48 protein-coding genes and 1 pseudogene (2 of these 49 cut by a window edge) are annotated in these 56,326 nt (G+C 69.9%); 23 read left to right on the forward strand and 26 right to left on the reverse strand.

The window, feature by feature from the left end; all coding sequences use genetic code 11:
• The 3 genes in view from GGQ96_RS07895 to GGQ96_RS07905 are tightly spaced (at most 5 nt apart) and all read right to left on the reverse strand, a layout consistent with a single transcriptional unit that may run on beyond the window.
• Window positions 1-438: the beginning of a GDSL-type esterase/lipase family protein gene (locus GGQ96_RS07895; RefSeq protein ID WP_184113350.1), read on the reverse strand. It extends 1,695 nt beyond the left edge of the window; only the first 438 of its 2,133 coding nucleotides appear in the window; its start codon is at window positions 436-438; its stop codon lies off the left edge, out of view.
• Window positions 439-443: 5 nt separating this feature from the next.
• Window positions 444-1,595: an endo-1,4-beta-xylanase gene (locus GGQ96_RS07900; RefSeq protein ID WP_184113352.1), complete on the reverse strand. Its 1,152-nt coding sequence runs from the start codon at window positions 1,593-1,595 to the stop codon at window positions 444-446.
• Window positions 1,592-3,727: an alpha-glucuronidase family glycosyl hydrolase gene (locus GGQ96_RS07905; RefSeq protein WP_184113354.1), complete on the reverse strand. Its 2,136-nt coding sequence runs from the start codon at window positions 3,725-3,727 to the stop codon at window positions 1,592-1,594. Before GGQ96_RS07905 ends, GGQ96_RS07900 begins: the two co-directional genes overlap by 4 nt.
• A gap of 124 nt (window positions 3,728-3,851) precedes the next feature.
• Here GGQ96_RS07905 and GGQ96_RS07910 point away from each other — a divergent pair, with 124 nt between their 5' ends.
• The 5 genes from GGQ96_RS07910 (at window position 3,852) to GGQ96_RS07930 (ending at window position 10,407) form a co-directional block, all read left to right on the forward strand.
• The gene (locus GGQ96_RS07910; protein ID WP_184113356.1) at window positions 3,852-6,254 is read left to right on the forward strand and encodes a glycoside hydrolase family 3 N-terminal domain-containing protein; all 2,403 of its coding nucleotides are present in this window, start codon (window positions 3,852-3,854) and stop codon (window positions 6,252-6,254) included.
• Window positions 6,255-6,448: 194 nt separating this feature from the next.
• The gene (locus GGQ96_RS07915) at window positions 6,449-7,807 is read left to right on the forward strand and encodes a M48 family metalloprotease (protein ID WP_184113358.1); all 1,359 of its coding nucleotides are present in this window, start codon (window positions 6,449-6,451) and stop codon (window positions 7,805-7,807) included.
• Entirely contained in the window at window positions 7,804-8,502 is a 699-nt protein-coding gene (locus GGQ96_RS07920; protein WP_184113360.1) for a DsbA family protein, read from the forward strand. The genes GGQ96_RS07915 and GGQ96_RS07920 overlap by 4 nt, the downstream gene beginning before the upstream one ends.
• The gene (locus GGQ96_RS07925; protein ID WP_184113362.1) at window positions 8,499-9,440 is read left to right on the forward strand and encodes an ABC transporter ATP-binding protein; all 942 of its coding nucleotides are present in this window, start codon (window positions 8,499-8,501) and stop codon (window positions 9,438-9,440) included. Before GGQ96_RS07920 ends, GGQ96_RS07925 begins: the two co-directional genes overlap by 4 nt.
• Before the next feature lie 205 nt (window positions 9,441-9,645).
• Window positions 9,646-10,407, forward strand: a complete 762-nt coding sequence (locus GGQ96_RS07930) for an ABC transporter permease (protein ID WP_184113364.1) — start codon at window positions 9,646-9,648, stop codon at window positions 10,405-10,407.
• On the opposite strand, the gene GGQ96_RS21760 is transcribed toward GGQ96_RS07930, so the two are convergent.
• From GGQ96_RS21760 to GGQ96_RS07945, 3 genes are all read right to left on the reverse strand, one after another.
• Window positions 10,373-11,080: a CPBP family glutamic-type intramembrane protease gene (locus GGQ96_RS21760; protein WP_184113365.1), complete on the reverse strand. Its 708-nt coding sequence runs from the start codon at window positions 11,078-11,080 to the stop codon at window positions 10,373-10,375. The genes GGQ96_RS07930 and GGQ96_RS21760 overlap by 35 nt on opposite strands.
• Window positions 11,077-12,042: a class II fructose-bisphosphatase gene (gene glpX / locus GGQ96_RS07940; RefSeq protein ID WP_184113366.1), complete on the reverse strand. Its 966-nt coding sequence runs from the start codon at window positions 12,040-12,042 to the stop codon at window positions 11,077-11,079. Before glpX ends, GGQ96_RS21760 begins: the two co-directional genes overlap by 4 nt.
• Before the next feature lie 425 nt (window positions 12,043-12,467).
• Window positions 12,468-15,167, reverse strand: coding sequence for an Rne/Rng family ribonuclease (locus GGQ96_RS07945; RefSeq protein ID WP_184114153.1), 2,700 nt, complete (start codon window positions 15,165-15,167; stop codon window positions 12,468-12,470).
• Window positions 15,168-15,763: 596 nt separating this feature from the next.
• Here GGQ96_RS07945 and GGQ96_RS07950 point away from each other — a divergent pair.
• Together GGQ96_RS07950 and GGQ96_RS07955 are read left to right on the forward strand one after the other, a co-directional pair.
• Window positions 15,764-16,534 (forward strand): annotated as a pseudogene (locus GGQ96_RS07950) (N-acetylmuramoyl-L-alanine amidase family protein); the annotation flags it as partial.
• 38 nt (window positions 16,535-16,572) lie between these two features.
• Window positions 16,573-18,471 (forward strand): DUF885 domain-containing protein, encoded by a 1,899-nt coding sequence (locus GGQ96_RS07955; protein ID WP_343058965.1) that lies wholly within the window; start codon window positions 16,573-16,575, stop codon window positions 18,469-18,471.
• On the opposite strand, the gene GGQ96_RS07960 is transcribed toward GGQ96_RS07955, so the two are convergent.
• The 4 genes from GGQ96_RS07960 to GGQ96_RS07975 form a co-directional block, all read right to left on the reverse strand.
• Entirely contained in the window at window positions 18,472-19,656 is a 1,185-nt protein-coding gene (locus GGQ96_RS07960) for an aspartyl protease family protein (protein WP_184113367.1), read from the reverse strand.
• A gap of 196 nt (window positions 19,657-19,852) precedes the next feature.
• On the reverse strand, window positions 19,853-21,403 hold the full coding sequence (locus GGQ96_RS07965; RefSeq protein WP_184113368.1) for a TadA family conjugal transfer-associated ATPase: 1,551 nt from the start codon (window positions 21,401-21,403) through the stop codon (window positions 19,853-19,855).
• 82 nt (window positions 21,404-21,485) lie between these two features.
• Complete coding sequence (gene ada / locus GGQ96_RS07970; RefSeq protein ID WP_184113369.1) at window positions 21,486-22,514, reverse strand: bifunctional DNA-binding transcriptional regulator/O6-methylguanine-DNA methyltransferase Ada; 1,029 nt, start codon at window positions 22,512-22,514, stop codon at window positions 21,486-21,488.
• 49 nt (window positions 22,515-22,563) lie between these two features.
• Window positions 22,564-23,478 carry a hypothetical protein gene (locus tag GGQ96_RS07975; RefSeq protein WP_184113370.1) on the reverse strand — a complete coding sequence of 305 codons (915 nt, stop codon included), beginning with the start codon at window positions 23,476-23,478 and terminating at the stop codon, window positions 22,564-22,566.
• 217 nt (window positions 23,479-23,695) lie between these two features.
• On the opposite strand from GGQ96_RS07975, the gene GGQ96_RS07980 reads away from it, so the two are divergent.
• The 6 genes from GGQ96_RS07980 to GGQ96_RS08005 all read left to right on the forward strand — a co-directional run bounded on the left by GGQ96_RS07980 (window position 23,696) and on the right by GGQ96_RS08005 (window position 29,491).
• Complete coding sequence (locus GGQ96_RS07980) at window positions 23,696-24,250, forward strand: F0F1 ATP synthase subunit delta (protein ID WP_184113372.1); 555 nt, start codon at window positions 23,696-23,698, stop codon at window positions 24,248-24,250.
• Window positions 24,251-24,281: 31 nt separating this feature from the next.
• On the forward strand, window positions 24,282-25,811 hold the full coding sequence (atpA, locus tag GGQ96_RS07985; protein ID WP_184113373.1) for a F0F1 ATP synthase subunit alpha: 1,530 nt from the start codon (window positions 24,282-24,284) through the stop codon (window positions 25,809-25,811).
• An 83-nt stretch (window positions 25,812-25,894) separates the two neighbouring features.
• Window positions 25,895-26,779: a F0F1 ATP synthase subunit gamma gene (locus GGQ96_RS07990; protein ID WP_184113375.1), complete on the forward strand. Its 885-nt coding sequence runs from the start codon at window positions 25,895-25,897 to the stop codon at window positions 26,777-26,779.
• Between the two features lie 25 nt (window positions 26,780-26,804).
• Window positions 26,805-28,286 carry a F0F1 ATP synthase subunit beta gene (gene atpD, locus GGQ96_RS07995; RefSeq protein WP_184113377.1) on the forward strand — a complete coding sequence of 494 codons (1,482 nt, stop codon included), beginning with the start codon at window positions 26,805-26,807 and terminating at the stop codon, window positions 28,284-28,286.
• Complete coding sequence (locus GGQ96_RS08000) at window positions 28,286-28,540, forward strand: ATP synthase F1 subunit epsilon (protein ID WP_184113379.1); 255 nt, start codon at window positions 28,286-28,288, stop codon at window positions 28,538-28,540. The genes atpD and GGQ96_RS08000 overlap by 1 nt, the downstream gene beginning before the upstream one ends.
• Before the next feature lie 162 nt (window positions 28,541-28,702).
• Window positions 28,703-29,491 carry a glycosyltransferase family 2 protein gene (locus tag GGQ96_RS08005; RefSeq protein ID WP_184113381.1) on the forward strand — a complete coding sequence of 263 codons (789 nt, stop codon included), beginning with the start codon at window positions 28,703-28,705 and terminating at the stop codon, window positions 29,489-29,491.
• A gap of 61 nt (window positions 29,492-29,552) precedes the next feature.
• On the opposite strand, the gene nagE is transcribed toward GGQ96_RS08005, so the two are convergent.
• The 8 genes from nagE to GGQ96_RS08045 all read right to left on the reverse strand — a co-directional run bounded on the left by nagE (window position 29,553) and on the right by GGQ96_RS08045 (window position 38,934).
• The gene (nagE, locus tag GGQ96_RS08010) at window positions 29,553-31,265 is read right to left on the reverse strand and encodes an N-acetylglucosamine-specific PTS transporter subunit IIBC (protein ID WP_184113383.1); all 1,713 of its coding nucleotides are present in this window, start codon (window positions 31,263-31,265) and stop codon (window positions 29,553-29,555) included.
• A complete protein-coding gene (ptsP, locus tag GGQ96_RS08015) occupies window positions 31,262-33,757 on the reverse strand; it encodes a phosphoenolpyruvate--protein phosphotransferase (RefSeq protein ID WP_184113385.1) in 2,496 nt (831 codons plus the stop codon). The genes nagE and ptsP overlap by 4 nt, the downstream gene beginning before the upstream one ends.
• A gap of 57 nt (window positions 33,758-33,814) precedes the next feature.
• Window positions 33,815-34,948, reverse strand: a complete 1,134-nt coding sequence (nagA, locus tag GGQ96_RS08020) for an N-acetylglucosamine-6-phosphate deacetylase (protein ID WP_184113387.1) — start codon at window positions 34,946-34,948, stop codon at window positions 33,815-33,817.
• Window positions 34,945-36,009: an SIS domain-containing protein gene (locus GGQ96_RS08025; protein ID WP_184113389.1), complete on the reverse strand. Its 1,065-nt coding sequence runs from the start codon at window positions 36,007-36,009 to the stop codon at window positions 34,945-34,947. Before GGQ96_RS08025 ends, nagA begins: the two co-directional genes overlap by 4 nt.
• A gap of 73 nt (window positions 36,010-36,082) precedes the next feature.
• Window positions 36,083-36,856, reverse strand: coding sequence for a copper homeostasis protein CutC (locus GGQ96_RS08030; RefSeq protein ID WP_184113391.1), 774 nt, complete (start codon window positions 36,854-36,856; stop codon window positions 36,083-36,085).
• A complete protein-coding gene (locus GGQ96_RS08035; protein ID WP_184113393.1) occupies window positions 36,853-37,863 on the reverse strand; it encodes a glycosylasparaginase in 1,011 nt (336 codons plus the stop codon). The genes GGQ96_RS08030 and GGQ96_RS08035 overlap by 4 nt, the downstream gene beginning before the upstream one ends.
• 520 nt (window positions 37,864-38,383) lie before the next feature.
• Complete coding sequence (locus tag GGQ96_RS08040) at window positions 38,384-38,686, reverse strand: SWIB/MDM2 domain-containing protein (RefSeq protein WP_184113395.1); 303 nt, start codon at window positions 38,684-38,686, stop codon at window positions 38,384-38,386.
• Window positions 38,687-38,730: 44 nt separating this feature from the next.
• Entirely contained in the window at window positions 38,731-38,934 is a 204-nt protein-coding gene (locus tag GGQ96_RS08045; protein ID WP_184113397.1) for a hypervirulence associated TUDOR domain-containing protein, read from the reverse strand.
• A gap of 62 nt (window positions 38,935-38,996) precedes the next feature.
• On the opposite strand from GGQ96_RS08045, the gene folE reads away from it, so the two are divergent.
• The 3 genes from folE to GGQ96_RS08060 are packed head-to-tail and all read left to right on the forward strand — an operon-like array spanning window position 38,997 to window position 40,703.
• Window positions 38,997-39,620, forward strand: a complete 624-nt coding sequence (folE, locus tag GGQ96_RS08050; RefSeq protein WP_184113399.1) for a GTP cyclohydrolase I FolE — start codon at window positions 38,997-38,999, stop codon at window positions 39,618-39,620.
• The gene (locus GGQ96_RS08055) at window positions 39,617-40,360 is read left to right on the forward strand and encodes an SDR family oxidoreductase (protein ID WP_184113401.1); all 744 of its coding nucleotides are present in this window, start codon (window positions 39,617-39,619) and stop codon (window positions 40,358-40,360) included. Before folE ends, GGQ96_RS08055 begins: the two co-directional genes overlap by 4 nt.
• A complete protein-coding gene (locus GGQ96_RS08060) occupies window positions 40,353-40,703 on the forward strand; it encodes a dihydroneopterin aldolase (protein ID WP_184113403.1) in 351 nt (116 codons plus the stop codon). Before GGQ96_RS08055 ends, GGQ96_RS08060 begins: the two co-directional genes overlap by 8 nt.
• A 129-nt stretch (window positions 40,704-40,832) precedes the next feature.
• Here GGQ96_RS08060 and leuA read toward each other — a convergent pair whose 3' ends face one another.
• Window positions 40,833-42,491, reverse strand: a complete 1,659-nt coding sequence (gene leuA / locus GGQ96_RS08065; protein WP_184113405.1) for a 2-isopropylmalate synthase — start codon at window positions 42,489-42,491, stop codon at window positions 40,833-40,835.
• 276 nt (window positions 42,492-42,767) lie between these two features.
• On the opposite strand from leuA, the gene GGQ96_RS08070 reads away from it, so the two are divergent.
• Both GGQ96_RS08070 and GGQ96_RS08075 read left to right on the forward strand, forming a co-directional pair.
• Window positions 42,768-43,157: a BLUF domain-containing protein gene (locus GGQ96_RS08070; protein ID WP_184113407.1), complete on the forward strand. Its 390-nt coding sequence runs from the start codon at window positions 42,768-42,770 to the stop codon at window positions 43,155-43,157.
• 152 nt (window positions 43,158-43,309) lie between these two features.
• Complete coding sequence (locus tag GGQ96_RS08075; protein ID WP_184113409.1) at window positions 43,310-43,708, forward strand: BLUF domain-containing protein; 399 nt, start codon at window positions 43,310-43,312, stop codon at window positions 43,706-43,708.
• 45 nt (window positions 43,709-43,753) lie between these two features.
• On the opposite strand, the gene GGQ96_RS08080 is transcribed toward GGQ96_RS08075, so the two are convergent.
• On the reverse strand, window positions 43,754-44,368 hold the full coding sequence (locus tag GGQ96_RS08080) for a YceI family protein (RefSeq protein ID WP_184113411.1): 615 nt from the start codon (window positions 44,366-44,368) through the stop codon (window positions 43,754-43,756).
• A gap of 170 nt (window positions 44,369-44,538) precedes the next feature.
• Window positions 44,539-45,738: an NF038122 family metalloprotease gene (locus GGQ96_RS08085; protein WP_246360332.1), complete on the reverse strand. Its 1,200-nt coding sequence runs from the start codon at window positions 45,736-45,738 to the stop codon at window positions 44,539-44,541.
• Between the two features lie 231 nt (window positions 45,739-45,969).
• On the opposite strand from GGQ96_RS08085, the gene GGQ96_RS08090 reads away from it, so the two are divergent.
• Complete coding sequence (locus tag GGQ96_RS08090; protein ID WP_184113419.1) at window positions 45,970-46,281, forward strand: PilZ domain-containing protein; 312 nt, start codon at window positions 45,970-45,972, stop codon at window positions 46,279-46,281.
• A gap of 255 nt (window positions 46,282-46,536) precedes the next feature.
• On the opposite strand, the gene ilvC is transcribed toward GGQ96_RS08090, so the two are convergent.
• The 4 genes from ilvC to miaA all read right to left on the reverse strand — a co-directional run bounded on the left by ilvC (window position 46,537) and on the right by miaA (window position 50,954).
• Entirely contained in the window at window positions 46,537-47,556 is a 1,020-nt protein-coding gene (gene ilvC / locus GGQ96_RS08095) for a ketol-acid reductoisomerase (protein WP_184113421.1), read from the reverse strand.
• 47 nt (window positions 47,557-47,603) lie between these two features.
• Window positions 47,604-48,119: an acetolactate synthase small subunit gene (ilvN, locus tag GGQ96_RS08100; RefSeq protein WP_184113429.1), complete on the reverse strand. Its 516-nt coding sequence runs from the start codon at window positions 48,117-48,119 to the stop codon at window positions 47,604-47,606.
• A 91-nt stretch (window positions 48,120-48,210) separates the two neighbouring features.
• The gene (locus GGQ96_RS08105; RefSeq protein ID WP_184113431.1) at window positions 48,211-49,968 is read right to left on the reverse strand and encodes an acetolactate synthase 3 large subunit; all 1,758 of its coding nucleotides are present in this window, start codon (window positions 49,966-49,968) and stop codon (window positions 48,211-48,213) included.
• 59 nt (window positions 49,969-50,027) lie between these two features.
• Window positions 50,028-50,954 carry a tRNA (adenosine(37)-N6)-dimethylallyltransferase MiaA gene (gene miaA, locus GGQ96_RS08110; protein ID WP_184113433.1) on the reverse strand — a complete coding sequence of 309 codons (927 nt, stop codon included), beginning with the start codon at window positions 50,952-50,954 and terminating at the stop codon, window positions 50,028-50,030.
• Between miaA and serB the strand changes: the two genes are divergently transcribed.
• The 4 genes from serB (at window position 50,947) to phbB (ending at window position 56,116) form a co-directional block, all read left to right on the forward strand.
• Window positions 50,947-51,819 carry a phosphoserine phosphatase SerB gene (serB, locus tag GGQ96_RS08115; RefSeq protein ID WP_184113435.1) on the forward strand — a complete coding sequence of 291 codons (873 nt, stop codon included), beginning with the start codon at window positions 50,947-50,949 and terminating at the stop codon, window positions 51,817-51,819. The two genes, miaA and serB, sit on opposite strands and share 8 nt — an antisense overlap.
• 324 nt (window positions 51,820-52,143) lie before the next feature.
• Window positions 52,144-54,363 carry a xanthine dehydrogenase family protein molybdopterin-binding subunit gene (locus GGQ96_RS08120; RefSeq protein ID WP_184113437.1) on the forward strand — a complete coding sequence of 740 codons (2,220 nt, stop codon included), beginning with the start codon at window positions 52,144-52,146 and terminating at the stop codon, window positions 54,361-54,363.
• Window positions 54,360-55,364, forward strand: coding sequence for a ferrochelatase (hemH, locus tag GGQ96_RS08125; RefSeq protein WP_184113439.1), 1,005 nt, complete (start codon window positions 54,360-54,362; stop codon window positions 55,362-55,364). Before GGQ96_RS08120 ends, hemH begins: the two co-directional genes overlap by 4 nt.
• A gap of 29 nt (window positions 55,365-55,393) precedes the next feature.
• Window positions 55,394-56,116 (forward strand): acetoacetyl-CoA reductase, encoded by a 723-nt coding sequence (gene phbB / locus GGQ96_RS08130; protein ID WP_184113441.1) that lies wholly within the window; start codon window positions 55,394-55,396, stop codon window positions 56,114-56,116.
• A gap of 31 nt (window positions 56,117-56,147) precedes the next feature.
• Here the strand turns inward: phbB and GGQ96_RS08135 are convergent, their stop codons facing one another.
• On the reverse strand, window positions 56,148-56,326 hold the 3' portion of the coding sequence (locus GGQ96_RS08135; protein WP_184113443.1) for a hypothetical protein. Its footprint extends 31 nt past the window's final position; the window shows 179 of its 210 coding nt (coding positions 32-210); the start codon falls outside the window, past its right edge — the gene reads right to left on this strand; it ends in the stop codon at window positions 56,148-56,150.

The raw sequence follows: 56,326 nt of genomic DNA on the forward strand, positions 1-56,326 counted from the left end.
GTAGAGGCTGATCGCCAGATCCGCACCCGGCCGCAGCGGCAGGGCGACGGGATCGGACCAGAGCTCCGCGCCCGGCGGGATCACCGCCTGCGCCTGGCCTGCGAAGCGCAAGGGCGTGGCCGCGCCGGTCTGCGCGGTGCCGGGGGCGAGTGCGGGGGCGACGCTCGCCGCACCGATCGTCAGCGGCGCGGTGCCGAAGACGTTGGAGAAGCGGATGCGCACCCGCTCGCCCCCCGCCGACAGCCGGACGATCTGGCGCAGCGTCACCGCCTTGCCCTGAGCGGTCGGCAGCGCATTGTCGCCATCGGCGACCAATTGCGCCGAGCCCCAGCTTCCGACCCAATGACCGGCGCGGTCGCGGTCGCGGTCGCGCGCGGGTGCGGCGGCGGTCAGCGCGGTGGCGGCGAGCAGGGCGGCGAGGGGAGTGATGGGTCGCATGGTCGTCAGGTCCGATCGGCGGCGGCGGCGAAGGCGGCGGCGAGGCTGTCGCGCATCGGTTTGGGGTTGAAGCGATCGTCATAGGGACAGGGGCGACGACGCGCGCCGTCCTTGCGCGGCTCGAACCCCTCGATCCAGCTGTAACGATCGCTCATCCCCCAGACGAGCACGTCGCGAAGCTGAGGATAGCTGAACATCAGGTCGCAATAGGCGCGGGTATAATCCGCCACCGCCCTGTCGCGGACGTTCGGGTCGGCGGGCAGATTGTTGTCGCGTACGTCCAGCTCGGTGATGACCAGGCCATAGCCCATCCCCGTCACCGCATCCAGGAAGCGCCGCCACTCCGCCTCGCGCGCGGTGGCGTCGCTGCCCGCCGGCTGGGTCATGATGTGCGACTGCACGCCCAGCGCATCGACGGGGACGCCGCGTGCCTTGAACCCCTCCAGCAGCGTGAGCACCCCCGCCCGGTGGCGGTCGTTGCCCGGCTCCCAGCTCATATAGTCGTTGTAGACGAGCTGCGCGTGCGGCGCGGCGGCGCGCGCGGTGCGGAAGGCGAGGTCGAGCGTCGGCTCCGCCCCGCCGATCGCCCTCGACAAGGCGGTGTCGTAGAGCGCGCCGGTGGCGGGCGTCACCGCCTCGTTGACGACGTCATAGCTGCGGATGCGCCGGCCGTAGCGGCGGCAGACCGTCTCGATATGCTGGACCAGCATCCGCTCGCCGGCCCGACGGCGATCGCGGCCGAAATCATGCGTCGCCATCCAGCGCGGCAGCCATTTGTCCTGGTGCCACAGCAGGTTGTGTCCGCGCATTGCGAGATGCTGGCGATCTGCCCAGTCGATCATCGCGTCGAACCGGGCGAAGTCGAACCGGTCGGGCGCGGGGCGCAGCGCCTGCCACTTCATCTCGTTCTCGGCGACCACCAGCCCGCACTCGCCGGTCACGAGCGCGGCATAGGCGGGATTGGCCCGGGAGCCGCTGTCGGTGCCCGCCGGCCGGCCATTGACCGCCGTGCCGAAGCGCATCCCGCGGGCCTTGGCCAGCGTGTCGAGCGACGGCCCCGCCGCCACCGCGGCCACCGCGCCGCGGCCGACAAGGCCGGTGCCGGCCAGTGCGGCCATGCCGGCCAGCATCGTTCTACGCGTCGGATGTTCGGTCATTGCGGGTTCCCCGGTGCGAACGGAAAGCGTTGCTGCTTGTACCAGTCGAGATCATGCGCGGGCGGCGCCATGCCGGCGGGCAGCGGCCGGCGGTTGACCGACATCCAATAGGCCAGGCTGGCGTCGCGCCACCAGCGCGCCTCGCGCTCCTGGACGGCGAGGAAGGTGGCGGTCTTCGCCCAGCGCTGCGGGTCGACCTGCCCGCGCAGGCCCTCCCATTCGCGCCGCATCGCCGCCACGGTGGCGACGCCCCGGTCGTACCGGCGCGCCAGCGTCTCCCACAGCGTCTGGCCGGAGGCCAGGCGATAGTCCCAGGACAGATGATGGAACCACAGCAACTCGCCCTCCGGCGTGGTGCGCGGATCGGCCAGCTTCGCGGCGAGGGCGGGGGCATATTGCGCGACGGCGTTGCTGCCCGTGCGGGTGCGGTCGAAGCCGATGCCGTTCCGGTCGGCGCGGTGATAATAGACCGGGTTCCATTCCGGCCGCTTCAGCTCGGATACCCAGGGGCCGGGGCCGTAATGATGGCCGGTCGCCATCAGATGGGCGAGGCCGAGCGCGCCGGTATAGTCGACCACCGCCTCGCGCGAGCGCATCAGCATGGCGGTGACGGTCCGCATCACCTCGGGATCCCGGCCGAAGGTCTGCGCGGTCCATTCGCGCGCGATCGCCTCCGGCGTCAGGCCGGGGTCCCAGGCCAGCCGACCGAAGGCGTACCAATTGGCCTGGTTGAACGGCGATCCCGTCCAGTCGCGACTGTCGCCGATATTGGCGACCCCCGCCATGCCGGTCAGCGTATGCCCCTCCAGCGACCCGTCGACGACCCGCGCCACGGTCGCGCCCGGCGCGGTGCCGGTTTCGGCATCCAGCGTCTCGGCGAACAGCGGTGCGAGATAGGCCAGGTGGGTGGCGAAGCCCAGATACTCCTTGGTGATCTGGAACTCGATCATCAGCGGCGTCTTCGGCATCGCGCCGAACAGGGGGTGGAAGGGCTCGCGCGGCTGGAAGTCGATCGCGCCGTTCTTCACCTGCACCACGACATTGTCGGCGAAGCGCCCGTCGAGCGGCTTGAACTCGTCATAGGCCTGTTTCGCGCGGTCGTCCGGATCGGTGTCGGCATAGACGAAGGCGCGCCACATCACGATCCCGCCATGCGGTTTCACCGCCGCCGCCAGCATGTTGGCGCCGTCCGCATGGGTCGCGCCGTAATCGCGCGGACCCGGCTGGCCCTCGCTGTTCGCCTTGACCAGGAAGCCGCCGAAATCGGGGATGGCGCGGTAAATCTCGTCCGCCTTGGCGCGCCACCAGCGCGCCACCGCCGGGTCGCGCGGGTCGGCGGTCTTCAGCCCGCCCAGTTCGATCGGCGCGGAGAAGCGCGCCGACAGATAGACCTTGATGCCATAGGGGCGGAAGATGTCCGCCAGCGCCGCCGCCTTGGCGATATAGGGCGCGGTCAGGCTCTCCGCCTTGGCGTTGACGTTGTTGAGGACGGCGCCGTTGATCCCGATCGCGGCATTGGCGCGCGCATAGTCGGTGTAGCGCGGGTCCTTGTAATCGGGCAGCGTCCACCAGTCCCAGAGCGACTTGCCGGCATAGCCCCGCTCGACCACGCCATCCAGATTGTCCCAATGATCGAGGACGCGCAAGGCGATGCGCGGGCGCGAGCGCAGGTTGATCGGCGCGGCCGCGCCGTTCACCGCCACCTGCCGCAGCAGCGCGAACGCGCCGTAGAGGACGCCGCGCTCGCTGTCGCCGGTGACGACCAACGTGGGGCGGCCATCGACGGTCGCGCGGCGGACGACATAGCCCTCCGGCCCCTCGGACGGCAGGCGCAGCGCCTGGACCGCCGGGTCGGTGGCGGTCGCCAGCAGCACCGGTCCGAAGCCGGCGGGCAGGCCGCGCCGCAATTCGGCGGCGGCGGCGTCGAGCATCGCGGAACGACCGCGCACCGTCACGGCGTCGGGGGCGATGGTCCGGTCGGGATAGCGCATCCACAGGCGGTAACCGTCATCGGGCGCAAGGGCGTCGGAGTCGGCGGCGGCGGCGGCGGGCGCGGCCGCGTGCGCGAACAGCGGAGTCGATGCCCCGCCCAACAGCAGAAACAGTCCCAGCCTCAACGCCTTGGCGCGCATCCTTCTCTCCCGGTCGGGGCGGCGGCTGCGAGTTGACAGTCCGGCTCCGCCCTCTTCATGATACCGCTATCACCTGAACGGCGTCGGTAGCAACGCCGCACCAGGGATATGGGAGAGATTTGATATGACACGCCGATCCGCCGCCCCAGCCGGGGCGACCCGCCGCGATTGCCTGCGCTGGACGGGCGTCTCGTTGCTGGCGCTGATGCCGGCGTCGTTGCGCGCCGCGGCCCGGCAAGTCGCTCCCCTCTACAAGGATGCGCGCGCGCCGGTCGACCTGCGCGTCCGCGACCTGATGGCGCGGATGACGCTGGACGAGAAGGTCGCGCAGATGATCGCGCTCTGGGCGACCAAGGCGCAGGTGATGGCGGAGGGCGGGCTCGACTTCGATCCCGCCAGGGCCAGCCAGGCCTATCCCAACGGCTTCGGCCAGATCACCCGGCCGTCCGACAAGCGCGGCGGCCCGCGCGTGGCGGAGGTGGCAGGCGGCACCGGTGCGCAATATCGCGACTCGGCTTCGACCATCCGCTTCGTCAACAGCATCCAGCGTTGGGCGCGCGAGGAGACGCGACTGGGCATTCCGGTGCTGTTCCACGAGGAGTCGCTCCATGGTTACATGGCGCCGGGCGCGACCATGTTCCCCCAGGCGATCGGCATGGCGGGCAGCTTCGACCGCGACCTGGTCGAGCGGTGCCAGGCGGTGATCGGGCGCGAGGTGCGCGCGCATGGCAGCCAGCTCGCCCTGTCGCCGGTGGTCGACATCGCCCGCGATCCGCGCTGGGGCCGGATCGAGGAGACGTTCGGCGAGGACCCCTATCTCTGTGGCGAGATGGGCGTCGCGGCGGTGCGCGGGCTACAGGGCGACAGCGCGACGCTGCAACCCGGCAAGGTGTTCGCGACGCTGAAGCACATGACCGGCCATGGCCAGCCCCAGGCCGGCAACAATATCGCCCCCGCGCCGATCGCGATCCGCGAACTGCGCGAGTCCTTCTTCCCGCCGTTCCGCGCGGTGGTGGAGCGGACGAAGATCGCCGCGGTCATGCCTTCGTACAATGAGATCGACGGCGTGCCGAGCCATGCCAATCGCTGGCTGCTGGGCCAGGTGCTGCGCGGCGAATGGGGCTTCGACGGCGCGGTCGTCAGCGACTATGGCGCGGTGGAGGAGCTGGCGTCGATCCATCATGTCGCCGCCGACCGGCCGGCGGCGGCCCGCGCCGCGCTGGCGGCGGGGGTGGATAGCGAGCTGCCCGACGGCACCGCCTATCGCACGCTCGCCGACCAGGTGCGCGCCGGCACCGTGTCGCAGGCGGCGGTGGACCGGGCCTGCGCGCGGATTCTCTCGCTCAAGTTCCGCGCCGGGATGTTCGAGGCCGGACCGACCGATCCGGCCGCCGCCCAGCGGCTGACCGGCAACGCCGAGGCGCGCGCACTGGCGCTGGAGGCGGCGCGCAAGTCGCTGTGCCTGCTGTCCAATGACGGCACGCTGCCGCTGAAACCGGCGGGTCGCATCGCGGTGATCGGCCCCAATGCGGCGATCGCGCGGCTTGGGGGGTATTCCGCGCCGCCGCGCCAGAGCGTCAGCCTGCTCGACGGCATCCGCGCGCTCGCCGGGGACTCGGCGCAGATCGTCCATGCCCAGGGCGTGCGGATCACGCAGAGCGAGGATCGCTCCGCCGACGAGGTCAAGCTGGGCGATCCGGCGGAAAATCGCCGCCTGATCGCCGAGGCGGTGGAGGCGGCGCGCGGCGCGGACGTGATCGTGCTGGCGATCGGCGATACCGAACAGACCAGCCGCGAGGGCTTCGCGCGCAACCACCTGGGCGATCGCACCACGCTCGACCTGGTCGGCGACCAGAATGCGCTGTTCGATGCGCTCCATGCGCTGGGCAAGCCGGTGGTGGTCGCCGCTATCGCCGGCCGGCCCCCGAGCTGGCCGAACGTGATCGCGCGGGCGCATGCGGTGCTGCTCTGCTGGTATCCGGGGCAGGAGGGCGGCACCGCCATGGCGGAGGCGCTGTTCGGCCGGATCAATCCGGGCGCGAAGCTGCCGGTGACGGTGGCGCGCGAGGTCGGGCAGGTGCCGATCTATTACAATGCCAAGCCGTCGACCGGGCGCGGCTATCTGTTCGCGGACGGCGCGCCCCTGTTCCCGTTCGGCCATGGCCTCAGCTACACCCGCTTCGCCATCGGCGCGCCGCGCCTGTCCGCCCCGACGATCGGTCGGGCCGGCCGCGTGACCGTCGAGGTCGACGTCGCCAATATCGGCGACCGGGCGGGCGACGAGGTGGTGCAGCTCTACGTCCACGATCAGGTCGCCTCGGTCGCGCGGCCGGTCAAGGAGCTGAAGGGATTCGAGCGGGTGACGCTGGCGCCCGGCGAACGGCGGACGCTGCGCTTCGTGCTGGGGCCGGAGGCGTTCCGGATGATCGACGCCGACCTGCGCGAGACGGTGGAGCCGGGCCGGTTCACGATCATGGCGGGCGGCAATTCGGTCGAGCTGAAATCGGCGGAGCTGGAGATCGCCTAGCGGCGGATCGGGATGCGGGGAGGGATGAATGGCTGCCTTGGCAGGAGCATGGCGGGTCGACGCGCAAGCCCGGCGAAACCGGAAGGCACCCCGCGCCGGCGCCTTGCCGGGATAGCTTCACCCGCCATTCACCCGCGTCCTGCCAAGCGCCGGCCCCGTTGATCCCCTCCGGTTTTTCGCGGATAGCTGCACCCATGAAGCGTCCCACCGCTCGCCTGGCCGCCTTGGCCGCCGCGCTCCTCGTCTGGGCGCAGCCGGTCGCCGCGCAATCGATCCTGCGCGATGCCGAGACCGAGGCGATGTTCCACGACATGTCGGCGGACATCGTCAAGGCCGCCGGCCTCAATCCGCGCGACGTGCAGATCGTCCTGATCAACGACGGCTCGATCAACGCCTTCGTCGCGGGCGGGCAGATCGTCTATATCCATTCCGGCCTGATCGAGGCGGCGAGCAACGCCAACGAGGTGCAGGGCGTGATCGCGCACGAGGTCGGCCATATCGCCGACGGCCATGTCCTGTCGGGCGAGGCGGCGATGAAGCCGGCGATGGGCATGACCATCCTGTCGATGGTGCTGGGCCTGGCGGCGATGGCGGCCGGATCGGGCGATGCGGGCGCCGGCATCATGGCGATGGGCCAACAGGCGGCGATGGGCAAATACCTGTCGTTCAGCCGCACCCAGGAATCGACCGCGGACGCCTCCGCCGTCCGCTATCTCGACACCGCCGGGGTCAGCGGCAGGGGGATGCTGACCTTCTTCAAGAAGCTGGCGAACCAGGAATATCGCTACGGCACCGCCAATATCGATCCGTTCATGCAAACCCACCCGCTGTCGGGCGAGCGCATCGCCAACCTGACCGCCGACATCCAGAAGTCCAAGGCCTATAACGCCAGGCCGGACCCGGCGCTGGAGGAGCGGTTCCGCCGGGTGAAGGCCAAGCTGCTCGGCTATGTCGCCGAACCGTCGCGGACGCTGGCCGAATATCCGGAGACCGACCAGTCGCTCTACGCGCATTATGCGCGCGCCTATGCCTATCACAAGGGCGGCTATCCCGACAAAGCCGATGCCGAGGCGGCGGCGCTGATCGTCGCGCAGCCGCACGATCCGTACTTCCAGGAGATCCAGGGGCAGATCCTGCTGGAGGCGGGCAAGCCGCGCCTGGCGCTCGGACCGTTGCGCGCCGCGACCGAGGGGTCGCGCAGCAATCCGCTGATCGCCACCACCTATGGCCATGCGCTGATCGCGACCGAGGACAAGGCGAACCTGCCCGAGGCGATCCGCGTGCTGCGCATCGCCACGCAGCGCGACGACGACAATCCCTGGGCCTGGATGCAGCTCGGCACCGCCTATGAGCAGAGCGGCGACACGGCGCGCGCCGCGCTCGCCACCGCCGAGCGGGCTCAAATGACCGGCGACCAACGAACCGCCGTGCAGTCCGCGCGTTACGCCATGGCCAATATCCCCGCCAACACGCCCGACTGGATTCGCGCGCAAGACATCGCGATGACCTCCGGCGACGCGCTGGCCAGCGACAGGAAGAAGAAAAGACGATGAGAATCCTGACGCTCGCGCTGGTCGCGGTGGCCGGCGGGCTGGTCGGTGGCGGCGCGGTCCACCTGCTCGGCGATCGTGCCGGGTCGGGCGAGGCCGTGCGGACCTATCTGCTCGCGCATCCCGAAATCCTGCCCGAGGCGATGGCGAAGCTGCAGGCGCAGGAATCGGGCAAGTCGGTCGCCGCCAACCGCGCCGCGATCACCACGCCGTTCGGCAGCGCCTATGCCGGCAATCCGCGCGGCGACGTCACTTTGGTGGAATATTACGACTATAACTGCGGCTATTGCCGCGCCAGCCTGCCCGCGATCCGCCAGCTGGTCGCCAGCGACCCCAAGCTGCGGGTGGTGTTCCGCGAATTGCCGATCCTGGCGCCGACCAGCCGCGATGCCGCGCGGATGAGCCTGCTCGCCGCCGCGCAAGGCAAGTTCGCCGCCTTTCACGACGCGCTCTATGGCGGCGGCCGGGTGACGCCCGAGAGCATCGCCGCCGCCGCGGCCAAGGCCGGCGTCGACACCCGGCAACTCGCCGCGATGACCCCGAAGCTGGATGCGGAGATCGCCGGCAACCTGGCGATGGCCGGCCAGCTGGGCTTCACCGGCACGCCGTCCTGGGTGGTGGGCGACCAGGTTCTGTCTGGCGCGTTGCCGCCAGAGGACCTTGCCAAGGCGATCGCCGCGGCGCGAAAAGCCGCATGAGCCCCGATACCAACAGCGCGATCCTGCGCCTGCAAGGCGTCTCCAAACAGTATCGCGACGGGCCGACCGCGCTCCATTCGGTCGATCTCGACATCCGGCGCGGCGAGATTTTCGCGCTGCTCGGGCCGAACGGCGCGGGCAAGACGACGCTGATCTCGATCGTTTGCGGCATCGTCACCGCGTCCGCGGGCACGATCCTGGTCGACGGACATGACGCGCAGGCCGACTACAAGGCGGCGCGGCGGCGGATCGGGCTGGTGCCGCAGGAGCTGGCGACCGACGCGTTCGAGACGGTGCTCGCCACCGTCTCCTTCTCGCGCCGGCTGTTCGGCCGCGCCGCCGACCCCGCCTATGTCGAACGGCTCCTGCGCGACCTGTCGCTGTGGGAGAAGCGGTCGGCCAAGATCAAGGACCTGTCGGGCGGGATGAAGCGCCGTGTGCTGATCGCCAAGGCGCTGGCGCATGAGCCCGAGCTGCTGTTCCTCGACGAACCCTCCGCCGGAGTCGACGTGGCGCTGCGCCGCGACATGTGGACGCTGGTGCGGTCGCTGCGCGATCGCGGCGTGACCATCATCCTGACCACGCATTATATCGAGGAGGCCGAGGAGATGGCCGACCGGGTCGGCGTGATCGCCCGGGGCCGGCTGCTGCTGGTCGAGGACAAGGCGGCGCTGATGCGGAAGCTGGGCAAGCGCGAACTGGACCTGACGCTGGTCGAGCCGCTGGGCCAGGTGCCGGTGGAACTGGCCGAATGGAGCCCGACGCTGGAACATGACGGCCATGTGCTCCGCTATGTCTTCAACGCCACCGACGAGCACACCGGCATCCCCGGCTTTCTGCGCCGGGTCGGCGACCTCGGCCTCCATTTCAAGGACCTGGAGACCGCCAAGTCGAGCCTGGAGGATATCTTCGTCGATCTGGTGGAGCGCGAGCGGTGAGGGGGGCGATCGATACGATGACCTATGCACCCCCTTCTTCCACCTCGCTTCCTTCTACCACCCCGGCGGAGGCCGGGGTCCAGTCGGGCGACGTATATGGTCACTCGCGAATCTCCTCCAACGGGATCCCGGCCTTTGCCGGGATGGTAGGGAGTGGTCGAACCTTGGCGGCCAGACCAATGGCACCTCACCCTGGAGTCCGATCATGAACCTTCACGGCATCTGGGCCATCTACCGCTTCGAGATGGCGCGGTTCGGGCGGACGATCTGGACCAGCCTGGCGGTGCCCGTCATCACCACATCGCTCTATTTCATCGTCTTCGGCTCGGCGATCGGGTCGCAGATGCGCGAGGTGTCGGGGGTGCCTTACGGCGCGTTCATCGTGCCCGGGCTGATGCTGCTCGCGATCTTCTCGGAGAGCATTCTCAACGCGTCGCTCGGCATCTACATGCCCAAGTTCACCGGCACCATCTACGAGATTCTGTCCGCGCCGCTGTCGCCGATCGAAACGGTGCTGGGCTATGTCGGCGCGGCCACGACCAAGTCGCTGCTGATCGGCCTGATCATCTTCGCCACCGCGCATCTGTTCGTCGACCTGCCGGTCGCGCATCCCGTCCTGATGCTGCTCTATCTGCTGCTGGTCGCGGCGGCCTTCTGCCTGTTCGGCTTCGCCATCGGCATCCTCGCCAATGGCTTTGAGCAACTGCAGGTCGTGCCGCTGCTGATCGTCACGCCGCTCACCTTTCTGGGCGGCGCCTTCTATTCGGTGCAGATCCTGCCCGAGCCGTGGCGGACGGTGACGCTGTTCAATCCGGTCGTCTACCTGATCAACGGCTTCCGCTGGACGTTCTTCGGGCAGAGCGATGTCGGGGTCGGAATCAGCCTAGGCGTTTCCTTCGCCTTCCTGTGCGCGTGCTTGGCCTTCGTCACGATCATCTTCCGGACGGGCTGGCGGCTGAAGGCGTAGACTGAATTCTGAGCGCCGGCCAGATCACCAGTCCGTTCAGGTCCACCAGCATGTGGAGCAGCACGACCAGCCATAGCGCGCCGCTCTCCAGATAGACCCAGGCCATCACCGCGCCGAGCAGCGTCGTCGCCACCATGCCGCGCCAGCCCTGATAGCGGTGCATCGCGCCGAAGATCAGCGTCGCCAGCCCGAATCCGGCCCAGGCGTTCCCGGTGGCCAGCGTGATGAGCAACGGCAGCAACAGGCGGAAGAACGGCTCCTCGGTCGTGCCGGCCACGATCGCGACGGCAAGCCCCCAGGGCAGCTCGTGCCGGTCGCGCGGCATCAGCGCGCCGGGATTGCCGATCGGTCGGCCGCCAGCCCGAGCCCGCCAGGCCGCGACCGCCAGGCCCAGCAGCGTGCCGCCGAGCGCCCCGGCGATCACCTCGTGCGGGACGAGCGCGGGCAGGGCCTCGCGTACCGGCAGGAAGACCGCCGGCAGCCCGGCCAGCGTCGCCCAGCCGTTCAGCACCGCCAGCGACACGAGCACCGGCAGCAGGAATGCCGCCAGCGCCCGCATCACCCAAGCCCGGTACATCGCGTCGCGACCCCGGGCGCGGTCCTTGGGCCGTACGAACCAGCCCGCCGCCACCAGCGAACTGGCCAGCAGCAGCAGGGGAAGCGCGTGGCTCACCCCAGGCGATGCTCGCCCTTCACCCAGCGCACCGTGCCGGACGAGGCGCGCATCACGACGCTTTCGGTGGTCATCATCCCGGCCCGGCGCTTGACGCCGGCCAGCAGCGACCCGTCGGTCACGCCGGTCGCGGCGAAGATGCAGTCGCCCTTGGCCAGATCGGTCAGGTCGTATTGCCGGTCGAGATCGGTCACGCCCCATTTGGCGGCGCGGGCGCGCTCGTCGTCATTGCGGAACAGCAGCCGGCCCTTGAATTGCCCGCCGACGCAGCGCAGCGCCGCGCAGGCTAACACTCCTTCGGGCGCACCGCCCGATCCCATATAGATGTCGATCGTCGTGTCCGGGTTGGTCGTCGCGATCACGCCCGCGACGTCACCGTCGCCGATCAGCACCACGCCGCAGCCGATCGACCGCAACTCGGCGATCAGCGCCTCGTGGCGGGGCCGGTCGAGCACGCAGGCGACGATGTCGCTGGGCTTCACGCCCTTGGCGGCGGCCACGGCGGCGACATTCTCGGTCACCGACTTGTCGAGGTCGATGACGTTGTCGGGCAGGCCGGGGCCGACCGCGATCTTGTCCATATAGACGTCCGGCGCGTTGAGCAGGCCGCCGCGCTCCGCGATCGCCAGCACCGCCAGGCTGTTTGGCCCGGCCTTGGCGCAGATCGTGGTTCCTTCCAGCGGGTCGAGCGCGATGTCGATCTCCGGGCCCGCGCCGGTGCCGACCTTCTCGCCGATATAGAGCATCGGCGCCTCGTCGCGTTCGCCCTCGCCGATCACCACGGTGCCGTCCATGTCCAGCTCGTTGAGCGCGGCGCGCATCGCCTCGACGGCCGCGGCATCCGCGGCCTTCTCGTCGCCGCGCCCGACCAGCGTCGAGGCGGCGATCGCCGCCGCCTCGGTCACCCGGACCATTTCGAGGACGAGCACGCGGTCGAGGACGTTGCTGGCAGTCGCGATCATAGGGGTCTCCGTGGCGGACGATGCGTTGAACACGTTAAACACGTGAATAGCCCGGCGGGTTGCGGCGGGCAAGCGCGGCGTGTGTGCATTGTCGCCGTCGAGCGGTGGCACGGAGAAGACGCCAGCTGCAGGGAACCGGGCGTTTCCTTTCCCTCGACCTCCCGCCCGGCCGAGGCGGAACCGGTGCGAACCTCACCATAGCCGCGCGGCGGCGGCGGGAACCCGGCCGCGGAGCGTCTGCGGGGTCGTCCGCAATGGCCCGCAACTGGACTCCGGCCGTGGCCGTCGTGGCAGGCGGGGCGGACCCGTTCCCGCCGGCGGCACGAAAAAGCCCGGCGACGATGCGGGAAAGCATCGTCGCCGGGCCGTCTCGTTCGATGATCGACCGCGCCACGCCCGGAACGGGGCGGGCCGGCCGGATCACGTCAGGCGCCGAAGGTGCGCTGCCACCAGCCGCGACGCGGGGCGTCGCCGGTCGGCGCGGCGGGCTCGGCAACCGAGGGCTGGTCGGCCGGTTCCTCGGCAGCCGGTTCGTCCGCCGCCGCGTCCGCCACGGCGTCCGGCGCGGCGTCCGGCGCGGGGGCCTCGGCCTCGACCTTCTTCTTGCGGACGCGCTTGGGCCTGGCCGGCGCGTCCTCGGCGGCCGGCTCGACGACGGGGGCCGGGGCTTCGGCCTCGACCTTCTTCTTGCGGACACGCTTGGGCTTGGCGGGTGCCTCGGCCACCGCCGCGACCACGGGCTCCGGCTGCGGCGCGGGGGCGACTTCGACCGGCGCGGCCGTCTCGGCCACCGCGGCGCGCGCGCGCGGGCGACGACGCGTCTTCGGCGCGGGCGCGGCGTCCTCGATCGGGGCGGCGGGGGTTTCGACTTCGGCCTCCGGCTCGACGACGGCGAGCGCGATCGGATCGGTCACCGGGCCGGAATCGCCCGCATCGGCCGATTCCTCGACGTCGACCGACGGATCGGCCGACACCGGGGTCTCGCCGCCCTCTTGGCGACGACCGCCACGCCGGCCGCGACGGCCCCGGCGGCGGCGGCGACCACCCTCGGACTCGCCTTCGGCATCGCGCTCGGCATCGCCGTGCACCTGGGGCTCGTCGGACTCGATCGCCTCGACCTCGGTTTCATCCTCGACCGGCTCGGCGTCGACGTCCGCATCCTCGGCGTCATCTTCGGCCTCGGTCTCGGAACCGGTCTCGACCGAATCGTCGCCCCGGTTGCCGCGACGGCCGCGACGGCGGCGGCGACGCTTGCCGCGACCTTCGCCCTCGCTGTCGGCGCGTGCGGCGCGCGGTGCGGGCTCGGCCTCCTCCAGCTCTTCCTCTTCCTCGATCTCTGCCTCTTCGACGAAGTCCTCCTCGTCTTCCTCGATGACCAGTTCATCGATGCGCGGCGCATAGGCGGGCGGCGGGCCGGAGACGTCGACCGTCATCCGCGCGCCTTCCTCCTCGCGATCGGGCAGCACCTCGATCGAGACGCCGTACCGCTCCTCGACCTCGGCGATGTCCGCGCGCTTGCGGTTGAGGACGTAGATCGCCGCCTCCTGCGACGCACGCAGCGTCAGCAGCGAGCCACGGCCGCGCGCCGCCTCTTCCTCCAGCAGCCGCAGCGCCGACAGCCCCGCCGACGACGCGGTGCGGACCAGGCCGGTGCCCTCGCAATGCGGGCAGGCCCGGGTCGAGGCCTCCAGCACGCCGGTGCGCAGGCGCTGGCGGCTCATCTCCATCAAGCCGAAGCTGGAGATGCGGCCGACCTGGATGCGCGCGCGATCGTTCTTCAGCGCCTCCTTCATCGCCTTCTCGACCTTCCGGACGTTGGACGAATGGTCCATGTCGATGAAGTCGATGACGACCAGGCCCGCCATGTCGCGCAGGCGGAGCTGGCGGGCGATCTCCTGCGCCGCTTCCAGATTGGTCGCGGTCGCGGTCTGCTCGATATTGTGTTCGCGGGTAGAACGGCCGGAGTTGATGTCGATCGACACCAATGCCTCGGTCGGGTTGATGACCAGATAGCCACCCGACTTGAGCTGGACGACCGGGTTGTACATCGCCGCCAGCTGGTCCTCGACATGCGCGCGCTGGAACAGCGGCACCGCGTCGGCATATTGCTTCACCTTGCGGGCATGCGCCGGCATCAGCAGCCGCATGAAGTCCTTGGCGTGGCGATAGCCTTCCTCGCCCTCGACGATCACCTCGTCGATGTCCTTGTTGTAGATGTCGCGGATCGCCCGCTTGATCAGGTCGCTGTCGCCGTACACCAGGGCGGGCGCGGAGGAGGTCAGCGTCTTGTCGCGGATTTCGTCCCACAGCCGCGCCAGATAGTCGAAGTCGCGCTTGATCTCGACCTTGGTGCGCTGGAGCCCGGCAGTGCGGACGATGCAGCCCATCGACGAGGGCAGTTGCAGGTCGGCCATGATCGACTTCAGCCGCTTGCGGTCGGCCGCGTTCGAGATCTTGCGGCTGATGCCGCCGCCATGCGACGTGTTGGGCATCAGCACGCAGTAGCGGCCGGCGAGCGACAGATAGGTGGTCAGCGCCGCGCCCTTGTTGCCGCGCTCTTCCTTGACCACCTGCACCAGCAGCACCTGGCGGCGGCGGATCACGTCCTGGATCTTGTAGCGGCGACGCAGGTTCATGCGGCGCTGGCGCAGCGCCTCGACCTGGTCGTCATTGCCGCCGGCCTTGGCGGCGCGACGGCGCGGACGGTCGGTCGACTCGCCGCCCTCCTCGTCGTCGGATTCGGCGGTCTCGTCGTCGAAGCCCGCCTCGTCGTCGAACTCCTCCTCGTCGTCATGGTCGTCGTCGTCATGCGCGTCCTGCTCGGCGCGCAGCGCGGCTTCCTCGGCGGCGTGCTCGGCCTCTTCGCGCAGCAGCGCGTCGCGATCCTCTTTGGGGATCTGGTAATAGTCCGGGTGGATTTCGGAAAAGGCGAGGAAGCCGTGGCGGTTGCCGCCGTAATCGACGAACGCCGCCTGCAGCGACGGCTCGACGCGCGTCACCTTGGCGAGATAGATATTGCCCTTGAGCTGCTTGCGCTCGGCGGACTCGAAGTCGAATTCCTCGATCCGGTTACCTTGGACGACGGCGACCCGGGTCTCTTCCCGGTGGCGTGCGTCGATCAGCATACGCGTGGTCATCAAACGGTCTCCACGCGCGCGTCGGGCCGTGCCCTCGCGCGCGATGATAATGCACGCCCGGGCCGATGGCGGCGGGGGCGCGAAGGTGGCGATAAAGCGCGTCTGCTCGCTTGGCTTGCCGGGGCATCTGGCCCTGCGGCGGGCCCGCCACCGCGACGCCGCCGGCAAAAGCCGGGCGGATCAGCGGGAGCGGGAATTGCATCATGCGAGCGTCAACCTGGATTGGCCCGTCGGGATCGACGGGCGAGCACGCCGGCGGCGCTCAACGGGTTGCGAGACGACACACGGGTGCGGTAGAGACGCTAGCATCGCGCGCGGCGCTTCGCAACTGGTCGTATCCTGCGTTACTCCGGCGATGGCACGGACGGGACAGGGTCTGGTGGCCCGTCGACGAGGCGCAACGTTCGGAAATTATTAAGCATGTCCCGCGCAGGGATGGCATCGTGCGGCGCTGGCGGCCGCGCCCTTCATCAGGGGAAGGGCCCGTAACGGAAAGGGGTTTGGTGACGATGGCTTTTCGCTGGACCTCGGCAGGCGGGATGCTGGCGGCGATGCTGGTCGGCTGGTGCGGAACGGCGACCGCCGCCCCGCCGGGCGCGCGCGTCTCGGTGACGCTCCCCAGGGTCCAAGCCGCGCCGCTGCCCAAGGTGCGCGGCGAGGCGGGGCGGCCGCTGGTGGTCATCGACGCCGGCCATGGCGGCGTCGACCCGGGCGCGATCAACCGCGGCAACGGCCTGCGCGAGAAGGACGTGACGCTGAAGATCGCCAAGGCGATCCGCGACGAACTGCTCGACAGCGGCCGGGTGCGGGTCGCGCTGACCCGCGACGACGATCATTACCTGGTGCTGCGCGAACGCTATGGCATCGCGCGCCGACTGCACGCCGACCTGTTCATCTCGATCCATTGCGACAGCGTCGGCGTGGGCGACGCCACCGGCGCGTCGGTCTACACCCTGTCCGAGGTCGCGTCCGACAAGGAGGCCGCCCGGCTGGCGGCGCGCGAGAACAAGGCGGACGTGATCGCCGGCGTCAATCTGGGCGAGGCGGGCGAGGACGTATCCTCGATCCTGATTGACCTGACCCAGCGCGAGACCATGAACGCCTCCGCCAATTTCGCCCGGCTGCTGGGCCGCGAGGCCAAGCCGCTGGTGCCGATGAAGCCCAATTTCCACCGCATGGCCAGCCTGATGGTGCTGAAGGCGCCGGACATGCCGTCGATCCTGTTCGAGACCGGGTATATCTCCAACCCCGTCGACGCCGCCTTCCTCGACAGCCGCGAGGGGCGCGAGCGGATCGCCGAGGGGGTGCGGCGCGCCGTGGAGGTGCATTTCGCGCGGCGGATGGTCACGCGCTGACCCACGCCCGCCGGCCGGACGGCTGGCGTTCAGGCAGCGTGCGCGACTATGCTGCCTGTTTCGAGGCGGATGGGGATCAGGACATGGACGGCAATCGGCGCGCGCTTCTGACGGGCGCGGGCGCGCTGGGGCTGACGGCGGCCCTGCCGGGCGGTCTGGCGCGTGCGCAAGCGCCGGCCGCGGCGCCGGGCGATGCCGAGGCGGAGACGCTGCTCGCCAGCCTGGCGGAGGAGCTGCTGGCCGACTGGCCCGAGGCGGCGCTGTCGCTGGGCCTGGACCGCGACAAGCGCGCGCCGCTGCGCGCGCGGCTGGCGGACCGCAGCGCGGCGGCGGATGCAGCGCGGCGCGACCGCTGCACCGCGCATCTGGCGCAGCTTCGCCGGATTGACCGCCGCCGCCTGTCGCCCGCGGTCGCGACCGACGTCGACACCACCGACACCGCCTATGCGCTGGCGCAGGAGGGCTGGCGGACCATGCCGGTCGGCGAGGTGGCGGTGCTGGACCCGTCCGCCAGCTTCCGCAGCACGCCCTATATCGTCTCGCAGCTCGGCGGCGCCTATGCCGACGTGCCCGACCTGTTGGAAACCAAGCATGACGTGGCGAACGCCGCCGATGCCGAGGCCTATTGCGAGCGGCTGGCCGCCTATGCCCGTGCGGTCGATGGCGAGACCGGCCGCATCCGCGCCGATGCCGCGCGCGGCGCGATCCCGCCGGTGCTGGTCATCGACCTGACCGCCGGGCAGTTGCAGGGCATTCGCGCGACCCCGGCCGCCCAGTGGGGGATCGTGACCAGCTTCGCCGCCAAATGCGCGAAGGCCGGCCTGCCGCCCAGCCATGCCGCGCGTGCCGCGCGACTCTGCGCCGAGGCCGTGGCGCCGGCGCTCGACCGGCAGATCGCCGCCTTCGCCGCGCTCCGCCCCCAGGCCAGCCCCGAGCCCGGGCTGTGGCAACGGCCGCATGGCGAGGACTATTATCGCTGGCTGGTCCGCGCCGGCACCACCACCGGCGAGACGCCCGAGGCGATCCACGCGCTGGGGCTGGAGCAGAACCGGGCGATTAACGCCGAAATCGATACGCTGCTGAAGGCGCAGGGGTTGACCCGGGGCAGTGTCGGCGAACGGCTGACCGCGCTCAGCCGCCGGCCCGATCTGGTGTTCAGCAACGACGATGCCGGCCGCGCCAAGCTGCTCGCCTATCTGAACGGCCGCATCGCCGATATCCGCACCCGCCTGCCCCGCGCGTTCGGCACGCTGGTGAAGGGCAATCTGGTGATCCGGCGCGTGCCGCCCGCGATCCAGGACGGCGCGCCCAACGGCTATGCGGGACCGGGGTCGATGGACGGGTCGCAGCCGGGCATCTACTACATCAACCTGAAGTCGACCGCGACCTGGCCCCGCTATTCGCTGCCGACGCTCTGCTATCACGAGGGAATACCGGGCCATGTCTGGCAGGGCGAATATAGCTTCCGACTGCCGCTGATCCGCTCGCTGCTCGCCTTCAACGCCTATTCCGAGGGTTGGGCGCTCTATGCCGAGCAACTCGCCAGCGAACTGGGCGTCTATGACGACGATCCGCTCGGCCGGATCGGCTATCTCCAGTCGATGAATTTTCGCGCCTGCCGGCTGGTGGTCGACACCGGCCTCCATGCCAAGCGCTGGGGCTTCGACCAGGCGGTGTCTTGGTTCCAGGGGGCAACGGGCATGCCGGTCGGTCAGCTCACCGCCGAGGTGCAGCGCTACTGCGCGATGCCGGGCCAGGCCTGCGGCTACAAGATGGGCCATAACGAGATCAACCGTTTGCGCCGCAAGGCGCAAGACGCGCTCGGTCCGCGCTACGATCTCAAGGCGTTCGACGATGTCGTGGTCGGCACCGGCAACGTGCCGCTGACGCTGCTGGAGCGGGTGGTAGACCGCTACATCGCCTCGGCGCGCGGCTGATCAGTAGAAGCGGCGGAGCACCAGCCGGCGCGGCTTGCCGCCGCAGGGCGTCAGCATCACCGTCGTGCCCGGCGTGCCGGCCGACCAGCGCGCCTGCGGGCTGCTGGTGTAGCCGGGGCCGATCGGCTGGCCGTCGACCGCGCAGATCGTGTCGCCGATCGCCCAGCCGGCCGCCGCCGCCGGGCCGCCGCGCATGACGTGCAGCACTTTCAGCCGGTCGCGCTCCAGCCCGAGCAGCAGGCCGCTGGTCGAGCGCAGCACCGGCGGCAGGCCGGGGCGGGGGCTCAGCACCATGCGGCCGGCGCGCGGATCGAGCAGCACGCGGTAGCGCGACAGGAAGCCGGTGCCGATCCGCCCGGCGACGCCGATCGTCTCCGAGAAGCCGCCCGCCGGCTCGATCCGCATCTCGACATCATGCGCCTCCAGTTCGCCCAGCCGGACCGAGGGGACGATGGCCAGGCCCGTCACCACCGGCCCCGCCAGGCCGAAGGCGATGGCGGTGGTGCGCGGCAGCCTGGCCAGCCCGGCGCTGCGCCATTCGGCTTCGGTGATGGTCATCGACGATCCGTCGCCGGTATCGACGATCATCGGCGAGAAGCGTTTCGTGCCCAGCGTGATCGCGCTTTGGTAGACCGCATGCGTAGGCGAGATCGACAGGGGGGCGATCCGGCCCGGAAACGGCATCCGTCCCGAACGGATCAGGCGGAACCGGTGCGCGGCATAGTCGATGTCGAGCGCCTGGCCCGCCAGCAGGTCGCGCCCGACCAGCATGTCGACCGACTCTGCGCTGCCGGTGGCGAGCGCGGGCAGGGTGGCGACCGCCAGCCCGCCGCCGCGCCGGCTCAAGCCGCCCAGCGTCAGCGAGCGGGTCGGCATCCAGCCGATCGTCACCGCGCCGCCGATCGCGCTCGCCTGTCCGCCCGGTACGATCGCCGCGCCGCGCGTGACCGGCGAGGAACGCGACAGCAGCGAGAAGGACACGCCCGTATCGAGGATCGCGCTGACCGGCCGGCCGTTCACCGCCATGTCGAAGCGGATCTGGTTGCCGGGCGTCAGCGTGAAGTCGACCCAGCGGGCCTCTGCATCCGCCGCCAGCCGCACCACGCCGGGGTCGCGCGACGCGACGGGAACGGTGGGAGGGGCATCGGCGAGCAGCAGCAGCGCGGCAAGGGCTAGGATACGCATCGACGCCCGCTCCTATCGCAGCACTCGGGCGGCGTCGTGGCGAAAATCGCGGGGGGCTGTTTCCCTGCCCTTGTTCCCCGGCGAAGGCCGGAGCCCAGTTGGGAGACGATCATGACGCCGCGCAGCGCTCCGTTACCACAGCCTTCCCAGACGGGCCCTGGCCTTCGCCGGGGTCAGGCAGGAGGAAACGCCGCCCCTACAGGCACGCCTCCAGGAACGCCTGGTCGAACCCGAACTGCCGCGCCTTGTCGAGCGTATAGGGACGCAGGCCCATCGAGCGGTATTCGCCGATGATCTTGCCCTCGGCCGATTCGTCCAGATACTCGAACTTGAACAGTTCCTGCGTCACGATCACCGGCCCTTCCATGCCGATCACCTCGGTGACGTTGGTGACGCGGCGCGAACCGTCGCGCAGGCGCTTCACCTGGATGATCAGGTCGACCGAATCGGCGATCTGGCGGCTGATCGCCTCCTTGGGCACCTTGATGTCGGACATCATCACCATGTTCTCCATGCGCGCCAGCGCCTCGCGCGGGGAGTTGGAGTGGAGCGTGCACATCGAGCCGTCATGGCCGGTGTTCATCGCCGCCAGCATGTCGAAACATTCCGAGCCGCGGATTTCGCCCAGGATGATCCGGTCGGGCCGCATGCGCAGCGCGTTCTTCACCAGGTCGCGAATCGATATTTCGCCCTGGCCTTCGAGATTGGCGGGGCGCGTTTCCAGCGGCAGCCAGTGCGGCTGTTGCAGGCGAAGCTCGGCGGCGTCCTCGATCGTCAGCACGCGCTCGCCCGGGTCGATCATCTTGGAAAGGGCGTTGAGCATCGTCGTCTTGCCCGAACCGGTACCGCCCGAGATGACGATGTTGAACCGGCTGGCGCCCGCGATCTTGAGCGCGGTCGCCATCTTGGGACTCATGCTGCCGAAGCCGGCCATCATGTCGAGCGTGATCGGCTTGGCGGAGAATTTGCGGATCGAGATGGCGGTGCCGCGCAGCGACAGCGGCGGCACGATGACGTTGACGCGGCTGCCGTCCTTCAGCCGCGCGTCGGCGAGCGGCGTGGTCTGGTCGACCCGGCGGCCGACCGAATTGACGATGCGCTGCGCAATCTGGAACAGATGCTCCTCGTCGCGGAACTGGATCGGCGCGATCTCCAGCCGGCCCTTGCGCTCGACATAGGTCTGTTCCGGACCGTTGACCATGATGTCGGAGATGTTGGGATCGGCGAGCAGCTCCTCCAGCGGCCCCAGGCCCAGCAGTTCGTCGACCAGCACCTTCTCCAGCGCGAACTGCTCGCGCCGATTGAGCGTCAGCTTCAGTTCGGCCAGCACCTCGCCGATGATCGGGCGGAACTCCTCCGCCAGCTCGTCCTTGCCCAAAGTCGCGGCGGCCTCGGGATCGACTCGCTCCAGCAGGCGCGGCAGCACCTGCTCCTTGATCTTATGGACCGAGGCCTCGAATCCCTCGACCCGGCTGGAGCCGGCGTCGCCCGACGCGGCCTGACGATCGGCGAGTCGCTGCAGCGCATCCATCTGCGCGCCGGGCACGCTGCCGGGGCTCGGCGCCTCGGCTCCGCCGCCCGCCTCGCCGGAGGGCAGCGGTAGTGCATCGAGCGGCGGGAATTGCGCGCCGCCCTCGCCCGCGCCGCCCGACTCGCGGACGGGCGCGCCGCCCTGCATCGGCCGTGCCACGCCAAAGGCGGGCCGCGCCGACTGGCCGATCCCGTTACGACGCCCGAACGCGCTCATGCAGCCTGGTCCTTCATGCTTCCGAATGACTTAGCCGCGAAGGATTTACCATTCTCCTAACCACGTCGCGGGCCGACGCCGATCATCGCCGGTTTCGTTCACGTGCGAGCAGCGCCGCTTTCCGGGCCGGACCATAGGCATAGCCGCCCAGACCGCCATCGCCGCGCACGACGCGGTGGCAGGGGATGGCGACGGCGATGGCGTTGGCGCCGCAGGCCGACCCCGCCGCCCGCGTCGCGCCGGGCGCGCCGGCCAGAGCGGCCAGCTCGGCATAGCTGCGCGTCTCGCCTGGCGGGATGGTGCGAAGCGCCTGCCACACCGCCTCCTGGAAGGCGGTGCCGCGCAGGTCGAGCGGCAGGTCCGGGTCGCAGCCCGGCGTCTCCACCAGCGCGACGATCCGCGCGGCCAGATCGGCGAGCGAGGCGTCGCCGGGGTGCAGCTCGGCATGGGGGAAGCGGGCGCGCAGGGCGGCGTCATCCTCGTCGAAGGCGACGCGGCACAGCCCGCGCGCCGTCGCTGCGATCAGCAGCGGCCCCAGGCTGGTCACCGCCAGCGTCCAGCGGATGGCGAGGCCGCGTCCGCCCCGGGCCCAGGTGCCGGGGGTCATGCCGAGCCGCCCGGCGGCCTCGTAGAAACGGCTGGGCGCAGCATAGCCGGCGGCATAGAGCGCGTCCGTCACCGTCGCGCCATCGGTCAGCGCCACGCCGGCGCGCTCCAGTCGCCGGGCGCGGGCATAGGCGGCGGGTGTCACCCCGGTAGCGCGCTTGAACAGCCGGTGGAAATGATGCGGCGCATAGCCCACCTCCTTCGCCAGCGCCGCCAGCCGGGGCGGGGCCTCGGCCGCGTCGATCAGCGCCATCGCCGCCGCCACCGCCGCCCGGTCGCGCGCCACGGCGTCCGGGCGGCAGCGCAGGCAGGCGCGAAAGCCGGCGGCGCGCGCCGCCGCGCCGTCGGCGTGGAAGCTGACCTGGTCGCGCCGGGGATGACGCGCCGGGCAGCTCGGCTTGCAATAGATGCCGGTCGAACGCACCCCCACCACGAAGCGGCCATCGGCGGAACGGTCGCGCGCCTCAAAGGCGGCCCAGGCGGCGTCGGGATCGATCAGGGTCATGCCGCCACCCTGCCGCGGGTCGGGACGCCGCGCATCCCAAAGCTTGCGGTCAAAGCGCCGCCATGTGCTTCACATCTTCCGCGCCCGCCGCCAGCGATGCGGTCCGCTCCAGGCCCCGGCTGATCTCGCCGCCCGCGCGCGGTGCGAACACGCGGGCGCGGGTGTAGAGCGCGGCGGCTTCGGCGTAGCGACCGGCCGATTCCGCGCAGAGTGCCTGGTTGAACAGCGTGGGGCCATGATCCGGCGCCGCCGCGCCGATGCTGGCGAAGGCCGCACAGGCGGCCGGTTCGTCCTGCTTGGTCTGGTGGACGGCTGCGCGGAACCGATCGGCCAGCGCGGGCGGCAGGCCGTCGCGTTCCTCGCGGATGCGGATCTTGTACTGTTCCCGGTGCGGCGCGAGGTCGAGCCGCACCTGGTCCGCGATCGATTCGACCATCGACTGGACCGCGACGTCGGCGCCCAGGCCGCCGGCCTCGTCCTCGCACCATTGGCTCGAATCGCTGCGCGTGGGCGCGAACGCATAGAGGATGCGATCGTCGCGCTGCCGGGTCAGGCGCAGGTCCGCGCGCAGCGTCACCGTCCGCTGGAGGCAGGCGACCTTGTAGCGTACGCGGCGGACGCATTTGTCGTCCTTCTTCTCGGCGCAGCGCTCGCGGCTCTCGGTATAGCCCGACTGATCGACCGATGAGGACGCGCGCCCCGAGAGCAGCCCGTCGGGGCGCAGGGAAGGGGCGATGATCTGTGCATGCGGCACGCCGTCCCGGCCCAACGCCGCCAGCCGCCGCTCGATCGCCACGCCCAGCGCATCGCCGGCCGGCCCGCCGAACAGGTCGACGCCGATCGTCGGCAGCCGGCTCGCCTCGCGCGATCCGGCCGCGAAGATGCCCTCGACATGGATCACCTCGGCCACGGCCGGGCCCGCGACGATCATCGCGCCTGCCGCCACCAGCACCGATCCGCGCATCGCGACGTTCCTCCTGCCCGAACGTTTCCGCGCTACGCTCCCGATCCTGAACCGGACATGCCTGAACATCCGGTAAAGGAATGTGACAGGATGGTCAGGTTGGCTTGCATCCCGGGCACCCCCATGCTAGCCGCCCGAAAGCCCAGCGACAGGCGCGGTTTCGCGCCCCGTTTCCTATGGGCTACCCGTTTTGAAATGCTGAGGGACATAACGCTCCGTGGAGACATCCGGCGGTATTCAGGCCAGCTTAAGTGGGCGCTACGCGCTCGCCCTGTTCGAGTTGGCGCGCGACGCCCGCGGCATCGATGCGGTGGAGGCGAGCCTCGCCACGGTGCGTGACGCCCTGCGGGATTCGACCGACCTGCGCACGCTGATCGCCAGCCCGGTGGTCGGTCGCGGCACCGCGACCAAGACGGTGTTGGCCATTGCCGACCAGCTCGGGCTGGACGCGACGACGCGCAGCTTCCTCGGCGTGCTGGCCGAGAACCGCCGCCTGGGCGAGCTGCCGGCGATCGTCCGCGCCTATCGCACCCTGGCGTCGCGCCATCGCGGCGAGCTGACCGCCGAGGTGACGAGCGCGCATCCGCTGACCGCGGATCAGGTCGTCGAATTGAAGCAGCAGCTGCGCCAGCGGCTCGGTCGCGAGGTCGCGGTCGACCTGTCGGTCGATCCGGCGCTGCTCGGCGGGCTGGTCGTCCGCATCGGTTCCCAGATGATCGACTCGTCGATCCGCACCCGTTTGAACGCGCTCGCGCACGCAATGAAAGGCTGACAGCGAACGCTGTTGGGAAAAGGCTGAAGTGATGGATATCCGCGCCGCAGAAATCTCCAAGGTCATCAAGGATCAGATCGCCAATTTCGGCGCCGAGGCGCAGGTCTCGGAAACCGGCCAGGTGCTGTCGGTCGGCGACGGCATCGCGCGCATCTATGGCCTCGACAACGTCCAGGCGGGCGAGATGGTCGAGTTCGCCAACGGCGTGCAGGGCATGGCGCTGAACCTGGAGGCCGATAATGTCGGCGTCGTGATCTTCGGGTCGGACTCGGAGATCCGCGAGGGCGATACCGTCAAGCGTACCGGCACCATCGTCGACGTGCCGGTCGGCAAGGGCCTGCTCGGCCGCGTGGTCGACGGCCTCGGCAACCCGATCGACGGCAAGGGCCCGATCGTCAGCGACCAGCGCAGCCGCGTCGAGGTCAAGGCGCCCGGCATCATCCCGCGCCAGGGCGTGTCGGAGCCGATGCAGACCGGCCTGAAGGCGATCGATGCGCTGGTGCCGGTCGGCCGTGGCCAGCGCGAGCTGATCATCGGCGACCGCCAGACCGGCAAGTCGGCCGTCGCGATCGACACCTTCATCAACCAGAAGACGGTCAACGCCGGCACCGATGAGTCGAAGAAGCTCTACTGCGTCTATGTCGCGGTCGGGCAGAAGCGCTCCACCGTCGCGCAGCTCGTCCGCACGCTGGAGGAGAATGGCGCGATGGAATATTCCATCGTCGTCGCCGCCACCGCCTCGGATCCGGCACCGCTCCAGTTCCTGGCGCCGTACACCGGCACCGCGATGGGTGAGTATTTCCGGGACAACGGGATGCACGCGCTGATCGTGTTCGACGACCTGTCGAAGCAGGCGGTCGCCTATCGCCAGATGTCGCTGCTGCTGCGCCGGCCGCCGGGCCGCGAGGCCTATCCGGGCGACGTCTTCTATCTCCACTCGCGCCTGCTGGAGCGCGCCGCCAAGATGTCGGATGCGAATGGCGGCGGCTCGCTGACCGCGCTGCCGATCATCGAGACCCAGGCGGGCGACGTGTCGGCGTACATCCCGACCAACGTGATCTCGATCACCGACGGCCAGATCTTCCTGGAGACCGACCTATTCTTCGCGGGCATCCGCCCGGCGATCAACGTCGGCCTGTCGGTCAGCCGCGTCGGCTCGGCCGCGCAGACCAAGGCGATGAAGAAGGTGTCGGGCTCGATCAAGCTGGAGCTGGCCCAGTATCGCGAGATGGCGGCGTTCGCGCAGTTCGGCTCGGACCTCGACGCCTCGACGCAGCGGCTGCTGAACCGCGGCGCGCGCCTGACCGAGCTGCTCAAGCAGGCGCAGTTCAACCCGATGCCCTTCGAGGAGCAGACGGCGTCGATCTTCGCGGGCACCAACGGCTATCTCGACAATGTCGCGGTGCAGGACGTGGTGCGCTACGAAGGCGCGATGCTCGCCGACCTGCGCGCGAACCATTCGGGCGTGCTCGCCAAGATCCGCGACACGCGCGACCTGGGCGACGAGGCCAAGGCGGGGCTGAAGGCCGCGCTGGACCAGTTCGCCAAGACCTTCGCCTGAGGGCGGGCCTTGCCCCGGCCATGGCCGGGGCGGGGCGATAACGGGGAGACCCCGGTTCCGGCCGGGGTGACGATAGGAAGAAGATGGCGTCACTCAAGGCCCTCAAGATCCGCATCGGCTCGGTGAAGTCGACGCAGAAGATCACCAAGGCGATGAAGATGGTCGCCGCCGCCAAGTTGCGCCGGGCACAGGACGCGGCGCAGAACGGCCGTCCCTATGCCGAGCGGCTGGAGCGGGTGATGGCCAGCCTGGCGACCCGCGCCGGCGGCCCGGGCGCGTCGCCGCTCCTGGCCGGCACGGGCAAGGATCAGGTGCACCTGCTGGTCGTAGCGACCTCGGAGCGGGGCCTGGCCGGCGCGTTCAACTCGAACATCGTCCGCGCCGCGCGCCGCAAGGCCGAGGAGCTGTCGGCGCAGGGCAAGACCGTGCGCTTCTACATCGCCGGCAAGAAGGGGCGCGTGCTCAAGCGCTTCTTCCCGACCGCGATCCTGGCGGACCGCGACATGTCAGCGATGAAGGTCGCCAGCTTCGACGATGCCAAGGCGATCGCCGACGACCTGATCGCGCGCTTCACCGCAGGCGAGTTCGACGTGGCGCACCTGTTCTTCTCGAAGTTCCAGTCGGCGCTGGCGCAGGTGCCGACCGGCATCCAGATCATCCCGGTGCCGCTCGCCGAACAGGCCGCGCTCAAGGACGTCGCGCCGGCCGCCGCCGCCGTCACCGAATATGAGCCCGACGAGGAGTCGATCCTCGCCGACCTGCTGCCGCGCAACATCGCGGTGCAGATCTTCCGCGCGCTTCTGGAGAATGCGGCGTCGGAGCAGGGCAGCCGCATGACCGCGATGGACAATGCCACGCGCAATGCCGGCGACATGATCAAGCGGCTGAGCATCCAGTACAACCGCGCGCGTCAGGCCGCGATCACGACCGAGCTGGTCGAGATCATCTCGGGCGCGGAAGCGCTCTAAAAGTTTCGAAGCAGGAAGAATCGCAATGGCAACCGCCGCTGAAGACATCCGCCCGACCCAGTCGACGGGCAACACCAACAATGTCGGCCGGATCGCGCAGGTCATCGGCGCGGTCGTCGACGTGCATTTCGACCAGCAGCTCCCGGCGATCCTGTCGGCGCTGGAGACCGACAACAACGGCACCCGCCTGGTGCTGGAGGTCGCGCAGCATCTGGGCGAGAACACCGTCCGCACGATCGCGATGGACTCGACCGAGGGCCTGACCCGCGGCCAGACCGTCCACGACACCGGCGCGCAGATTTCGGTGCCGGTCGGCCCGGCGACGCTCGGCCGCATCCTCAACGTCATCGGCGAGCCGATCGACGAGCGCGGTCCGGTCGCCACCGACCTGCGCGCGCCGATTCATGCTCAGGCGCCGCTGTTCGTCGACCAGTCGACCGAGAGCGCGATCCTGGTCACGGGCATCAAGGTCATCGACCTGCTCGCCCCCTATGCCAAGGGCGGCAAGATCGGCCTGTTCGGCGGCGCCGGCGTCGGCAAGACCGTGCTGATCCAGGAGCTGATCAACAACATCGCCAAGGGCCATGGCGGCACCTCGGTGTTCGCGGGCGTCGGCGAGCGCACCCGCGAGGGCAACGACCTGTATCACGAGTTCCTCGACGCGGGCGTCATCGCCAAGGATGCCGAGGGCAATGCGATCAGCGAGGGGTCGAAGGTCGCGCTGGTCTATGGCCAGATGAACGAGCCGCCGGGCGCGCGCGCCCGCGTCGCCCTGTCGGGCCTGACCATTGCGGAATATTTCCGCGACCAGGAGGGGCAGGACGTGCTCTTCTTCGTCGACAACATCTTCCGCTTCACCCAGGCGGGCGCGGAAGTGTCGGCGTTGCTCGGCCGCATCCCCTCGGCCGTGGGCTATCAGCCGACCCTGTCGACCGACATGGGCGCGCTGCAGGAGCGCATCACCTCGACCAACAAGGGGTCGATCACCAGCGTCCAGGCCGTGTACGTGCCTGCCGACGACTTGACCGACCCGGCCCCGGCGACATCCTTCGCCCATCTCGACGCGACGACGGTGCTTAACCGCGCCATCTCGGAGCTGGGCATTTATCCGGCGGTCGACCCGCTCGACTCCACCAGCCGCGTGCTGGAGCCGCGCATCGTCGGCCAGGAGCATTACGAGACGGCGCGTGCCGTCCAGTCGCTGCTCCAGCGCTACAAGTCGCTGCAGGACATCATTGCGATCCTGGGCATGGACGAGCTGTCCGAAGAGGATAAGCTGACCGTGACCCGCGCGCGCAAGATCCAGCGCTTCCTGTCGCAGCCGTTCCACGTCGCCGAGGTCTTCACCGGCATCTCGGGCAAGTTCGTGCAGATCGAGGACACGATCCGCAGCTTCAAGGGCGTGGTGAACGGCGATTACGACCACCTGCCCGAGGCGGCCTTCTACATGGTCGGCGGCATCGACGAAGCGGTCGCCAAGGCCGAGAAGCTGGCCAAGGAGGCGTAATGGCGCTGCACTTCGAGCTGGTCACTCCCGAGCGGCTGGTCCGCTCGGAGTCGGTCCATATGGTCACGGTCCCCGGCACCGAGGGCGATTTCGCGGTGCTGGAAGGCCACGCCCCCTTCATGTCGACGATCCGCGACGGCATCCTCTCGGTTTATACCAACGCCAGTGGCCAGCCCGAGACGATCGCGATCCGCGGCGGATTCGCCGAGGTCAATGCGCAAGGCCTGACCGTCCTCGCCGAGCATATCGGCTAATCCTTCCAGTCGAGCGTATCGGCTGATCTTCCCGGCGGCGGCGGGGCGGTGATCCGCCTCGCCGCCGTTTCGCTTTTGCTGGACCGATGCGCCGCCACCGGGCAAGGAGGCGGCGGAAATCGGCCCTTATCAGCCGATTGCGTTCGACGAACGGAGATCGGCTTGGCCTTGTCGCTCAAGATCACGCGCAAGCTGGCGCATCTGCTGCCCCGACGCGTGCCGCAATATCGCCGCGCCGCTGCGCCGCAGGGCCGGCCCAAGGTGCTGGTCGTCGGTGTCTATGTCGGCAACAAGCCCAGTCTGATCGAGCATATCGTCGAGCAGCTCGCCACCGCCACGCAGGTGGAACTGGTGCAACGCTGGGCCGCCATTGGTGGTGCATCGACCAGTCCGGCCGTGGATTCGGTCACGGTCGAAAGAATCGAGGGCTATGAGCCGAAATGGCTGCTGCTGGAAAGGCTGGTCCGCGACGCGCCCGACCAGGGCTTCGACTATGTCCTGTTCTGCGACGACGATATCTGGATAGGGACGGGCTTTCTCGACGCCCTGATCGGCTTGCAACAGGCGCATGGCTTCGCGATCGCGCAGCCGGCGCGGACCTGGCGCAGCTATACCGACTGGCCGATCGTGCGCCGCCGCCTGGGCCTGACCGCGCGGCAGACCGGGTTCATCGAGAGCGGACCGGTGGTCAGCATGAGCCACCAGTTCTTCGACCTGGCGACGCCGTTCAGCACCGACAGTCCGATGGGCTGGGGCTATGACCTGGTCTGGCCGAAGATGGCGGAGAAGGCGGGGCTGACGATGGGGATCATCGATGCGGTGCCGGTCGATCACAGCTTCCGCCCGCGCAGCCAGCTCTACAGCTACGACAAGGAATTGGCGCGCATGGCCGAGTATCTGTCGACGCGCGACCATATCCGCGAGCATGTGACCTACCGCAAGATCCGGTAGTCGGGTGGGCCTGCCCCAGGGGCCCCGCGCTCGCGGGAGCCCGCTGGACCGCAGGAGCCGATCAGGCAGTCAGCCGCGCCGCATCGCCGTCCGCCACCAAGAGGTGCAGCACGCCGGGGCAGGGCCGCGCCACCGCCGCGATGCCGAGCGCGAGCAGGCCGGCGTCCTCCACGCCGCTCGAATCGCGCAGCGCCACGCGCAGGCGGCCGCCATGGAGGCTCGCCCGCTCGACATTGCCCTCGCCGCCCAGCGCGCCCAGCAGCGGCGCAGGAAGCGGCACTGCTGGGGTTGCGGTCGTGTCGGCGGGCGCGGCGACCGGTGCGGCGGTTCCGCCACCCTGGGCCAGCGCGTCGCGGATCTCGACCGCCACGACATCGGCGATGGGCCCCAGCACCACTTGCAGGGCGGTGGCCGACGGGCGGATCAGCCCGCGCGCGCCGAGCGCCTTGAGCGCGGCTTCGTCGACCGCCGCCTGGTCCCTGACGACCAGCCGCAACCGGGTGGTGCAGGCCCCGACCGTGGTCAGGTTCGCGCCGCCGCCCAGGGCGCGGGCAAAGGCCGCGCCGCGCTCCGCCACCGGCGTCGCCGTCCCCGTCGCGGGCGCCGAGGCGTCGCGGCCCGGCGTCTTCAGGTCGAACCAGCGGATGAAGACGCGGAACACGGTGTAATAGATCACCGCATAGACCAGCCCGACCGGGATCAGCAGCAGTGGCCGTGTCGCCTTGCCGAAATTCAGCACATAGTCGAGCAGCCCGGCCGAGAAGCCGAAGCCGAGCTTTACGCCCATCGCCGCCATCAGCGTCATCGACAGGCCGGTCAGCACCGCATGGATCGCGTAGAGGACGGGCGCGAGGAACATGAAGCTGAATTCGATCGGCTCGGTCACCCCGGTCAGCGCCGAGGTCAGCGCCAGGCTGAAGAGCAGGCCGCCGACCGCCTTGCGCCGATCGGGCAGCGCCTCGTGATACATGGCGAGGCAGGCGGCGGGCAGGCCGAACATCATCACCGGGAAGAAGCCGGCCATGAACGCGCCGGCATTGGGATCGCCCGCGAAGAAGCGGCGCAGGTCGCCGGTCGCGCCGTGATAGTCGCCGACCACGAACCAGGCGATGTTGTTGAGCAGGTGGTGCAGCCCGGTGACGAGCAGCAGCCGGTTGAGCAGCCCGAACACGAACAGCCCCGCGCCGCCCGCACCGATGATCGCATAGCTCAGTCGGTCGATGCCGGCGCTGATGCCGGCGAAACCCAGGCCGGCGACCGCCGCCAGCACCAGCCCGGCGAGCCCCGCGACGATCGGCACGAACCGGCGTCCGCCGAAAAAGGCGAGATATTCTGGAAGCTTGATCGCCGAGAAGCGATTGTAGAACAGGCCGCCCACCAGTCCGGACAGGATGCCGAGCGGCACGTCGAGCCGCGCCATCGCCTTGGCCTTCCACGCCGCCTTGGCAAGGTCTAGGCCGGCCGGGGTCAGGCCTGCGGCGATATCGGCCGGCACGGTCATCAGCGTCTTGCCCGCCTCGGTCGCGATCAGGAAGCAGGTGACGCCGGCGAGACAGGCCGCGCCATTGCCGTCGCGCGCGAAGCCGGTGGCGACGCCGATCGCGAACAACAGGCCGAGATGGGTGAAGATCGCATCGCCCGCCGCCGAGACGAAGCCGATGTCGAGCAGGTCGGGCTGGCCGAGCCTGAGCAGCAGGCCGGCGATCGGCAGCACCGCGATCGGTAGCATCAGCGCGCGGCCGAGCGGCTGGAGCGCTCCGAGGATCGACTTCATGCGGCAAACTCCCGGGCGAGGCGGCGGACGTCGGCGGCGCTGGAACAGGCAAGCGCCGCCTGGGCATGGGCGCGGGCGGCGGGCAGGGTGAGCCCGGCGACCAGCGCCTTGATATCGGGGACGACCGCCGGGGCGGCGGACAGTTCGGTGACGCCCAGGCCGATCAGGATCGGCACCGCCATCGGATCGGAGGCCAGGCCGCCGCACACGCCGGTCCAACGGCCATGGGCCTGGCCGCCCCGGCACGTCTCGCCGATCAGGCGCAGCACCGCCGGGTGCAGGCCGTCCAGCGCGCTGGCGACGCTGGCATTGCCGCGATCCATGGCGAGCGCATATTGGGTCAGATCGTTGGTGCCGATCGACAGGAAATCCGCCTCGCGCGCGAGCAGGTCGGCGGTGATCGCCGCCGCCGGTGTCTCGACCATCACGCCGAGCGGCACGCGGTCGGTGCGGCCGAGCTCGGCGCACAAGCGGTCGAGCACGGTGCGGACCTGGCGCAATTCGTCCAGGCTGGCGATCATCGGCACCATGATCTTGCATTGTTCGATCGGCCGCACCGACAGGATCGCGCGGAGCTGGTCCTCCAGGATCTCGGGCCGGGCGAGGCCGACACGGATGCCGCGCAGACCCAGCGCCGGATTTTCCTCCGCTGGGATCGGCAGGTACGGGGCGGGCTTGTCGCCGCCGATGTCGAGCAGGCGGATGATCAGCGGCCGTCCCGCCAGCGTGTCGGCGATCGCCTGGTAATCGGCGGTCTGCTCGGCCATGTCGGGAGCGGTCTCACGCTCCAGGAACAGGAATTCGGTGCGCAGCAGCCCGGAGCCCTCCGCGCCGTTCGCCATGGCCAGTGTCGCATCGGCCACCGAGCCGAGATTGGCGAAGACCTCGATCCGCTGTCCGTCCTGCGTGTGGCAGGGGGCATGGCCGCGCGCCAGCGCCTCGGCGCGGCGGGCGGCGGTGGCGGCGATCCTGGCCTCGGCCGCCGCAACCCGGTCCTGTGGGGGATCCAGATGGAGCAGCGCCGCGCCGGCGTCGAGGATGACGCGCGTCCCCGCCGCCACGTCGCGCAGGCCGGGGCCGATCGCGACGAGCGCGGGCAGGCCGAGCGTCGCCGCCAGGATCGCGACATGCGACGTCGGGCCGCCGCGCTCCACCGCGATGCCGGCGATGGTGGCGGTGTCGAGGCCGAGGAGTTGCGAGGGCAGCAGGTCGTCGGCGAGCAGGATCGTGCCGGGCGCGAAGACCGGGGCGGTCGTCTCCACCCCCATCAGCTTCGCGATCAGCTGGCGCTCCAGGTCGCGCATGTCGTCGGCGCGCTCGGCAAGGCGGGCGTCGCCGGTGGCGCGTAGCGCCTCGCCCTGCGGCCGGATCGCGGCGCGCCAAGCGTGCGCGGCGCTGTGTCCCCGTGCGATGCCGTGGCGGGTGGCCTCCAGCAGCGCGGGATCGTCCAGCATCGCGGCATGCGCCTCGACGATCGCGCGCTCCGCGCCATGCGCGATCCGCGCGCGGGCGGTGAGGGCGGTGGCGAGATCGTGCCGGGCGGTGTCGAACGCCGCTTCCTCGGCGGCGATGCCGCAGCCTTCGGCCGGCACGTCGCAGTCGGTCGCGCGCAGCCAGCCGACCGGCCCGACCGCCAACCCCGGCGCGGCGGTGACTCCGCCCAGCGCACCCTCGACCGCCACCGCAGCGGGTGGCGGCGGGGCGATGGGGGCCGGCGCCGGCGCGACGATATCCGCGCCTTCGCCCATGCCGCTCAGGATCAGCGCGGCGACCGCTTCGACCGCGGCTTCCGCCTGCGCGCCGGTGGCCGCGACGGTGACGGTCGAACCATGGGTGAGGCCCAGCGTCAGCACGCCGATCGGGCTGCGCACGCTGCTCGACCGGCCGTCCTTCTCCAGCAGTACCTCGGCGTCGAAGCCCTTGGCGCAATCGGCGATGCGCGCGGCGGGGCGGGCGTGGATGCCATGTGCCAGCGGCACGACGATGTCGCGGGTATGACGCTCGCCACCACTCGCTGCCGCTTGCGTGTCGCCGCCCAAGGCAACCAAAGTCATCAGCGGCGCGCCGACCGCGACCAGCCCCGCCGCGCGCCGCTCGATCGCGAACCGGTCGCCATTGGTGACCAGGATCGGGGTGATGACCGCGCGCGCGTCCTGGACCAGCAGGTCGAGGTCGAAGCGGATCAGCGGATCGCCCGTCGCCACCCGGTCGCCGACCGTGACGAGCGGGGTGAAGCCGCGCCCCGCCAGCGCCACCGTGTCCAGCCCGATATGGATCAGCAGCTCCGCGCCTGCCTCGCTGCGCAGCGTGATGGCATGGCCGGTCGGCTGCACGCCGATCACCGTCGCGTCGCACGGCGCGTGCAGCGTGTCGCCGGTCGGGTCGATGGCGATCCCGTCGCCCAGCATCCGCTCCGCGAACACCGCGTCCGCGACCTTGTCCAATGCGCAAGCCCAGCCCTGCATCGGCACGGTCAGCACGGTGTTCGCCATGGCGGTTCCTTCATGGGGCGGGCCGGGAAGGGGAGCGGCCCGGTCAGGGGTCAGGGGTCAGGTCGGGTCGGTGTCGCCGCCGATGGTGGTCGCGACGGGCTGGAGGTCGGCGGACAGCTGCACCCAGTCGGCGCGGCGGCCGACCGCCAGGCTGCCGCGGTCGTGCGACAGGCCCAGGAACGCCGCCGGGCTGGCCGCGGCCATCGCCATCGCCGCCTCGGGCGCGAGGCCCAGCCGGTGGACGGCGTTGCGCACCGCGCCGGCCATGTCGAGGTCGGAACCGGCCAGCGTGCCGTCCACGCCGACGCAGCGGCCCTCCGCGACCCGGATCGGCTGACCCTGGAGCACGAAGTCCTTGGTCGCCGCGCCGACGCAGGGCATCGCATCGGTCACCAGCATGAACCGGTCGTGCGGCCGGGCGCGCAGCGCGACGCGCAGCGCGGCATCGTCGACATGGAAGCCATCGACGATGATCCCGCACCAGGCGCTCTGGTCGTCCAGCGCCGCGCCGACCACGCCGGGCTTGCGATGGAGCAGCGGCGACATGGCGTTGAACAGATGCGTCACGCCGGTCGCACCGGCCGCGAACGCGGCGGTGGCGGTGGCATAGTCCGCCTCGGTATGGCCCAGGCAGACGCGCACGCCGGCCTGCGCCAGCGCGCGGATGCTGTCCACCGGCACCTGTTCGGGGGCAAGCGTCACCATCACCACGCCGCGCCGGGGACGGGTCAGCAGTTCGAGCAGATCGTCGTCCAGCAGCCGGAAGCGGCCGGCATCATGGATGCCCTTGCGCGCGGTGCTGATCACAGGCCCCTCGACATGGATGCCGACGACGCCGGGCACGCCGGCCTCGATCGCGGCATCGGTCGCGTCGAGCGCGACCGCGATGACGTCGGCGGTGTCGCTGATCAGCGTCGGCATCATTGCCGTGGTGCCATAGGGGCGGTGCGCGGCGGCGATCGCGGCGATCCCCTCCACGGTCGGCATGTCGTTGAGCAGCACGCCGCCGCCGCCATTGACCTGGGTGTCGATGAAGCCGGGCGACAGCCAGCCGCCGGCCATGTCGATCGCATCGGCGTCGGCGGTCGGTTCGATCGCGACGATCACGCCGCCTTCGACCGTGACGGTTCCTTGCGTCCACACGCCGTCCGCCGTGGCGACATGGCCGTTGGTGAAGCCGTGGCGGGTCATAGCGTCTGGGTCACCTTCTTCAGGTGGAGCGGCGCGTCGGGGTTCAGCCCGCGCGTCGCCGCCAGGCGATTGGCCATGCGGTAGAAGCTCTGGATCATCAGGATCGGCTCGATCGCCGGATGCGCGGTCAGCGCCGGCACATGGCCGCCGCCGTCCAGCACCGCATCGGCCAGGCAGACCTTCGCGCCCCGCCCGGCGAACTCGGCCGCCGCCGCGCGCACGTCATCGCCTGCGACATCGGAGGTGGCGAGCGCGATCAGCGGGAAGTCCTGGCCGACGATCGCCATCGGGCCGTGCCGCACCTCGGCCGAACTGAAGGCCTCGGCATGCAGCGCGCAGGTCTCCTTGAGCTTCAGCGCCGCTTCCTGCGCGATGCCGAGACCGAGGCCGCGGCCGATCACGAACAGGTTGCGGGCATCCTTCAGCGTCTGGACCACCGGCGACCAGTCGAGCGCCCAGGCGCGCGCCAGGTCGCCCGGCAGCGAATCGACTGCCTGGCCGAGCTCGGCATCCTGGGTCCAGGCGGCGACGATCGCGGCGAGGCCGGCAAGCGCGGCGATATAGGATTTGGTCGCCGCCACCGACGTCTCCGGCCCCGCCATCAGCGGCACCAGCGTATCGGCGAGCGCGGCGAGCGGCGAACCGGCGTCGTTGACGAGCGCGACGACATGCGCGCCCGCCTCACGCTGCGCGGTGACGGTGGCGAGCAGGTCGGGGCTGCGGCCGCTCTGCGAAATGGCGATGCAGAGCGTCGAGCGCGCCGCGGCCGGAGCCTTGTAGACCGAGGCGACCGAGGGCGCGGCGGAGGCGACCGGCACGCCGGTCATCGTCTCGATCAGATATTTGCCATAGGTGGCGGCATGGTCGGACGAGCCGCGCGCGCAAGTGACGACCACCGCCGGCGGCGACTGGCGCAGCCGCGCGCCGAGTTCCGCGATGACGCGGCCATTGGCGGAAAGCAGCCGGCGCACGGCATCGCCCGCCTCCGCCGCCTCGCGGTGCATCAGGGTGGCTTCGACGGCGGGTGCCGCCTGAAGATCGTTGTCGGTCACGCTGGCCATGTCCTCGTCCCCCGCTGTCGCGCGCCCGCCCATCGGCGCCTGGATAAAGTCGTCATTAGGTCATAAATTGGTATTATTCAAGCGAGGCATTGGCCCGAAGGTCGCGGACCAGCCCGGCGACCGTCTCGACATCGGTGCCGCCGACCTGCTGGCCGACAAAGCCGAAGCGGCGTTCCGGCCAATTCTCTGGCACGGCGCGGGATTGCCGGCAGGAGGCATGGACCTCGGTGATGCCGGTGGCGAGCAGGGCGGGCAGCGTGGCGCGGCTGACGCCGCTGCCGGCCAGGATGGTGATCCGCCCGTCCGCCTGTTCGTGCAGCCGCCCGAGCATCGCCGCGCCATCCACCGCCCGCGGCGCGCCGCCCGAGGTCAGCACCCGGTCGAAGCCGAGCCGGATCGCCTCCTCCAGCGCCGCCGGCAGGTCCGGGCAGAGATCGAACGCACGGTGGAGCGTCAGCGACAGGCGCGCGCCGCGCTCCGCCCCCAGCGCGCGCGCCTGGCCGACCCATTGCGCGAGCAGGCTGACGTCCAGCCGCCGCTGCCGGTCGCTGGCGCCGATGACGACGCCGGCCAGCCCCGCCTCCGCGGCGGTGCGGATATCTTCCGCGACCAGCATCGCCTCGACCCGCGAATAGCTGAAATCGCCTTCGCGCGGGCGGGCGAGCAGATGGACTGGCAGGGGCGCGGCGGCCGCGACGCGGATCAGCGAGACGGGCGGGGTCAGTCCGCCGACCGCCAGCGCCGCGCACAGCTCGATCCGGTCCGCGCCGCCCGCCGACGCCGCGGCGATGCCCGCGACATCCTCGACACAGACCTCCAGCCGACGCCGGGCCGGGCCGGGGCTCATGCCCGGAACAGCGACGGGGCGGGCAGCACCCGCGTCCGCCCGGCCAGGTCGGTCACCGCATAGGTGAAGCCGGGCAACAGGCAGAAGGCACCGACCCGCCCCCGGGGATCGAGCGCCAGGAAGCCGACCTGCACGCCCTTGATCGCATTGCCGCGCAGGGCGGCGATATGCTTCACCACCTCCTCGCACGCGGCCTGGGGCGACAGTCCGGCGCGCATCGACGCGACCACGCGCGCACTGCCCGACACCCGCGTCACCTCCTCGCCCAGCCCGGTCGAGGTGGCGCCGCCGACGCCCGCCTCGACATAGAGGCCGGCGCCGACCTGGGGCGAATCGCCGACCCGGCCACGCATCTTGAACGCCATGCCCGATGTGGTGCACGCGCCCGCCAGATGGCCGGCCGGATCGCGCGCCAGCAGCCCGATCGTGTCATGGTCGAGCGCGCCACCGCGTGGCCGGCGCGCCGATCCGGCATTCTCGCTATTCGCGACCGGCTGGTATTTCGCGGTCTTCAGCCATTCGCGCCATGCCGCCTCGGCGGCGGGGGTGAGCAGGTCGACCTTGGGAAAGCCCTGGTCGCGCGCGAAGCGGGTCGCGCCCTCGCCGACGATCAGCGTGTGCGGAGTCTTCTCCATCACCCGCCGCGCGACCGAGATGGCGTGGACCGTATCCTCCAGCGCCGCGACCGCGCCGACATCGCCGCGATCGTCCATGATGACCGCGTCCAGCGTCACATGGCCGTCGCGGTCGGGATAGCCGCCATAGCCGACCGAATGGTTCTCCGGGTCCGCCTCCGGCACCATCGCTCCCGCTTCGACCGCGTCGAGCAGCGACCCGCCCGCTTTCATCCTCGCGAAGGCGGCCGCGTTGGCGGCGGCCCCGAAATCCCAGGTGGACACGATCAGCGCGGGGTCGGCCGTCCGTCCTTGCGCCCGTACGGCCGTGGCCAGGGGTAGCGCGCCACCGATCGCGCCCAGCGCCGTCACCACATCCCGTCTGCTCGTCATTCCCGGTTCCTCCGCCCCGTCCATGCCGGCCATCATGCCATGGCAAAGGTCATGTGCAAGTCATGGTTCGGTATTGCGCCATTATGGACCTTGGATCGGTCGGGAGGCGGTGGGCGCATGTCCGGCCTATCGACGGAACGGGTTTGGCGCGGGCGGTCGTTCGGCCCCCCGGAACCCCCTCGGCTCTGGTGAAAGCCGGGCAGCACCGAGGGCCCGCTCCCACCCGCCTCCACCTCCGCCTGTGCAGGACTGGCGTGACGGGTTTCTAGGAAATTTCGCCTTCGTCGGGACGGTGGAGGGGATGAGCGGCACGGCGGGTTTCGGGGCGAACCCCGCAAAGGGAAGGGGCATAGCGCCGTCGCAGAACGATCGGTCCGCCGAGAACCATCTGATTCGCCTGGGCGTTTCCCATCCCACCTCGATGCGTGCGCCAGCAAAAAGGGGACGGGCCGGCGATCCGGCGCGTCCCCCTTCCACGATCGCGGCGGCGCAGGCGAGGTCCGCCCGCGCCGGTCGGACGTCACGCCTTCACGTGCGCCGAGATGTACTTGTTCATCTCGAACATGGTCACCTTGTCCTTGCCGAACACCTTCTTCAGGTTGTCATCGGCCAGGATCTCGCGCTTGTTCTCGGGATTCTGCAGGTCGTGAGCCTTGATATACTCCCACACCTTGCTGATGACTTCGCTGCGCGGCAGCTTGTCGTTGCCGACGACGGCGCCCAGTTCGGGCGACGGCTGGACCGGTGCGTGGATGCCGGTGCCGGCCTTGGTCTGCTTGGTGGCGGCCTTCTTGGCGCCGGCTTCCTGCTTGGCAGTGGCCATGTCTGTCCTTCCTGTGAATCGTCATGCCCCCGGTTAGGAGGGACTCACGCCTTCTTGAGCGCTGACGCCTTGTGCGCCGCCTTTCCGCCGTTGTCACTCTCTACGAGATATTGCGGATCGTCCTTCGACGCGCGGACCGTGTGACCCTTGATGCTGGTGTCGCTGGTCAGCTTCTTCTCCACCTCGCCATGCGCGGTGCCGCCATGCGAATTCCAGCTCACCTTGTCGCCCTTCTTCAGATCGGCCATCGCATCCTCCTTAACTTGTGGCACCAAGCGCCCGACATGCGGGTTGGTTGCAGGAGATGACGATGAGTGACGGCGGAACCCCGGCGGATGGCGATCTGGTGGCTGAGGATGGCAAGGTCGCCGTGCCCCCGCACGTCGCCGCCGCGATCCGCACCCTGATCGAATGGGCGGGCGACGATCCCACGCGCGAGGGGCTGGTCGACACGCCGCGCCGCGTGGCGCGCGCCTGGAAGGAATATTGCGCCGGCTATGCCGAGGACCCGACTGTCCATCTCGGCCGCGTGTTCGAGGAGGTCGGCGGCTATGACGAGATCGTGCTGCTCAAGGACATCCCCTTCCAGTCGCATTGCGAGCACCACATGGCGCCGATCATCGGCAAGGCGCATATCGCCTATCTGCCGCGCGACCATGTCGTCGGCATCTCCAAGCTGGCGCGCGTGCTGCACGGCTATGCGCGGCGGCTCCAGGTGCAGGAGCGGCTGACCGCCGAGGTCGCCGACTGCATCTGGACCGGGCTGAAGCCGCTGGGCGTCGCGGTGGTGATCGAGGCGAGCCATGCCTGCATGACCGCGCGGGGCGTCCGCACCCCGGGCGTGGCGATGACCACCAGCCGGATGATGGGCGTGTTCCGCGACGACGACCGCAGCCGCAAGGAAGTGCTTTCGCTGATGGGCCTGAGCGGATGATCGTGCTGGTCACGGGCGCGGCCCGGCGGATCGGCGCGGCGATCGCGCGCGGCGTGGCGGGCGCGGGGCACCGGGTGGTGATCCACTACCATCGCTCGCGCGACGAGGCGGAGGCGCTGGCCCGCGCGCTGGACGGCTGGACGGTGCAGGGCGACCTGGCCGACACCGCGTCGCTGCCGGCCTTATTCGCGCACGCCCGCGCCGCGGCCGGCGCGCCGATCGCGGCGCTGGTCAACAGCGCGTCCCTGTTCGAATATGACATGCCCGGCGCGGTCGACCCGGTGCTGGCGGCCCGGCTCCATGCGGTGAACTGCACCGCGCCGACCCTGCTGGCGAGCGCGCTGGCGGCGCAGGCCGATCTGACGGAAGGGGCGGTGGTCAACCTGCTCGACCAGAAGCTGGCCAATCCCAATCCGGACTTCTTCTCCTACACCCTCTCCAAAGCGGCGCTGGCGGCGGCGGGCGAGCTGATGGCGCAGGCCTTCGCGCCGCGGCTCAGGGTCAATGCGGTCGCGCCCGGCCTGACCCTGCCGAGCGGCGACCAGAGCGAGGCGGAGTTCCGCCGCGTCGCCACGCGCAATCTGCTCCAGCGGCCGGTGGGGGCGGGCGCGGTGGCGGAGGCGGTGGTCTATCTGCTCGGCGCGCGCAGCGTGACGGGTCAGACGCTGTTCGTCGATTCGGGCCAACGGTTCATGCGGTCGGACCGCGACGTGATGTTCGAGGGGCGCGGCGATGGCTGATTATGCGATCCTGATCGACGATTTCGATATCGCGATCCGCCTCGGCATCCACCCGCACGAGGCGGTGCCGCAACGCGTGCGGCTGTCGGTTCGGCTTGACCTCTCCTATCCGGCCGCGCCCGCCGCCGATCGGATCGAGGAGGTGTTCGACTATGACCAGGTGCGCGATGCCGTGCTGGCGCTGGCGGCGGGGCCGGGCTTCGCCTTGCAGGAAAGCCTGTGCGACGCGATCGCCGCGCTCTGCCTGGCCGATCCGCGAGTGATGGCGGTGCGGGTGCGGTCGGCGAAGCTCGACATCTACCCGGATGCGACCGTGGGGTGTGAGGTGGTTCGGGGGCGGTGATCCCCGTTCCTCCCCGGCAAGAAAGTCATCGCCCAGGCCCCAGCTCGCCCACGATTCGTACCGCCCCGGTGCAGGCCGGGGTGGTACGATGGGTTTCGTGAGGCCTCCTCTCGCAGGGGGCAGTCTGTCTCAGCCCCGATTGGCGGCGCTCAGCACGGCGCGGACGCTGGCGGTGGCGATGTCGGTGTCCAGCCCGACGCCGAACACGGTGCGCCCATCGGCCAGCCGGCATTCGACATAGGCCGCCGCCTGCGCATCCGCGCCGTGGCCGATGGCGTGTTCGGAATAGTCGACCACCTCCAGCGCCGGCCCCGTCGAGCCGGCGAGCGCGTCGATCACGCCCGAGATCAGGCCGTTGCCCCGCCCGGAGATGGAGCGTTCCTCGCCATCCACCGCGACGCGGCCGACGAACACGCGCTGCCCGGCCTGGCCCGTCTCCTCATAGTCGCGCAGCACGAAGCGGTCGTCGCCGCGCGGCAGATAGGTCGCCTCGAACCGGCCCCAGATATCGGCGGCGTTCAGCTCGCGGCTGGTCTCGTCGGCCAGCGCCTGGACGTGGCGGCTGAAATCGGCCTGGAGCCGCTTGGGCAGCTTCAGCCCCTTGTCCTGCTCGATCACCCAGGCGACGCCGCCCTTGCCGCTTTGTGAATTGACGCGGATCACCGCCTCGTAGCTGCGGCCGAGATCGGCGGGATCGATCGGCAGATAGGGCACTTCCCACAGGCTGTCGTTGCGCTCGGCCTGCGCGGCGAACCCCTTTTTGATCGCGTCCTGGTGGCTGCCCGAAAAGGCAGTGAAGACCAGGTCGCCGGCATAGGGCGTGCGGGGATGCACGGGCAGGTTGGTGCAATATTGGATGGTGTTCACCACCGCGTCGATGTCCGACAGGTCGAGGCCGGGATCGACGCCTTGCGTGTACATGTTGAGCGCGACCGTCACCAGGTCGCAATTGCCGGTCCGCTCGCCATTGCCGAGCAGACAGCCCTCGACCCGGTCCGCGCCCGCCATCAGCCCCAGCTCCGCCGCCGCGACGCCGGTGCCCCGATCGTTGTGCGTGTGCAGCGAGATCACCACCGAATCGCGGTTGCGGATGTGGCGGCCGAACCATTCGATCTGGTCGGCATAGACGTTGGGCGTCGCGCATTCGACGGTGGCCGGCAGGTTGAGGATGATCGGCCGCTCGGGCGTCGGGCACAACACCGCCATCACCGCCTCGCAGACCTCGACCGAGAAATCGAGTTCGGCGGTGGAGAAGGTCTCGGGCGAATATTCGAACTGCCAGCGCGTATCGGGCTGCTTCGCGGCCTCGTCGCGCAGCACCTTCGCGCCCTCGACCGCAATCCGCTTCACCTCCTCGCGGGTCATGCCGAACACGATCTTGCGCCAGGCGGGCGACACGGCGTTGTAGAGATGGACGATCGCGGTGCGTGCGCCGGTCAGGCTGGCGAAGCTCGTCTCGATCAAGTCGCGGCGCGACTGGGTCAGCACCTGCACCGTCACGTCGTCGGGAATGCGGTCTTGACGGACCAGACCGGAAATGAAGTCGAACTCGGTCGCGCCTGCGCTGGGGAAGCCGACCTCGATCTCCTTCAGCCCGACCTTGCAGAGCAGTTCGAACAGCCGCGTCTTCTTCTCGGCGTCCATCGGGTCGATCAGCGCCTGGTTGCCGTCGCGCAGGTCGGTCGACAGCCAGCGCGGCGCCTGGGTGATCGTCTTGGCCGGCCAGGTCCGGTCGGGAAGGGCGATGGTGGGGAAGGGGCGGTATTTGGTCGACGGGTCGCGCAGCATGGCTCTTCACTCTCGTCTGGCAGGGCGGTGGGCAGGCCGCCGGATCGGGGGAGGTCGGTCGATCGGGCCCTTAGGCGCGGCGCGCGCCACCGGGCGCACGAGCGGGACGACGCGCCTAAGGGCGCGTAAGTCGCAGGAGAAGGCGCGCGATCCGCATCATCGGCCGCCTTCCTAGGCGCAGGCGCCCCGGCTTGTCCAGAAGGTGCAACGTCCCTTACACAGGTTGGCGAAGTCTCGGCGGCAAGTCCTAAGGGGTAAGCCCTTGAAAGGGTGTCGATGCGTCAAATTCTCTATATCAGCTCGAAAACGCCGGGGCAGGACATCAGCGTCGGCAATATCCTCATCCAGTCCCGCCGCAACAATGACGCGGTGGGTGTCACCGGCCTGCTCTATACCGACGGCACCCGCTTCCTCCAGGTGCTGGAAGGCGAAGGGGCGGCCGTGACTGCGACGTTCGAGCGGATTCGTGCCGATCCCCGGCATCACGCGGTGGTGGTCCTGTCGGACAAGGCGGTGGCGGAGCGAAGCTTCGGTCGCTGGGCGATGGCGCACCGCCTGCCGACCGATCCGGCCGACGAGTTCGACGCGCGGGTGACTCGAATGCTGGCGGACGCGTCGGACAGTGTGCGCGGCACGTTTCTGGGACTGATCGCGGTGCGACGTTGAATGGTGCGACATGCCAAGTCTTTGCGAAGACGGGCAAGTGATCATTGCGCCTCCGCGCTCTTCATGATTGGCTAAGCCTGTCGCCTGATCGAACTTTAACAGGATAGCGCTATCCCTGGACCCGTCATTGATGCAGTGAGGGGTACGGAGCATTGCGCCAGATCATCTATGTCAGCACGCTGCGCCACGGCGTGGTCCCGGATACCGCGGGGATCGTCGCCTCGGCACGGCGGCGCAATGCCGAACACCGGCTGACCAGCATGTTGTTCTTCGACGGCCGACGCTTCCTCCAGGCGCTGGAGGGCGAGGCCAAGGCGGTGGAGGCGACCTTCGCGCGCATCGCCGCGGATCCGCGCCATCATGCGCTGATCCAATTGTCCGACCGGCGGATTGACCGGCGCGAGTTCGGGACGGAGGGCCTCGCCTATCGCGCGCCGCTCCAGGCCGATCTGGCGGCGATGGCGCGGATGGCGGTACTGGCGGCGCATAGCGGCCCGGCCGAGCAGGCGGGCTTCGCCAGCTTCGCCGCGCCGCTGGTGCGCGCCGCCTGATCGCACGCCCGCGCCGGGGCGAGCCCGGCGCGGTGCTGTACGGGATCAGTTGGCGGCGAAGGCGGCGTTGATCGTCAGGTCGACCTTGTCGGACACGACCGGCACCGCCATGCCCAGGCCGAAATCGCTGCGGTTGATCGTGCCGGTCGCACGGAAGCCGAAGTTCAGCTTCTTGTTCATCGGGTTCATGCCGGCGCCGACAAAGGTCGCCTTCAGCGTCACCGGCTTGGTGATGTTCTTGATCGTCAGGTTGCCGGTGATCGTCGCGCTGTTGCCGGACGCCTGCACCGAGGTGGAGACGAAGCGCGCGGTCGGATAGGTCGCCGCGTCGAAGAAGTCCTTCGACTTCAAGTGGTGCGCGAAGGGCTCCGCGGTGACCGACAGCTTGTCGATCGGGAAGGTCACGTCGACCTTGGTGGCATTGGGCTTGGCCGGGTCGATGGTGATCGAACCCTCGGACGCGCCGAACTGCCCCTGCAGCATCGAGAAGCCCATGTGATTGACCTGCCAGGTGACCTGGCTGTGATTGGGATCGAGCGGATAGGTGCCGGCCTTGACCAGCGCCGTGTTCGGGCTGCCCGGCAGGCCCTGCGCCAGGACGGGCGCGGCGACGGGGGCGAGGGTGGCGAGCATCAGGACGGCGGCGTAGATGGGACGCATGGTGGTTCTCCCTGTGGATGGGCCATGGGTGCCGTGCGCCGGCTCCCACGTCAAACCGTCAAGCCGGCAACGGATCGTTTCGAAGCCTGCGCCCAGGAGCTTGATCGCCCTGCGAAAAAGGCCGCCGATCCGATGATCGACGGCCTCGTTCCGCCTGGCGGGCGACCGGCTCAGGCGACGTGCGCGGTGGTGGCCCGGCGGCGATAGCGGGCCGCGCCGCCGACCATCGCGAAGCCGACCAGCATCAGCCCCCAGGTCGCCGGCTCCGGCACCATGCCGACCGCACGATAGATGTCGGCGGTGGTCTGGCGATAGCCGCTGTTGGTCAGCGCATCGAACCGGGTGGTCCAGCCGATCGCGTCGAAGGCGGCGATGTCGAGCGCGGTCACGTCCTGCATCTGGCCCCTGCCGGAGGTGGGGTCCATCACGCCGGTCTGCGGCACGCCCGCCGGGCTGTCCTTGAAGTGCGAGGCCTGGCGGCCGTCGCCGTTGCGCACGCCGGTGGCGAAGCGGGAGTCGCCAAACAGCTGCGTCTGCCCGCCATCGATCGAGAAATAGGGCACGCCCTGGGTCGACCAGTCGAGCTCGCCTTCCTGACCATAGCGGAACAGGTCGAGCGGCGTGGCGATGTTGATGAAGTTCTCCAGCGAGCGAAGGCCGCTGCCCGACGCGCCCGGCGCGGTCGCGGCATCGTAGGAATCGACGCCGCTGCGGAAGCCCAGGGCGTGTCCGATCTCATGGATCGCGACGCCGACGAAGTCGAACGCGTCCGACGCGATGCCGTCGGTCGGGTCGAAGTCGAACTTGAACGCGTCGCTGAAGGTGATGCTGCCGTCGACCCGCGTCATGTCGATAGCGTTGCCGCGCCAGTCGGTGGTGATGCCCAGCGCCTTGATGACCGAGCTGTTGACCGCGAGACCGCGATTGTTGCCGGACTCGTCATTGTCGATCCGGGTCGCGGTGTCGACATAACCGACGCCATCGGCCGCCAGCGCATTGGCCCGCACCGTCACCGCGCCCGCCGCCGACAGCGGTCGCAGCGAAGCGACCGCCGCCTGATCGACGCTGGACGTGACGCTGCTGCCCAGCGCGGTGTAGAAGGCCGGATTGAGTATGGCGGAGGTGGTGCTGCCGGTCGAACCCAGGATGCCGGTCCCCAGCGTGGAATAGCCGATATTCAGCTTGATCGTGATGTCGTTGGTCAGGACCGACGACCAATAGGCGGCGGCGGCCTCGAACCCGGCGCGCGCTTGGGTGCCGACGGCGGTGCCGGCGCCGGTGCTGACCAGATCGAAGACGACGGCCTGGGCCGGAACGGATGCCATGCTGGCGACCATGGCGGCACCGAGAAGCAGCGAACGAATCGTCAAAACCTCACCCCTTTTCCCTGTTCCGCGCTCCCGCACCGTGTCGGCGTCAGGATGGACGGATAAAGAGGAGGTTAACCAACTTTCCTCACATGGGTAGCGAAAAGTGAAGACCCCGTGACAAAGCCTTCATGCACGGTTTCCGTCGGCCGGCGGGGCGATCGTAAGACAATGCTTACCGGATCGTGAGACAGCCTGTGTCGGGTTCGCAGGGCAATGGAGGAGAAGGCGGAGATGCAGGCACGTCGGTCGTCCAACGACAATCGCCGCGAGCGCCGCCTGGCGGTGGCATGCCGCGCGACGGCGCGGATCGCCTTGTCGGTCGAGGTGCTGGACGCGTCGCGCTCCGGGTGCCGGGCGCGCATCTCCATGCCCCTGCCGGTCGGCACCACGCTGAAGATCGCGCTGCCCGGCGGCGCCGAACGCCATGCCCGCGTCGCCTGGGTGCAGGACGACGTGTTCGGCTGCGAGTTCATGGCCCCGCTCGGCAGGCTGGAGCTCGAATCGCTGGTGGTCGCGACACCGGTCGCGCGGCCCTGCGCCTGAGGGGCGGCGTCCACGTCGGTCACGCCCGGGCGCGAAGGGTGCGCAGAGCGGTTGGCGGTCCTTCTCCGGCGACTCCGGCGAAGGGGGGCGCTTTGCAGACGTCGACATTGCGTTCCCACTATCCGGCGCGGCCGGGATGGTATGGTGGACATGGCAAAAGTCCGCCACCGCCGGGTTGACCGCCTCCACGCAGCAAAACGCCACCCCGACGGTCCATCGGGGTGGCGCTTCAAGTCGCCGCCAGGTCGGCCGGTGTCAGTTCTTCGCCTTGTCGACCAGCTTGTTGGCGCCGATCCAGGGCATCATCGCGCGCAGCTCGGTGCCGACCTTCTCGATCGGATGCGCGGCGGCAGCCTTGCGCGCCGCCTTCAGCTCGGGCTGGCCGGCGCGGTTGTCGAGCACGAAGTTCTTGACGAAGCGACCGCCCTGGATGTCGGCGAGCACCCGCTTCATCTCCTTCTTCGTCTCCTCGGTGATGATCCGCGGGCCGGTCGTGATGTCGCCATATTCGGCGGTGTTCGAGATCGAGTAGCGCATGTTGGCGATGCCGCCCTCATAGAGCAGGTCGACGATCAGCTTGGTCTCGTGCAGGCACTCGAAATAGGCCATTTCGGGGGCATAGCCCGCCTCGACCAGCGTCTCGAACCCAGCCTGGATCAGATGGGTGATGCCGCCGCACAGCACCGCCTGCTCGCCGAACAGGTCGGTCTCGCACTCTTCCTTGAAGTTGGTCTCGATGATGCCCGAGCGGCCGCCGCCGACGCCGGAGGCATAGGCGAGCGCCAGGTCGTGCGCATTGCCGCTGGCGTCCTGGTGGATCGCGATCAGGCAGGGAACGCCGCCGCCACGCGCATATTCGCTGCGCACCGTGTGACCCGGGCCCTTGGGGGCGATCATGATGACGTCGATATCCGCCGGCGGCTCAATCAGGCCGAAATGGACATTGAGGCCGTGCGCGAAGGCGAGCGCGCTGCCCGGCTTCATATTGCCCTTCAGGTCCGCGTCCCAGATCGCCGCCTGGTGCTCGTCGGGCGCCAGGATCATGACGATGTCGGCCCAGCCGGCCGCCGCCTGGTTCGACATCACCTGGAAGCCGGCGTCGAGCGCCTTCTTGGCGGTCGGCGAGCCCTCGCGCAGGGCGATCGCGACCTGCTTCACGCCCGAATCACGCAGGTTCTGCGCATGGGCATGGCCCTGCGAGCCGTAACCGATGATCGCGATCTTCTTGTCGGTGATGAGGTTCAGATCGGCGTCGCGATCGTAATAGACACGCATGAGATGACTTCCCTTTGGCTTAAGTCTGGTGAGTCTGGAGGGGTGGGTCAGGCCGCGTCGCGGCCGCGGGCGATGGCGACGATGCCGGTGCGGGCGACCTCGATCAGCCCGACCTCGCCCATCAGCTCGACGAACTTGTCGATCTTCTCGATCCCGCCGGTCACTTCGAACACGAAGCTGGTGGTGGTCGCATCGACGACGCGGGCCCGGTAGACGTCGGCGAGGCGCAGCGCCTCGATCCGGTGGTCGCCGGTGCCCTGCACCTTGACCAGCGCCAGCTCGCGCTCGACGTGCGGGCCTTCGGCGGTCAGGTCGCGGACCTTGTGGACGGGCACCAGCCGGTCGAGCTGCGCCACGATCTGCTCCAGGATCGCCGGGCTGGCGCTGGTCACGATGGTGATGCGGCTGACCGCCTTGTCGGCGGTCACCTCCGACACGGTCAGGCTCTCGATATTGTAGCCGCGCGCGGTGAACAGGCCGGCGATGCGGGCCAGAATGCCGGGTTCGTTGTCGACGATCACCGCCAGCGTGTGGCGTTCGGCCTTTTCTTCACGGATATGCACGTTCGCGTCACCCCGGCGGCGGCCGGGGGCTCCCTGTTGAGAAGATGTCCTTTGGCAGCCCGCCCCGGCCGCGGCCGGGGCGGCGGACGGATCAGACCAGCGCCTTGGCCTCGTCGTCCATCGTGCCCGACACTTCGTTCGCCTGCAGGATCATGTCGGTATGCGCCGCCCCGCTGGGGATCATCGGGAAGCAGTTGGCGAGCTTCGCCACCCGACAGTCGACGATCGCCGGGCCGTCATGGTCCAGCATCGCGGCGATGCCGGCATCCAGATCGTCCGGCTGCTCGATGCGGATGCCCTTCCAGCCATAGGCCTCGCCCAGCTTCACGAAATCGGGCAGCGAGTCCGAATAGCTTTCGGCATAGCGGCTCTCATAGGTCAGCTCCTGCCATTGGCGGACCATGCCCATATATTCGTTGTTGAGGATGAAGATCTTGACCGGCAGGCGATATTGCGTCGCCGTCGCCAGCTCCTGGATGTTCATCTGGATCGAGGCCTCGCCGGCGATGTCGATGACCAGCGCCTTGGGATTGCCGAGCTGCGCGCCGATCGCGGCGGGCAGGCCGTACCCCATCGTGCCCAGGCCGCCGGAGGTCAGCCATTTGTTGGGCGATTCGAAGCCGAAATGCTGCGCGGCCCACATCTGGTGCTGCCCGACCTCGGTGGTGATGATCGGGTTGCGGGCATGGGTCGCCTGCCACAGCGCACGGATCGCGCGTTGCGGCATGATCTCGGTGGTCGAGTCGGGGAAGGACAGGCAGGCCTTGGCGCGCCATTCGGCGATCCGGGCCCACCAGTCGCGCGTGTCCGGCTTGGGATGCTGGCGCGCCTTCCACACGCGGACCATGTCCTCCAGCGCATGGCCGACATCGGCGACGATCGGCAGGTCGATCCGCACCGTCTTGTTGATCGACGAGCGGTCGATATCGACATGGACCTTGCGGCTGTTGGGGCTGAACGCGTCGAGCCGGCCGGTGACCCGGTCGTCGAAGCGGCTGCCGAGCGCAATGACCAGGTCGGCCTGGTTCATCGCGTGATTGGCCTCGTAGGTGCCGTGCATCCCGAGCATCCCCAGCCATTGCGGCGAGGAGGCGGGAAAGGCGCCCAGGCCCATCAGCGTCGAGGTGACCGGCGCGCCGGTGATCCGCGCCAGTTCGCGCAGCAGTTGCGACGCGGCCGGACCCGAATTGATGACGCCGCCGCCGGTATAGAGGACCGGACGCTCGGCGGCGGCGAGCATGTCGACCACCTGCTCGATCGCGCGCGGATCGGCCTTCACCGTCGGGCGATAGGTCTTGTGCTGGATCGGGCCGGGCTTGGCATAGCGGGCGGTGGCGACCTGCACGTCCTTGGGGATGTCGACCACGACCGGGCCGGGCCGGCCGGAGGTGGCGATATGGAATGCCTCGTGGATCACCGGGCCCAGCTTGGCCGGGTCCTTCACCAGATAGTTATGCTTGCTGCAGTGGCGCGTGATGCCGACCGTGTCCGCCTCTTGGAAGGCATCGGTGCCGATCAGCGCGGTCGGCACCTGGCCGGTGATGACCACCATCGGGATCGAATCGAGCAGCGCGTCGGTGATGCCGGTGACCGCATTGGTCGCGCCGGGGCCGGAGGTGACGAGCACGACGCCCGGCTTGCCGGTCGAGCGCGCATAGCCCTCCGCGGCATGGGTGGCGGCCTGCTCGTGACGGACGAGAATGTGCCGGATGCGACGACCATCGCGCGCGGCCCGGAACAAGGCGTCGTAGATCGGCAGGACGGCACCGCCCGGATAGCCGAACACGACCTCCACGCCGAGATCGCACAGCGCCTCGACCAGAATGTCGGCTCCGCTCTTCTCGGTCACGTCTCGTCTCCTCAGGTCTTGGAAAGTGGAGGTGCCGCTACCCAAGCCGCTGCACTGCGTCAACCCAAAAGACAGATTATTTCTTCGAAATCCGATTCCGAGAAACTTTCTTTTCTAGTCCAGGTCGCGGGGGGCTGGTGGCGGAACCAGGTATATTGCCGCTTGGCATAGCGGCGCGTTGCCAGCCGCGCGCGCGCCAGCGCTTCGTCGTGGGAGAGCGTGCCGTCCAGCATGGCCGCGATCTCGGGCACGCCGATGGCGCGGCGGACGGGCGCGTCGTCTGGCACGTCGGTCCGCGCCAGCAGCGCGGCGACCTCTTGCACCGCGCCACCATCGAACATCTCGGCAAGCCGCCGGTCGCAGCGTTCGATCAATCGCGCCTTGTCCGGCAACAGGATGGCGGCGGACACGGCGATCCGGTCGCCGATCCCGCCATGGCGTTCGGCCTGCCAATCGCGCAGCGGCCGGCCGGTCGACCGCACCACCTCCAGCGCGCGGGCGACACGACTCGTGTCGGCGGGGGCGAGGCGGGCGGCGGCGTCCGGATCTTCCCGCGACAAGGTGCGATGCGCCTCGGCGACGGGCAGCGCGCGCACCGATTCGCGGATGGCGGGATCGATCTCCGGCACCGGCGCGATGCCGTCGATCAGCGTGCGCAGATAGAGACCAGTGCCGCCGACCAGGATCGGCACGCGGCCCGCCGCATGAGCCCGGTCGATCTCCGCCGCCGCGTCCGCCGCCCAGCGCGCGGCGGAACAGGAGTCCGCGCCGTCGATATAGCCGAACAAGCGGTGTGGCGCGCGCGCCTCTTCCTGCACGGAAGGGCGGGCGGAGAGGATGCGCAGGTCGCGATAGACCTGGCTGGCGTCCGCGTTGATGACGATGCCATCGGTGCGTTCGGCCAGTGTGATCGCCAAAGCCGACTTGCCGCTGGCGGTCGGCCCTGCGATGAGCGCGACCCTTGGCAGGGGAGTAGAGATGTTCACCGCGACGCTGATAGCAGATGGGCGCCTGCCCGCCGACCTTTCCGTTGTCGTCGACGCGCTGGAGCGCGCGGGCTGCGCGCCGCGGCCGGTGCGGTGGATCGACCAGGGCAGCGCCGCCGACATCGACTTCGCCACCGACCCGGCCGCCGCCCGCGCGGCGCTGGAGGGACGGGTGGCGGCCACCGACGTGGTCGTGCAGCCGAGCGAGGGGCGCGAGAAGCGCCTGCTGGTCGCCGACATGGATTCGACCATGATCACGGTCGAGTGCATCGACGAACTGGCCGATTATGCCGGGATCAAGGCGCAGGTCGCCCAAGTCACCGAGGCGGCGATGCGCGGCGAGCTGGATTTCGAGGGGGCGCTGGACGCCCGAGTCGCGTTGCTCGCCGGGCTGGACGAGGGCGCGATCGACCGCTGCCTGGCCGAACGGGTGACGATCATGCCGGGGGCCAAGGCGCTGGTGCGGACGATGCGGGCGCGGGGCGCGCGCTGCGTGCTGGTGTCGGGCGGCTTCACCCGCTTCGCCGAACCGGTGGGGGCGGAGATCGGCTTCGACCGGGTGATCGCCAACCGGCTGCTGGTCGAGGGCGGCGTGCTGACCGGCGCGGTCGCGCGGCCGATCGTCGGCGCGGCGACCAAGGAGGCGACGCTGCGCGAAGAGGCGGCGGCCATGCCGCTGGCGCAGACGTTGGCGGTGGGCGACGGCGCCAACGACCTGCCGATGATCCGCGCGGCGGGGCTGGGCGTCGCTTATCGCGCCAAGCCGGTGGTCGCGGCGGCAGCGGCGGCGCGGATCGAGCATGGCGACCTGTCGGCGCTGCTCTGGGCACAGGGGATCGCGCGACGCGACTGGGTGATGGACTGATCGCCGGGGACAGGTCCGGGCTGCCGGGCGTTGATCGTTGATCGTGAGCCATGATCGATCGTGTTCCCCGGCGAAGGCCGAGGCCCGGCTGGTGAGCAGGGGATGCACTTGCGCGCCGGTTCTCCATCCGGGCTCGTGCCCCGCAGATGCGAGGCATGGGGCCGGATCTTCCGGTTTCCAGTCTCGCCGCGACATGCGCATGGGGGGGCATTCCGGTCCCGGCCTGCGTCAGCGATCAGCGTCCCCCGACTGGACCCCGGTTTTCGCCCGCGAAGCAACGGCGCTAGATCGTGACCTTGGCTTCTCCGCTCGAACGGTCCTGCGATGATCGACCGGCGGCGCCTGTTGATCGGCGGTGGCGCGGGTCTGGGGCTGACGGTGGCCTGGGGGCTGTGGCCGCGCGACTATCCTGCGGCGTTGCCGACCTTGCCGGGCGAGCAGGCGTTCGGCGGCTGGCTGACCATCGCCAGCGATGGCCGGGTGATGGTGGCGCTGCCCCAGACCGAGATGGGGCAGGGCAGCTGGACCGGGCTGGCGCAGATCGTCGCCGATGAACTGGGCGCGGACTGGCGGACGGTGGGGGCATTCCCAGCGCCGATCACGCCCTTCTATGCCAACCCGGTCGGCCTCGATTCGCTGCTGGAGGGGATGCCGGCCGCCCTGCCGGACGCCTGGCGGGGCGGGGGCGGCGTGGACCCGGCCCCGATGCTCACCGCCGGCTCCAGCAGCATCCGGATGTTCGAGGAACCGGCCCGTGCCGCCGCCGCGACGGCGCGCGCGCTGCTGATCCAGGCGGCCGCCGCGCGCTGGTCGGTGGCGGCGGCGGACTGCACGACGCGCGACGGCTTCGTCGTCCACGGCGCGCAGCGCCTGCGCTTCGCCGACTTGGCGGCGGCGGCGGCGCATCAGGCCCCGCCCGCCGAGCCGCCGATCGGGCAGGGCGGCGCGGGTCGGCTGATGGGCCAGCCGCTTCCCCGGCTGGATTCGCCCGCCAAGGTGGATGGCTCGGCGAACTTCACCGCCGACATCCGCCTGCCCGACATGGCCCATGCCGCGATCCGCCAGGGGCCGATCGGCGACAGCCACCTGGTTGCGATCGATCGGGCGGCGGGCGAGGCGGTGCGCGGCATCGTCGCGATCGTCGAGGAACCGGACACCGACCGGCCCCGCTGGGTGGCGGCGGTCGCCGCGACCGGTTGGGCGGCGCAGCGGGCGCTGGACGCGCTGCGGCCGCGTTTCGCCACCACCGGACCGCGCATCGACGATGATGCGATCGCCACGGCGCTGGCCCGGGCGCTGGCCGATACGGGGCGCCGCATCGCAGGCGAGGGCGATCCCGACGACGGGCCGGCGGCCGCGCGCACGCTGACCGCCGAATACCGGGTCGCGGCGGGCGTCCATGCCGCGATCGAGACGACGGCGGCGGTTGCCGCCTTTGCCGACGGGCAGTTGCAATGCTGGGTGCAGACCCAGGCCCCCGGCCTCGCCCGCCGCGCCGCCGCCCAGGCCGCTGGCCTGTCCGAACGCCAGGTGGTGATCCATGCCATGCCGGTCGGCGGCGGCTTCGGCGCGGGGCTGGACCATGCGGTGGTGGCGCAGGCGACGGTGCTGGCGATGCGGCTGAAGCGCCCGGTCAACCTGGTCTGGTCACGCGGCGAGACGCTGCTCCACGACCGCTACCGCCCGCCCGCCGCCGCGCGCATGACCGCGCGACTGGGCGCAGGGGGCGCCATTCTTGGCTGGCGGGCGCGCATCGCGACGCCGCCGGTCGGCGCTGGCCTGGTCGAGCGCCTGCGGCCCGGCGGCCTGTCGGCGCTGGCGATGCGGCTCGACCCGGCCGACCGCTATGCGGTGGCGGGGGGCGCGCCGCCCTACCGCCTGCCGGCCTGGGCGGTCGACCATCATGTCGCCGAGCTGCCGCTGCCCACCGGTCATCTGCGCGGCGGCGCGCACGGCTATAGCTGCTTCTTCACCGAGAGTTTTCTCGACGAGATCGCGCATGAGGCCGGGGTCGAGCCCTTGTCCTGGCGGATCGGAATGCTGGGCCAGAACCCCCGCCTGGCGCGCTGCCTGTCCACCGCCGCATCGCTGGGGGGCTGGGAGGGGGGCATCGCGGGCAGCGGGCAGGGGATCGCCGCCCACGCCTTTCGCGACAGCACCATCGCGGTGATGGCGGAGGCGCACTGGCGCGAAGGCCGCCCGGTGGTCGACCGGCTCGTCGCGGCGGTCGATTGCGGCCGCATCGTCAATCCCGATCTGGTCCGCCAGCAGATCGAGGGTGGGCTGATCTTCGGCCTGGCGCACGCGCTAGGGGCCGCCACCGGCTTCGACCGCAACCTTGCGACCGTCCGCGGGTTCGACCGGCTGGGACTGCCCCGGCTGGCCGATACGCCCGACCTGACGGTCGAGCTGATCCGGTCGGACGAGGCACCCGGCGGCGTCTCCGAACTGGCGGTGCCGCCCGTCGCCCCCGCCATCGCCAATGCGCTCGCCGCCTCGACCGGGCTGCGCGCCCGCACCTTGCCGTTAAGGAGTGAAGGATGATCCCGCCCGGCCACCCCGCCATCCCGAAGCCCCGGATCGGCGTATTGCTGATCAATCTCGGCACGCCCGACGCCGCCGACGCGCCGAGCGTGCGTCGCTATCTGGCGGAATTCCTGTCCGACCGCCGCGTGGTGGAAATCCCGCCGATCGCCTGGCAGCCGATCCTGCGCGGCATCATCCTGCGCACCCGGCCGAAGAAATCGGCCCATGCCTATCAACAGGTGTGGCGCGACGACGGCTCGCCGCTCGCGGCTTTCACGCGGCGGCAGGCCATGGCGCTGGCGGGGGCATTCGGCGACGGGGTGATGGTCGACTGGGCGATGCGCTACGGCCGGCCGGCGATCGCCGAGCGGCTGCAGGCGATGAAGGATGCCGGTTGCGAGCGAATCCTGATCGCGCCGCTTTATCCGCAATATTGCGCGGCGACGACCGCCACCGCCAACGACAAGGCGTTCGCGCATCTGGCGACGATGCGCTGGCAACCGGCCATCCGAACGCTGCCGCCCTATCATGACGATCCCGCCTATATCGGGGCCTTGAAGGATTCGATCGAGGCGTCGCTGGCGCAGCTCGACTTCAAGCCCGACGCGATCATCGCCAGCTTCCACGGCATGCCGCAGCGGACGCTGGAGCAGGGCGATCCCTATCACTGCCATTGCCGCAAGACCGCGCGACTGCTCGGTGCGGCGATGGGACGCGACCTGATCGTCGCCTTCCAGTCGCGCTTTGGCCGCGCCAAATGGCTGGAGCCGGCGACGGACACGACGCTGGAGGCTTTGCCGGCGAAGGGCGTGCGCAAGGTCGCGATCGTCGCCCCGGGCTTTTCCGCCGATTGCCTGGAGACGCTGGAGGAGCTGGCGATCCGCGGCCGCGAGAGCTTCGAGGCGGCGGGCGGCACCCATTTCGCCTATCTGCCCTGCCTCAACGACGAGCCCGGCAGCATCGCCATGTTGCGCAGCATTTTGGCGCGGGAGCTTGAAGGCTGGGTGAGGGTGCCGTAGCGTCACCTAAATCAAACGGGAGAGGCTGAATGGCACGGGTTGCGATCGTCACGGGTGGTACGCGCGGGATCGGCGAGGCGATCAGCCTTGCGCTGAAGGAGGCCGGCATCACCGTCGCGGCCAGCTATGCCGGCAATGCGGAGCGCGCCGCCGCCTTCACGGAGCGGACGGGAATCCCGGCTTATCAATGGGATGTCGCCGATTTCGACGCATGCCAAGCTGGTTGCGCGCAGGTCGCGGCCGATCTGGGCCCGATCGACATCGTCGTCAACAATGCCGGCATCACCCGCGACGGCACCATCCTGAAGATGAGCTATCAGGCGTGGAAGGAAGTGATCGACACGAATCTCGGCGGTTGCTTCAACATGGCCAAGGCGACCTTTCCTGGGATGCGCGAACGCAAATGGGGCCGAATCGTCAATATCGGCTCGATCAACGGCCAGGCGGGGCAATATGGCCAGGTGAATTATGCCGCCGCCAAGTCGGGCATTCACGGCTTCACCAAAGCGCTGGCGCAGGAGGGCGCACGCGCTGGCGTGACGGTCAACGCGATCGCGCCGGGCTATATCGATACCGACATGGTCGCGGCCGTGCCGGCGGACGTGCTGGAGAAGATCGTCGCCAAGATCCCGGTCGGCCGGCTGGGCCAGGCGCATGAGATCGCGCGCGGCGTCGCCTTCCTCTGTTCAGAGGATGGTGGCTTCGTGACCGGCTCGACGCTGTCGATCAACGGCGGCCAGCATATGTATTGAGGACCGCGGCGGGGAGGGCGTGCTCTCCCCGTCAGGGCTGGCGGACACCGCCGCGCCAGTCCATGCCCGGCGCGGCAGGATCGGCATCTTCACCATTCTCTTCCGCAGATGAGGGGGCAACGCGGCGCGCTGACGAGGGCAGCGCCGCTGGCGAGATGCCCAAGGCGACGACCGGCAATCGGTGACCTATCGTGCCGCTCACCCGTACCA

Source organism: Sphingomonas abaci (genome assembly GCF_014199625.1).
GTDB classification, from domain to species: domain Bacteria; phylum Pseudomonadota; class Alphaproteobacteria; order Sphingomonadales; family Sphingomonadaceae; genus Sphingomonas; species Sphingomonas abaci.

What these genes read in the sequence shown, in the direction of transcription:
- GGQ96_RS08060 (WP_184113403.1), top strand. Translation starts at nt 40,353, where the DNA reads ATGGCTGATTATGCGATCCTGATCGACGATTTCGATATCGCGATCCGC.
- GGQ96_RS07915 (WP_184113358.1), top strand. Translation starts at nt 6,449, where the DNA reads ATGAAGCGTCCCACCGCTCGCCTGGCCGCCTTGGCCGCCGCGCTCCTC.
- GGQ96_RS07965 (WP_184113368.1), bottom strand. Translation starts at nt 21,403, where the DNA reads ATGAGCGCGTTCGGGCGTCGTAACGGGATCGGCCAGTCGGCGCGGCCC.
- ada (WP_184113369.1), bottom strand. Translation starts at nt 22,514, where the DNA reads ATGACCCTGATCGATCCCGACGCCGCCTGGGCCGCCTTTGAGGCGCGC.
- nagE (WP_184113383.1), bottom strand. Translation starts at nt 31,265, where the DNA reads ATGAAGTCGATCCTCGGAGCGCTCCAGCCGCTCGGCCGCGCGCTGATG.
- GGQ96_RS08035 (WP_184113393.1), bottom strand. Translation starts at nt 37,863, where the DNA reads ATGACGAGCAGACGGGATGTGGTGACGGCGCTGGGCGCGATCGGTGGC.
- atpA (WP_184113373.1), top strand. Translation starts at nt 24,282, where the DNA reads ATGGATATCCGCGCCGCAGAAATCTCCAAGGTCATCAAGGATCAGATC.
- GGQ96_RS08025 (WP_184113389.1), bottom strand. Translation starts at nt 36,009, where the DNA reads ATGGCCAGCGTGACCGACAACGATCTTCAGGCGGCACCCGCCGTCGAA.
- GGQ96_RS08070 (WP_184113407.1), top strand. Translation starts at nt 42,768, where the DNA reads ATGCGTCAAATTCTCTATATCAGCTCGAAAACGCCGGGGCAGGACATC.
- GGQ96_RS07925 (WP_184113362.1), top strand. Translation starts at nt 8,499, where the DNA reads ATGAGCCCCGATACCAACAGCGCGATCCTGCGCCTGCAAGGCGTCTCC.
- hemH (WP_184113439.1), top strand. Translation starts at nt 54,360, where the DNA reads ATGATCCCGCCCGGCCACCCCGCCATCCCGAAGCCCCGGATCGGCGTA.
- GGQ96_RS07900 (WP_184113352.1), bottom strand. Translation starts at nt 1,595, where the DNA reads ATGACCGAACATCCGACGCGTAGAACGATGCTGGCCGGCATGGCCGCA.
- GGQ96_RS08030 (WP_184113391.1), bottom strand. Translation starts at nt 36,856, where the DNA reads ATGAGCCCCGGCCCGGCCCGGCGTCGGCTGGAGGTCTGTGTCGAGGAT.
- ilvC (WP_184113421.1), bottom strand. Translation starts at nt 47,556, where the DNA reads ATGCGTGTCTATTACGATCGCGACGCCGATCTGAACCTCATCACCGAC.
- GGQ96_RS08055 (WP_184113401.1), top strand. Translation starts at nt 39,617, where the DNA reads ATGATCGTGCTGGTCACGGGCGCGGCCCGGCGGATCGGCGCGGCGATC.
- GGQ96_RS07905 (WP_184113354.1), bottom strand. Translation starts at nt 3,727, where the DNA reads ATGCGCGCCAAGGCGTTGAGGCTGGGACTGTTTCTGCTGTTGGGCGGG.
- glpX (WP_184113366.1), bottom strand. Translation starts at nt 12,042, where the DNA reads ATGATCGCGACTGCCAGCAACGTCCTCGACCGCGTGCTCGTCCTCGAA.
- GGQ96_RS08000 (WP_184113379.1), top strand. Translation starts at nt 28,286, where the DNA reads ATGGCGCTGCACTTCGAGCTGGTCACTCCCGAGCGGCTGGTCCGCTCG.
- serB (WP_184113435.1), top strand. Translation starts at nt 50,947, where the DNA reads ATGTTCACCGCGACGCTGATAGCAGATGGGCGCCTGCCCGCCGACCTT.
- GGQ96_RS07920 (WP_184113360.1), top strand. Translation starts at nt 7,804, where the DNA reads ATGAGAATCCTGACGCTCGCGCTGGTCGCGGTGGCCGGCGGGCTGGTC.
- GGQ96_RS08090 (WP_184113419.1), top strand. Translation starts at nt 45,970, where the DNA reads ATGCAGGCACGTCGGTCGTCCAACGACAATCGCCGCGAGCGCCGCCTG.
- folE (WP_184113399.1), top strand. Translation starts at nt 38,997, where the DNA reads ATGAGTGACGGCGGAACCCCGGCGGATGGCGATCTGGTGGCTGAGGAT.
- atpD (WP_184113377.1), top strand. Translation starts at nt 26,805, where the DNA reads ATGGCAACCGCCGCTGAAGACATCCGCCCGACCCAGTCGACGGGCAAC.
- GGQ96_RS08040 (WP_184113395.1), bottom strand. Translation starts at nt 38,686, where the DNA reads ATGGCCACTGCCAAGCAGGAAGCCGGCGCCAAGAAGGCCGCCACCAAG.
- leuA (WP_184113405.1), bottom strand. Translation starts at nt 42,491, where the DNA reads ATGCTGCGCGACCCGTCGACCAAATACCGCCCCTTCCCCACCATCGCC.
- GGQ96_RS07975 (WP_184113370.1), bottom strand. Translation starts at nt 23,478, where the DNA reads ATGCGCGGATCGGTGCTGGTGGCGGCAGGCGCGATGATCGTCGCGGGC.
- GGQ96_RS07960 (WP_184113367.1), bottom strand. Translation starts at nt 19,656, where the DNA reads ATGCGTATCCTAGCCCTTGCCGCGCTGCTGCTGCTCGCCGATGCCCCT.
- GGQ96_RS07945 (WP_184114153.1), bottom strand. Translation starts at nt 15,167, where the DNA reads ATGCTGATCGACGCACGCCACCGGGAAGAGACCCGGGTCGCCGTCGTC.
- nagA (WP_184113387.1), bottom strand. Translation starts at nt 34,948, where the DNA reads ATGACCCGCCACGGCTTCACCAACGGCCATGTCGCCACGGCGGACGGC.
- GGQ96_RS07990 (WP_184113375.1), top strand. Translation starts at nt 25,895, where the DNA reads ATGGCGTCACTCAAGGCCCTCAAGATCCGCATCGGCTCGGTGAAGTCG.
- GGQ96_RS08120 (WP_184113437.1), top strand. Translation starts at nt 52,144, where the DNA reads ATGATCGACCGGCGGCGCCTGTTGATCGGCGGTGGCGCGGGTCTGGGG.
- phbB (WP_184113441.1), top strand. Translation starts at nt 55,394, where the DNA reads ATGGCACGGGTTGCGATCGTCACGGGTGGTACGCGCGGGATCGGCGAG.
- GGQ96_RS08080 (WP_184113411.1), bottom strand. Translation starts at nt 44,368, where the DNA reads ATGCGTCCCATCTACGCCGCCGTCCTGATGCTCGCCACCCTCGCCCCC.
- GGQ96_RS07910 (WP_184113356.1), top strand. Translation starts at nt 3,852, where the DNA reads ATGACACGCCGATCCGCCGCCCCAGCCGGGGCGACCCGCCGCGATTGC.
- ptsP (WP_184113385.1), bottom strand. Translation starts at nt 33,757, where the DNA reads ATGGCGAACACCGTGCTGACCGTGCCGATGCAGGGCTGGGCTTGCGCA.
- GGQ96_RS07930 (WP_184113364.1), top strand. Translation starts at nt 9,646, where the DNA reads ATGAACCTTCACGGCATCTGGGCCATCTACCGCTTCGAGATGGCGCGG.
- GGQ96_RS08045 (WP_184113397.1), bottom strand. Translation starts at nt 38,934, where the DNA reads ATGGCCGATCTGAAGAAGGGCGACAAGGTGAGCTGGAATTCGCATGGC.